The sequence below is a fragment of the Levilactobacillus wangkuiensis genome, assembly GCF_016861605.1.
Lineage (GTDB): Bacteria > Bacillota > Bacilli > Lactobacillales > Lactobacillaceae > Levilactobacillus > Levilactobacillus wangkuiensis.
Genome location: NZ_BOLM01000015.1, coordinates 1 through 57,671, shown reverse-complemented (window position 1 = coordinate 57,671; position 57,671 = coordinate 1). Strand labels below are relative to the sequence as shown.

General features: G+C 51.3%; 48 protein-coding genes and 1 tRNA gene (1 of these 49 running past the window's edge). 24 read left to right on the top strand and 25 right to left on the bottom strand.

The window, feature by feature from the left end:
• From JUF13_RS10530 to JUF13_RS10515, 4 genes are all read right to left on the bottom strand, one after another.
• A protein-coding gene (locus JUF13_RS10530; RefSeq protein WP_203639656.1) for a helix-turn-helix transcriptional regulator crosses the window boundary here: on the bottom strand, window positions 1-351 show its 5' end (the start). The gene continues 618 nt to the left of window position 1, outside the view; the window shows 351 of its 969 coding nt (coding positions 1-351); its start codon is at window positions 349-351; its stop codon lies beyond the left edge, outside the window.
• A gap of 16 nt (window positions 352-367) precedes the next feature.
• Window positions 368-1,579 (bottom strand): hypothetical protein, encoded by a 1,212-nt coding sequence (locus tag JUF13_RS10525; protein WP_203639655.1) that lies wholly within the window; start codon window positions 1,577-1,579, stop codon window positions 368-370.
• A gap of 125 nt (window positions 1,580-1,704) precedes the next feature.
• Window positions 1,705-1,902 carry a hypothetical protein gene (locus JUF13_RS10520; protein WP_203639654.1) on the bottom strand — a complete coding sequence of 66 codons (198 nt, stop codon included), beginning with the start codon at window positions 1,900-1,902 and terminating at the stop codon, window positions 1,705-1,707.
• A gap of 184 nt (window positions 1,903-2,086) precedes the next feature.
• The gene (locus tag JUF13_RS10515; protein WP_203639653.1) at window positions 2,087-3,049 is read right to left on the bottom strand and encodes a 2-hydroxyacid dehydrogenase family protein; all 963 of its coding nucleotides are present in this window, start codon (window positions 3,047-3,049) and stop codon (window positions 2,087-2,089) included.
• A 101-nt stretch (window positions 3,050-3,150) separates the two neighbouring features.
• Between JUF13_RS10515 and JUF13_RS10510 the strand changes: the two genes are divergently transcribed.
• Together JUF13_RS10510 and JUF13_RS10505 are read left to right on the top strand one after the other, a co-directional pair.
• Entirely contained in the window at window positions 3,151-3,552 is a 402-nt protein-coding gene (locus JUF13_RS10510) for a winged helix-turn-helix transcriptional regulator (protein ID WP_203639652.1), read from the top strand.
• 488 nt (window positions 3,553-4,040) lie between these two features.
• Window positions 4,041-5,219 (top strand): GGDEF domain-containing protein, encoded by a 1,179-nt coding sequence (locus JUF13_RS10505; RefSeq protein WP_203639651.1) that lies wholly within the window; start codon window positions 4,041-4,043, stop codon window positions 5,217-5,219.
• Between the two features lie 322 nt (window positions 5,220-5,541).
• Here the strand turns inward: JUF13_RS10505 and JUF13_RS10500 are convergent.
• Both JUF13_RS10500 and JUF13_RS10495 read right to left on the bottom strand, forming a co-directional pair.
• A tRNA-Arg gene (locus tag JUF13_RS10500) sits at window positions 5,542-5,613 on the bottom strand.
• Window positions 5,614-5,660: 47 nt separating this feature from the next.
• Window positions 5,661-5,987, bottom strand: coding sequence for a hypothetical protein (locus JUF13_RS10495; RefSeq protein WP_203639650.1), 327 nt, complete (start codon window positions 5,985-5,987; stop codon window positions 5,661-5,663).
• Between the two features lie 424 nt (window positions 5,988-6,411).
• On the opposite strand from JUF13_RS10495, the gene JUF13_RS10490 reads away from it, so the two are divergent.
• The 5 genes from JUF13_RS10490 to JUF13_RS10470 all read left to right on the top strand — a co-directional run bounded on the left by JUF13_RS10490 (window position 6,412) and on the right by JUF13_RS10470 (window position 10,853).
• Window positions 6,412-6,864: a MarR family winged helix-turn-helix transcriptional regulator gene (locus JUF13_RS10490; protein WP_203639649.1), complete on the top strand. Its 453-nt coding sequence runs from the start codon at window positions 6,412-6,414 to the stop codon at window positions 6,862-6,864.
• Window positions 6,865-6,895: 31 nt separating this feature from the next.
• Window positions 6,896-7,543 carry an NAD(P)H-hydrate epimerase gene (locus JUF13_RS10485; RefSeq protein WP_125765202.1) on the top strand — a complete coding sequence of 216 codons (648 nt, stop codon included), beginning with the start codon at window positions 6,896-6,898 and terminating at the stop codon, window positions 7,541-7,543.
• 595 nt (window positions 7,544-8,138) lie between these two features.
• Entirely contained in the window at window positions 8,139-8,693 is a 555-nt protein-coding gene (locus JUF13_RS10480) for a M15 family metallopeptidase (RefSeq protein ID WP_203639648.1), read from the top strand.
• A gap of 184 nt (window positions 8,694-8,877) precedes the next feature.
• Window positions 8,878-10,185, top strand: a complete 1,308-nt coding sequence (locus tag JUF13_RS10475; RefSeq protein ID WP_203639647.1) for a DUF5776 domain-containing protein — start codon at window positions 8,878-8,880, stop codon at window positions 10,183-10,185.
• A 140-nt stretch (window positions 10,186-10,325) separates the two neighbouring features.
• Window positions 10,326-10,853 carry a hypothetical protein gene (locus tag JUF13_RS10470; protein WP_203639646.1) on the top strand — a complete coding sequence of 176 codons (528 nt, stop codon included), beginning with the start codon at window positions 10,326-10,328 and terminating at the stop codon, window positions 10,851-10,853.
• A 341-nt stretch (window positions 10,854-11,194) separates the two neighbouring features.
• Here the strand turns inward: JUF13_RS10470 and JUF13_RS10465 are convergent, their stop codons facing one another.
• Complete coding sequence (locus JUF13_RS10465; RefSeq protein WP_203639645.1) at window positions 11,195-11,821, bottom strand: LVIS_2131 family protein; 627 nt, start codon at window positions 11,819-11,821, stop codon at window positions 11,195-11,197.
• Window positions 11,822-11,972: 151 nt separating this feature from the next.
• On the opposite strand from JUF13_RS10465, the gene JUF13_RS10460 reads away from it, so the two are divergent.
• Window positions 11,973-12,929, top strand: a complete 957-nt coding sequence (locus tag JUF13_RS10460; RefSeq protein ID WP_203639644.1) for a linear amide C-N hydrolase — start codon at window positions 11,973-11,975, stop codon at window positions 12,927-12,929.
• Between the two features lie 154 nt (window positions 12,930-13,083).
• On the top strand, window positions 13,084-13,566 hold the full coding sequence (locus tag JUF13_RS10455; protein WP_203639643.1) for a C40 family peptidase: 483 nt from the start codon (window positions 13,084-13,086) through the stop codon (window positions 13,564-13,566).
• Window positions 13,567-14,091: 525 nt separating this feature from the next.
• Here JUF13_RS10455 and JUF13_RS10450 read toward each other — a convergent pair.
• From JUF13_RS10450 to JUF13_RS10435, 4 genes are all read right to left on the bottom strand, one after another.
• The gene (locus JUF13_RS10450) at window positions 14,092-15,312 is read right to left on the bottom strand and encodes an RNA-guided endonuclease TnpB family protein (protein ID WP_203639642.1); all 1,221 of its coding nucleotides are present in this window, start codon (window positions 15,310-15,312) and stop codon (window positions 14,092-14,094) included.
• A gap of 300 nt (window positions 15,313-15,612) precedes the next feature.
• Window positions 15,613-15,990 (bottom strand): helix-turn-helix domain-containing protein, encoded by a 378-nt coding sequence (locus JUF13_RS10445; RefSeq protein ID WP_203639641.1) that lies wholly within the window; start codon window positions 15,988-15,990, stop codon window positions 15,613-15,615.
• Between the two features lie 193 nt (window positions 15,991-16,183).
• Complete coding sequence (locus JUF13_RS10440; protein WP_203639640.1) at window positions 16,184-17,794, bottom strand: putative polysaccharide biosynthesis protein; 1,611 nt, start codon at window positions 17,792-17,794, stop codon at window positions 16,184-16,186.
• 761 nt (window positions 17,795-18,555) lie between these two features.
• A complete protein-coding gene (locus JUF13_RS10435) occupies window positions 18,556-20,526 on the bottom strand; it encodes a S9 family peptidase (RefSeq protein WP_203639639.1) in 1,971 nt (656 codons plus the stop codon).
• Window positions 20,527-21,245: 719 nt separating this feature from the next.
• Between JUF13_RS10435 and JUF13_RS10430 the strand changes: the two genes are divergently transcribed.
• Together JUF13_RS10430 and JUF13_RS10425 are read left to right on the top strand one after the other, a co-directional pair.
• A complete protein-coding gene (locus JUF13_RS10430; protein ID WP_203639638.1) occupies window positions 21,246-22,175 on the top strand; it encodes a ketopantoate reductase family protein in 930 nt (309 codons plus the stop codon).
• Window positions 22,176-22,356: 181 nt separating this feature from the next.
• Entirely contained in the window at window positions 22,357-22,641 is a 285-nt protein-coding gene (locus JUF13_RS10425) for an ATP cone domain-containing protein (RefSeq protein WP_203639637.1), read from the top strand.
• Window positions 22,642-22,809: 168 nt separating this feature from the next.
• Here JUF13_RS10425 and spx read toward each other — a convergent pair whose 3' ends face one another.
• Window positions 22,810-23,208, bottom strand: coding sequence for a transcriptional regulator Spx (gene spx, locus JUF13_RS10420; RefSeq protein ID WP_125765213.1), 399 nt, complete (start codon window positions 23,206-23,208; stop codon window positions 22,810-22,812).
• A 538-nt stretch (window positions 23,209-23,746) separates the two neighbouring features.
• On the opposite strand from spx, the gene JUF13_RS10415 reads away from it, so the two are divergent.
• Together JUF13_RS10415 and JUF13_RS10410 are read left to right on the top strand one after the other, a co-directional pair.
• Complete coding sequence (locus tag JUF13_RS10415) at window positions 23,747-25,822, top strand: cation:proton antiporter (protein WP_203639636.1); 2,076 nt, start codon at window positions 23,747-23,749, stop codon at window positions 25,820-25,822.
• Window positions 25,823-27,233: 1,411 nt separating this feature from the next.
• Window positions 27,234-28,811 carry a bifunctional metallophosphatase/5'-nucleotidase gene (locus tag JUF13_RS10410; protein ID WP_203639635.1) on the top strand — a complete coding sequence of 526 codons (1,578 nt, stop codon included), beginning with the start codon at window positions 27,234-27,236 and terminating at the stop codon, window positions 28,809-28,811.
• A gap of 374 nt (window positions 28,812-29,185) precedes the next feature.
• On the opposite strand, the gene rny is transcribed toward JUF13_RS10410, so the two are convergent.
• From rny to JUF13_RS10395, 3 genes are all read right to left on the bottom strand, one after another.
• Window positions 29,186-30,796: a ribonuclease Y gene (gene rny, locus JUF13_RS10405; protein ID WP_203639634.1), complete on the bottom strand. Its 1,611-nt coding sequence runs from the start codon at window positions 30,794-30,796 to the stop codon at window positions 29,186-29,188.
• A gap of 100 nt (window positions 30,797-30,896) precedes the next feature.
• The gene (locus tag JUF13_RS10400; RefSeq protein ID WP_203639633.1) at window positions 30,897-31,589 is read right to left on the bottom strand and encodes a YoaK family protein; all 693 of its coding nucleotides are present in this window, start codon (window positions 31,587-31,589) and stop codon (window positions 30,897-30,899) included.
• Window positions 31,590-32,400: 811 nt separating this feature from the next.
• Window positions 32,401-33,345: an alpha/beta hydrolase gene (locus JUF13_RS10395; protein ID WP_203639632.1), complete on the bottom strand. Its 945-nt coding sequence runs from the start codon at window positions 33,343-33,345 to the stop codon at window positions 32,401-32,403.
• Window positions 33,346-33,551: 206 nt separating this feature from the next.
• On the opposite strand from JUF13_RS10395, the gene JUF13_RS10390 reads away from it, so the two are divergent.
• From JUF13_RS10390 to JUF13_RS10380, 3 genes are all read left to right on the top strand, one after another.
• Window positions 33,552-35,360 (top strand): M3 family oligoendopeptidase, encoded by a 1,809-nt coding sequence (locus tag JUF13_RS10390; RefSeq protein WP_203639631.1) that lies wholly within the window; start codon window positions 33,552-33,554, stop codon window positions 35,358-35,360.
• Between the two features lie 708 nt (window positions 35,361-36,068).
• Window positions 36,069-36,488 (top strand): helix-turn-helix domain-containing protein, encoded by a 420-nt coding sequence (locus tag JUF13_RS10385; protein WP_125765220.1) that lies wholly within the window; start codon window positions 36,069-36,071, stop codon window positions 36,486-36,488.
• A 78-nt stretch (window positions 36,489-36,566) separates the two neighbouring features.
• Complete coding sequence (locus JUF13_RS10380; RefSeq protein ID WP_203639630.1) at window positions 36,567-37,418, top strand: SAM-dependent methyltransferase; 852 nt, start codon at window positions 36,567-36,569, stop codon at window positions 37,416-37,418.
• 630 nt (window positions 37,419-38,048) lie between these two features.
• On the opposite strand, the gene JUF13_RS10375 is transcribed toward JUF13_RS10380, so the two are convergent.
• From JUF13_RS10375 to JUF13_RS10340, 8 genes are all read right to left on the bottom strand, one after another.
• Window positions 38,049-39,119, bottom strand: a complete 1,071-nt coding sequence (locus tag JUF13_RS10375; protein ID WP_203639629.1) for a YdcF family protein — start codon at window positions 39,117-39,119, stop codon at window positions 38,049-38,051.
• A gap of 14 nt (window positions 39,120-39,133) precedes the next feature.
• Window positions 39,134-39,724: a TMEM175 family protein gene (locus JUF13_RS10370; protein WP_203639628.1), complete on the bottom strand. Its 591-nt coding sequence runs from the start codon at window positions 39,722-39,724 to the stop codon at window positions 39,134-39,136.
• A gap of 144 nt (window positions 39,725-39,868) precedes the next feature.
• Window positions 39,869-41,668 (bottom strand): oleate hydratase, encoded by a 1,800-nt coding sequence (locus JUF13_RS10365; protein WP_203639627.1) that lies wholly within the window; start codon window positions 41,666-41,668, stop codon window positions 39,869-39,871.
• 121 nt (window positions 41,669-41,789) lie between these two features.
• Window positions 41,790-42,344, bottom strand: a complete 555-nt coding sequence (locus JUF13_RS10360; protein ID WP_203639626.1) for a TetR-like C-terminal domain-containing protein — start codon at window positions 42,342-42,344, stop codon at window positions 41,790-41,792.
• Window positions 42,345-42,718: 374 nt separating this feature from the next.
• Window positions 42,719-43,363: a hypothetical protein gene (locus JUF13_RS10355; RefSeq protein WP_225893687.1), complete on the bottom strand. Its 645-nt coding sequence runs from the start codon at window positions 43,361-43,363 to the stop codon at window positions 42,719-42,721.
• Window positions 43,364-43,374: 11 nt separating this feature from the next.
• A complete protein-coding gene (locus tag JUF13_RS10350) occupies window positions 43,375-43,797 on the bottom strand; it encodes a hypothetical protein (protein ID WP_203639625.1) in 423 nt (140 codons plus the stop codon).
• 131 nt (window positions 43,798-43,928) lie between these two features.
• Entirely contained in the window at window positions 43,929-44,942 is a 1,014-nt protein-coding gene (gene lplA / locus JUF13_RS10345) for a lipoate--protein ligase (RefSeq protein WP_203639624.1), read from the bottom strand.
• A 675-nt stretch (window positions 44,943-45,617) separates the two neighbouring features.
• Window positions 45,618-46,082 (bottom strand): Rrf2 family transcriptional regulator, encoded by a 465-nt coding sequence (locus JUF13_RS10340; protein WP_125765229.1) that lies wholly within the window; start codon window positions 46,080-46,082, stop codon window positions 45,618-45,620.
• A 441-nt stretch (window positions 46,083-46,523) separates the two neighbouring features.
• Here JUF13_RS10340 and JUF13_RS10335 point away from each other — a divergent pair, with 441 nt between their 5' ends.
• The 5 genes from JUF13_RS10335 to JUF13_RS10315 all read left to right on the top strand — a co-directional run bounded on the left by JUF13_RS10335 (window position 46,524) and on the right by JUF13_RS10315 (window position 52,386).
• On the top strand, window positions 46,524-47,537 hold the full coding sequence (locus JUF13_RS10335) for an ABC transporter ATP-binding protein (RefSeq protein WP_203639623.1): 1,014 nt from the start codon (window positions 46,524-46,526) through the stop codon (window positions 47,535-47,537).
• Window positions 47,534-48,508: an ATP-binding cassette domain-containing protein gene (locus tag JUF13_RS10330; RefSeq protein ID WP_125765230.1), complete on the top strand. Its 975-nt coding sequence runs from the start codon at window positions 47,534-47,536 to the stop codon at window positions 48,506-48,508. The genes JUF13_RS10335 and JUF13_RS10330 overlap by 4 nt, the downstream gene beginning before the upstream one ends.
• Complete coding sequence (locus JUF13_RS10325) at window positions 48,508-49,473, top strand: ABC transporter permease (protein ID WP_125765231.1); 966 nt, start codon at window positions 48,508-48,510, stop codon at window positions 49,471-49,473. The genes JUF13_RS10330 and JUF13_RS10325 overlap by 1 nt, the downstream gene beginning before the upstream one ends.
• 14 nt (window positions 49,474-49,487) lie before the next feature.
• Entirely contained in the window at window positions 49,488-50,438 is a 951-nt protein-coding gene (locus JUF13_RS10320) for an ABC transporter permease (RefSeq protein ID WP_203639622.1), read from the top strand.
• Between the two features lie 139 nt (window positions 50,439-50,577).
• Window positions 50,578-52,386, top strand: coding sequence for an oligopeptide ABC transporter substrate-binding protein (locus tag JUF13_RS10315; RefSeq protein WP_203639621.1), 1,809 nt, complete (start codon window positions 50,578-50,580; stop codon window positions 52,384-52,386).
• 19 nt (window positions 52,387-52,405) lie between these two features.
• Here JUF13_RS10315 and JUF13_RS10310 read toward each other — a convergent pair whose 3' ends face one another.
• Window positions 52,406-53,083, bottom strand: coding sequence for a hypothetical protein (locus JUF13_RS10310; RefSeq protein WP_203639620.1), 678 nt, complete (start codon window positions 53,081-53,083; stop codon window positions 52,406-52,408).
• Between the two features lie 419 nt (window positions 53,084-53,502).
• Between JUF13_RS10310 and JUF13_RS10305 the strand changes: the two genes are divergently transcribed.
• The 3 genes from JUF13_RS10305 to JUF13_RS10295 all read left to right on the top strand — a co-directional run bounded on the left by JUF13_RS10305 (window position 53,503) and on the right by JUF13_RS10295 (window position 56,047).
• Complete coding sequence (locus JUF13_RS10305) at window positions 53,503-54,471, top strand: cation diffusion facilitator family transporter (protein ID WP_203639619.1); 969 nt, start codon at window positions 53,503-53,505, stop codon at window positions 54,469-54,471.
• Between the two features lie 166 nt (window positions 54,472-54,637).
• Window positions 54,638-55,093 carry a universal stress protein gene (locus tag JUF13_RS10300; protein WP_125765236.1) on the top strand — a complete coding sequence of 152 codons (456 nt, stop codon included), beginning with the start codon at window positions 54,638-54,640 and terminating at the stop codon, window positions 55,091-55,093.
• A gap of 63 nt (window positions 55,094-55,156) precedes the next feature.
• Window positions 55,157-56,047 (top strand): RluA family pseudouridine synthase, encoded by an 891-nt coding sequence (locus tag JUF13_RS10295; protein ID WP_203639618.1) that lies wholly within the window; start codon window positions 55,157-55,159, stop codon window positions 56,045-56,047.
• Between the two features lie 494 nt (window positions 56,048-56,541).
• On the opposite strand, the gene JUF13_RS10290 is transcribed toward JUF13_RS10295, so the two are convergent.
• Window positions 56,542-57,282 carry a glucose 1-dehydrogenase gene (locus JUF13_RS10290; protein WP_203639617.1) on the bottom strand — a complete coding sequence of 247 codons (741 nt, stop codon included), beginning with the start codon at window positions 57,280-57,282 and terminating at the stop codon, window positions 56,542-56,544.
• Between the last annotated feature and the right edge of the window lie 389 nt (window positions 57,283-57,671).

Genomic DNA, 57,671 nt, shown 5'->3' with positions numbered 1-57,671 from the left:
CAATTTCTGAATCGACCCCCGTTCGTTATCGGCGACCAGGTCGAGCAAACTGTCCTTGACCCGCAACAGTTCTTCTCGGGTGAGGGACCGGGTCCCAATCACAATTTTTAACAGCGCGAGAATTTCCTCGGCCGACAGCGCCCCGTCCTTTGCTAACCAGTACGTCTTGCCCTTTTGCTGTAGTTGATAGGCTGAGTCGTTGTCCGCCAGTGTTTCCCGAATGAGCTTCGTATCCCGTTCCAGGCTTCGTTCAGAGACCTGATAAGTCTCCTTACCATTGGTATCCGTTGTAATCTTTTCACCCGCCAATAACTTTATCAGCACGTCAACCGCGCGTTCGCGTCCCTTCATAAATGCCGCCTCCTAATTAGTTTGGAAATTTCAAAATCCCTTGCATCTGGCCGACCACCAATAGGGCCGTCACCAGTTCATCAAATTCTAAATCGTACATGATCGGGTCGTCTGCATCCCCGGCGTAAACGTCGTAGACCGTCTCGATTTCACCCCGTTGCTCGTCATTTTCCTTTAACTGCAGCTTGTTGATTATCCCGTCCGTCACAATCAGCGCTTCCACTCTTGCCTGGTGCACTTGCCGTTGCTGGCGCAGAGAAATCTGCATGCCCGCGCTAGACGCCAAGTCGGCCAGCCAAGCGGTCAGATTCTCATCGGCGGTCAAGTCGCGCAGGGGCATGCCGTGATAAATAAATGACGTCATTTGGCCAAAAACAGACGCCGTCATCGGGTCACCCAACTGCTCATGTGGGGTATCAAATTGGTACTGGTACGTCTGATATTGGCGATCATGCAGGATTGGCAACGCCGCAACCGCATCAAAGTCCGCCAACGTCTGAACTTCGAGGGGAACCGAACACTGATTGCGGGTGATCACTAGCTGCGAATCAGCAAACGACTCCGTGGAAACCCGTGGCACCAACAATAAGGACGTCAATGCCCAGGCGGGAATGCCGAGCCGGAGACCTAATAAGACGCTCACCAATTTTTGTAACGGCACGTTGTCAATCACCACGCTGCCGTGTTGATCACGCACGGCGTAGTAGTCGCCCGTGGTGGTCAGCAGGACTTTGGGCAGGTCGCTCGGTCGTAAGAAGTCCGTCTGATCCGACATTTTGGCCAGCCAATCTTCCCCGTTAGCCTCCAGGACTTCGTGCGCCACCCAGCGATCGTTGGTGGATTGCCAGATATGTTGGGTTTCTTGCACGCCCCCGGTGACCACGAACCCCTGCTGGTTCAACTCGTGAATCAGAAAGACCAGGACTCCCAACTCGGCGTCCCACCGTGAGGCCGGTTTGCCCACGCCATTTGCCATGAACTGCGCCAGGGTGCGCTGTAAATCCTGCGACGTGAGGTAGGGGCCCACGTACACCTCACCGTTCTCGTTGTACAGCTGAAACCGATTATGAGCCTGACCGAATCGCCGAATCCCCCGCGTCAGCAGTGTGCCTTCCCCGTCTGCCTCGATTGATTCGCCCCGACTCGTTTGTTGGGTCACGAAGTTCAGATAAAGATCGTGATGCCGGATGAATTTGTTCACATCGCCTTGAATTTTGGGTATTGTCATCGCGCATCCTCCTCAGATTGATTTGTCACTTTTCAGTATACCGACCACCCGCGACACCATATGTCGTCCTGAAAAATTTGTTAAAAATACGGCCGACCCGGTTGCGATAGTCGGGTGAAGCCCCGTCATCGGCGCACCCCCATCGCTGGAAACAAACGGTCGACGGTCGCCATAAACGCTTCCGTGCGTGCCACTCCCAACACTTTGAGGCTGGACTCAAACTCGGCCGACGTGGGTAACGTACCGGACAACCTTTGACTAACGGTTAACAAACCAATCACCATTTTTTCGCGGTCGGTGATTGGGACATACGTGGGTTTCATTTCACAAAACTCCTTTCCATTGCTGGGCTAACTGCATTTGCTGACCTCAGTTTAGCAACCCATTCCGACAGAATTTGTCGAATAGCGGTGGTGGAAGTGAATTAAACTAAAAACCAGTCCACGACAAAAAGGCCCGCCAGCCTTCCGCTAGGAAAGTTGACGGGTCTCATAACTTGTCTAATACTTATTTATTGACGACATACTTCGGATCTTGACCCTTAGCCATCAGGATCACGTTACCGGCCACGATGTCGGCCATGGCATTCCGAGCTTCCACCGTTGCGTTACCAATGTGGGGCGTCAAAATGACGTTCTTTAGCGTGGTGAAGCCGTGGTCGACTTGCGGTTCATTTTCATAAACATCCAGCGCAGCGCCACCAATTTCCTTCGTTTGTAAGGCCTGTAACAGCGCGGCTTCATCCAAGATTGGTCCCCGACCCACATTAATAATAGCAGCCGTTGATTTCATCTGCTTAAATGTTTCGGCATTAAATTGATGCTTCGTTTCTGGTGTGAGCGGTGCGTTGATACTGATGAAATCGCTGCTCTTAACCAGGTCATCAAAAGATTGGTAGGTCACGTTGAGGGCTGCTTCATCCGCACTAGCCAAGCGGTGTGGGGAGAAGTAGCTGACCTTCATCCCCAGGCTGCCGGCCTTGCGCGCCACTTCGCTCCCGATACTGCCTAAGCCAAAGATGCCCAGCGTCTTGCCGGTAATTTCATGACCCAGGAAGTAGAGCGGTGCCCAGCCAGGAAAGCCCACGGTGCGCATCTGCTGGTCACCCTCGACCATCCGGTGACTCAGGGCTAAAATCAGACTAAGCGTCAATTCAGCCACCGAGTTCGTCGAAACCTTGGGTGTGTTCGTCACGAGAATGCCTTTTTCCTTGGCGTAAGCGCTATCAATATTGTTGAAACCAGCGCCAAAGTTTGCAATCAACTTGAGTTTCGGTGCCGCATCGATAATCTCCCGGTCAACGAACGTGGATAACGTGGTGATCAAGAAGTCAGCCGTGGCGGCCTTGGCCAGTAACTCTTCGTGTGAAATCAAGCCATCGCCGGTATAACTCTCAACGTCTAAATGATTGTCACGCAGCTGTTTCAGGGCAACTTCAGGGAATTGGGCAGTTAAATATACTTTTGTCATGATTTTTCCTCCTAAACTTTGATACACTTAGCTTAAGCCCTAATCGGCTGTCCCACAATAACGCACTTTTTAGTTACCGGTCCGTCAAAGGAGGTCTTCACGTGACTGATACAGTTCGTAAACTCGTTCGGCAAAGGCTGAAGAACGGCGATTACACTTGTCGCAAGGAATTCACCCTAGCCATGTTTAGTGGTAAATGGAAGGTGAACATCATCTACCATTTGGGCCACGAAGGGACTTATTATTTTTATCAATTACAAACGCTACTCCCTAACACGTCGCACAAGGAGCTCGCTAAGAAACTCAAGGAGTTGGTCGCAGACGGTTTGATCAGCCGAGAGGAAGAGGACGGTCCCCGCATTAAAATGGCCTATTCCCTGACACCACTGGGTGAGTCGCTCTTGCCAATCATCGACAGCATGTACGACTGGGGTGAGCAGCGGTTGCAGGAGCTGCATATGAACAACGTCCCCTTCAACCTGGGGCCGGTTAAAAATAACTAGCGGTCCTTGGCTTTCGTTCCCGGCGGCGGGCTCAAAGTGGCCTGCTATGGGGAACGGCTCCAGCCTGAGAGGCGGTCTGGGGCCTCGCCTTTGAGCCAAAGGTCGGTCTCAAAGGTCGTCCCGTGCTCTAAACTGAGAAATTCACTCAGTTAAGACCACCGACACAGCTGGCCACTTTGGCCCGCCTCTAGTCACTGACACAAGCGTTCATTTTTAACCTAGGGGGTCCTTTCACTTCGAATCAGATTAACGTTTACAAAAACGTAACCGTTTACATAACGATAGTGTTCTTTTGCGCGCCCGTTTATTTTTCCCAAGCCACTAGTCCTACAGCTAGCGGCTTTTTGGGTTTGCCCGCGCATATTTCCCTCACTCTCTCCAACATGGCCACTATTTTGACGAAATATTTATTAATCAGCGAAACCGTTCTCCCCATTTATGGTATGCTTAAGGCTGTACTTAGAACAGTTCTTTGAGCAGGTGAATTGATGTCAATTCTCGAAAACTTTTTTCAGGATCTATTTAATATAAAATCGGTCATTATGGCCCTGATTACTATCGGGTTGATTGCCCTGATGATGGTCATGACCTACCTGGTTTCCCAGCGTACCATTCGTCGGTCACGGGCTTACACCGTGGGCGTGCATCTGATTGAAGCCGCCATCGTCATCGGCGGGGTCGTCCTGTTGCGCCAAACCTTCTGGGCTCTAAATGGTGGGAGTGTGGCTGACTGGGGCTATGTGATTGCCCAGCTGATTATTCTGTTGTTCAGCCTCTATGCCATGCAAACGCTGGCGGTGACCCTGGTCAATCTACTGATGCCATTAGTCTTTTATGGCCAATCCCTCTACCTCGGTTCCAGTCCGCGGCTATGGTGGCTCTTCGTCTTGATGCTTCTCCTGCTGAGCGGCGTGGTCGGCTACATCAGCCGGCACCAGGCCCTGGCATTGGAATCTGAATGGCGTTATCTCTTATTACAATTTCTATACGGCCTGGCTTGGTGTGTGATCATCTGGTCAGTCCTGCCGTATCACTGGTTTTACGCGAGCAACGTGCTCGTGATTTTCATCCTCTACATGTGGATCATTCGGGTCTTCGTGACCCGGGTCAACCTGATGATTGCCCACTTTGCGCGGCTCAGTCAGGCGGCTAACTACGATGAGCTGACCGGTGTCCGTAACCGGGCCAACTTTGATACGACCACGGTCGGCGTCTTCGGCGTTTACCAGCGGCACCCCGCGAAGCCGATTACCATGGCGATGTTTGACATCGACCATTTTAAAGTCTTCAACGACGAGTACGGTCATCTCACTGGCGATGCCGTCCTTAAGCACGTCGCACAACACTTTAACCAGGCGCTCACCCGGCAAACCGACACGGGCGAGTTGTTCCGGTACGGGGGCGAAGAGTTCGTCATTATCTTCGAGGACGAGTCACCTAGCGCCGCCGAAACCATCGTGACGGCTATCCGCAATACGCTGGAGGAACATCCGGTCCACGTTAACGGGCAAAAGTTAACCGTGACGGTCTCGGTCGGTATTTCTGCGCTTGAACCGGCGGACCTGGACTTTGACAGCTGGTTCAAGCGGGTCGACCACTACCTGTACCTCTCCAAGGAAGGCGGCCGCGACCGGATCACCGTTGAGGGTCAAACACGGAAATTTTAAATTGACTATCTTGATATGAACTAGTAACATTCAGAGTTAAGGAAAGGTCGGTTCGCCCGGTCGCTAGTTCAGGTACTGCCGAAAACTAGTTATTATGAGTCACAAAAGTGGCCAGCTACTTAATTGTAGCTGGCCACTTTTGTGTACTACTCTGGCCCATGTCATGTTATTAGCGTAAGATGCGGGCTTCTCTCTCAATTCAATAAAAAGACAACCAGCCTCAGCCAATATCCCATCCAAAAAAGTCAGTCGCACTTTCCGTTGTTAGAGATATTAGGCAGAGACTCGTTCTCTTAGACGACTAATTAACCTAAATACGCGATGCGCCCCCCGAGAGTCGAACTCGGATCATGAGGACCGAAATCTCATGTGCTATCCATTACACTAAGGGCGCGCTACGTCTTTATTTTAGTCCTAAATTAGTCCAATGACCAAATAATTTTATCGGGCGCCGGAAGCTTTGATGGCTTGTTGTTCTAAATAGTCCTCTGCGGCATCTGAATTTTCGCGGAAATCGGCCACAAACGAGTCGCCCTGGGGCTTAACCACAGCGGTCTGATCACCATTAATGTCGGTAACGGTCAGGGTTTCCCCGGCCCAATCCGCTGTATCGTAGTGCCCGTCTTCAATTTGGTCGAGCACATTTTGAAAAATATCCAGGACGGCCTGCCGGATGATGACGTCTTCACTCACGTCCTCTCCCTGCTGTTTAAGCTGAAGCTGGCGCATCTGCACCTCATCCATATCGGTTGGTACTTGGATAATCATATTTGTTGCCTCCTATAATTAGTTTTATTGCTATTCTAGCACGTTCCGGCAAAGAATAGAGTCAAAGCGTTATCCTTCTCCGCAATCTGGTGTAAACTAAGGGTATATGAACGACTATGTTTTGGTACCGGCAACCGTCTAGATTTAAGTCTCTCATTCAGTTTGGACAGTTGGGCTATGTCAACGTTCGCCGCAGGGCTGGTGAAAATGAGCTCAGCCGTGGGAATTCCCTTAGCGGCAGCGCCGGTTAGGGAATTGCTAGCTTTGTGACTCGCTTCTCAGAGGCACAAAGTAAGTCCGGAGACCGCTCTTTGGCTCCGGACGGGCGCCCACCGCGAACCGGCCTCATTTTCACCAGCCCGGAGGCCCTGTCAACGTGCCGCGTACCGGACATGACTAAGTAAACTAGGAGGTGGGGCGACTCATGGAAGACTCGATATTAGACTTTACCACGAACCTGGCCATCCTCCACCGGCAGTTTCAGCGGGCAATGAACCAGATTCTGGAGGCCGACAAGATGCCGGTCAACATCACCGAATTTTATTTGTTAGTGCTGGTCTCCGAAACCAGCCAGCTCAATCAACGGCGCGCCGCGTGGACGATGGCGGTCGACGAGGGCTTAATGGCCCGCATGGTCCAGCACCTCGTCAGCCTGTCTTTACTACAAAAAGAAACCGACCCCGATGACCGCCGCAACCGGCGTCTCAAACTCACCGCTGACGGCCAGGAGTTGGTGAAGCAAGCCATCGCCGTCCTCCACGATTGGTGGCAGGACGCCACGCCGCCAGACAGCGCCTTTGACTACGCCAACATTACCAATCAGCTCCAACTACTTTCATCACGTGTTCTCCGTGACCAGCAGTCCGAATCCCACTAGCCACGCCTTTCCCTACTAAGGAGGGATTTTTATGAGTAAAGCCATTACCATTGCCGAGGCCCAGCGCTACGACGCCCACACCATCAACGTGATCGGCATCCCCGCGCTAGTCCTGATGGAACGAGCCGCCTTGGCAACTTTCAACAACATTTTAAATGACGACTTCGACCTGAGCCGCGTCGTGGTCGTGGCCGCTACCGGCAACAATGGTGGCGACGGTATCGCGGTCGCCCGCCTACTCAAGATTCGCGGCATTGACGTGGAAATCTACCTGCTGGGCAACCCCGACAAGGCAACACCGCAAACCAGCCAACAATTAAAAATTGCGAACTACTACAGTATTCCCGTGACCAACGACCTGAACCACGTGGTCAACGCCACCGTCATCGTCGACGCCATCTTCGGCGTGGGCCTGTCGCGTGAGGTCACTGGTAAATTTGCGGACGCCATCAATGCGATTAACGCGGCGGACGCCAAGACCGTGGCCATCGACGTGCCTTCGGGCATCAACGCCGACACCGGCGACGTCATGGGCGTTGCGGTCGTGGCCGACAGTACGACCACCATGGCCTACAATAAGATTGGCCTGTTGACCACGATTGGCAAGCAGCACGCCGGCACGATTCACGTGGCCGATATCGGTATCTACGCCCAGGATCATTTGGAACATGCCCGGTGATTGGCTAGTGAGTTAACCAACCGAGAAATATTGCTTAGAAAATATCGTAAAACGCGTAAAATGGGATGTGCGAGAGCTGAGTGACTTTCGTGTTTCCCGACTAACGGTTGACCTCCTTAGGGAGTCGGCCGTTTTTTTTTGCGCGCAATTGACCGGTCCACCTGCGGCAGTCAGGTACTTCCACCCTGTGGGGCACGGCCGGAGCCTGGGAAGCGGTCTCCAACCTCGTCGCCAAGCCTTGCCCAGCCCGCAAGTCTCGCCGACGGCCCGTGCTGTAAGGCCGGGAAAATCACCCGGCCAACACCACCGACACAGAGTTCCGCACCTGACTGCCTCCGGTTCCCCTGGTTGGCGTTAAAGAAAATGGCCGACGCCACTAGTCGCTCAATCGTTCAACTACTATAATTAGTGGCATTTGGTCGATAATCCTCGTTAAAATCCTAACCAGGTTTTCCCAAGCCACTTCACAAGCTTTCCCCTCTGAAACCCGGTATACTGGTCACAACAGCTATGCTGACACTTACTTTGGTTGTGTTCCTTTGACTCATAAAGTGCCAATTACAACCAACAGCATAAATTCACTTGGAGGTGCACCATGACACAACTCGAAACTGGCTTTACCAACGTTCAAGCGCTGGACCCCAGCATTCTGGTCGACCTGCGCTATGCCACCCCTGACAATTTTACCCATCACGTGATTTATGATTTCACGACCGCCATCGCGCGGACCGGCACGGCGAAGAAGCTCGCCAAGGCTAGTGCCCTACTGCGTGAACAGGGCTACCGGTTAAAGGTGTGGGACGCTTACCGTCCTGTCCCTGCGCAAGAAAAATTGTATGACGTTTACCCGGACCCTTCGTTCGTGGCCAAACCCAACCCCAATTTCTCCCATCAAAAGGGCGTGACCTTTGACCTGACACTCCGTGACCTCGACGGCAATGAATTGGAAATGCAGACGCCGTTTGACGACTTCACCGTGGCCGCTCACCGGGACCATCCCCGGACTGCGACTCAGGAAAAGCATTACCAAATTCTAGACCGGGCCATGCAGGAAGCCGGCTTCTTCGGCTACGAGAACGAGTGGTGGGACTACCGTGATACGCAGATGGACGACTACGAGCCGGCTGCGGCTGATCCGAACGACTTTTAACCTCATTCAATAGCTTGCAATCACTAAACATTGACGCTTAATTCTGGCGGGACAATTCCAATCAAATTGTCCCGCTTTTTTTGGTTTTTATTGCAAATTATAAACGATTGACGGCTTATATTGTTATTATTTATTTTACGACTTATACTTTAAATACCAAATAAATACACTAGGGGTATGAATCATGAAAAATAGACTTTGGACCATTCCATTCCTGCTATTTTCAGTTACTTTGATTGCATCGATTAACCAACCAACTACTAATGTGAGTGCCAATTCTCAGGACACGTCTTCTGTTACTGCGAACAACTCTGAAACGACTAGTATATCCAACAGTAAAGATGTGGTTAAATTAGCATCCACATATGGAACATCAGCCGCGTATGGCAATCTTTATACAGGTGGTACCAGTGACGATCGCTACCCGCTTTACTTTGACGATGGTTCCCAGCTCTCATCTGATGCCGATATTTCAACGGGCATAAATAAGATGATAGACAACATTATTATTAATGCAGATACAGGCGTCGTGTATTACGGTATTTACTCCGGTTACCATCTTGATACAGATAACTTTTACATGAAATTTGATTCAGCCAAAATGACTTTTGAATCAAATAAAAAACCAGTAAAAATTACATTGAACTTCTATGACACAACAGATTCAACTAAGACCATTCAAACCAGAACAGTCGATACCGGATTTGACGCTGGCACACCTTTGTTTGATGCCGCAATGAGTGGCCTGAAAGCCTTAAACGTTCAACTTAAAGGATATACGCTTGATTCTAAGACTCCCACAACGAGCACCAGTGATACTGCTGCTCAAACCGCCACAGTCAATTACCACTACACCAAGGACCCAGATACCAGCACACCAAGTGACCACCCCGGTACCAAGACTTCAGGTAACACTGGCAGTACTTCAAACAACGTAAGCACCACCAGCAACACTTCAAGCACCACTCCAGCTACCACAACCAGTAGTAGCGCATCCCTCACGACATCTGGCGCCGCTGACCAAGCCGACACCACCAAAGTTTCTGCCGTCAAGGGCTCAGCTGTTTACGCGACCAAGAAGATTGCGCTCTACAACAAGCCAACCTTCACCAAGGCTACGCGGGCACACTGGTACGCCAAGCAGACTCGGCCAAATCGGCCACAATTTGTCGTCACCGGTTACGCCCGGTCCAATGCTGGACGGCTCCGTTACCGTGTCCGCTCCCTTGATGGTCGCACCGGCTACATCACGGCCAATGCTAACTTTGTCCGTAACACTTACTACCACACCAACCCCAAGACTATCCGCGTCATCGGTAATCACGGTCTCAACGCCTACCATAAGGTAAACTTGAGCGGCAAGGTGCGGCACTACAAGCGTGGCACCACGCTAAAAATCAAGCGGATTGAGAAGCACAACCTGACCACTCGGCTGGTTCTCACCAATGGCACTTACATCACCGGGAACAAGACCTTAGTCATCAAGAAATAAGGTCACCTCGGTGTCACCACACTATTTAAACACCCCTAGTCCGTTGGCTTTGTTGCCGGCGGACTTTTTAGTTCCCTAGTTTCTTCTATCTGCTATGACGCCTATAATATAAGTTGTTAAATCATTTAGGAGGGACACCCATGCTTACGGGTTTACTAACCGTGTTCATCGTCTATGCCGTTTTCGTTGTCATCTTTGTCATCCTGACGCTTTACCTGATTCACGTTTACAACCGTTTACGAACGGGTAAATATGACGTCAGCGTCCAGGACCTCGCCCGTCACACCCTTGCGCAGGACCAATTTTTCCAAGAACATCCGGCAGAGAAGCGCGTGAACGACGCCTACCGACCCCGGATACAAATATCTTCATATATCTTTCTCGCAGCCGTTATTTTGCCAATGTTGTGGATCGTTATGTTCCCTGGGGTGGGCTCACCGACTGCCGTCTTGAGTCTGATTGCGATTTTTGCCATCGCCGTTGGGCTTTCGCAATGGCGAATGTTCTCGACCAAACGCCAACTGCGCCAAATTTACCGGCAAAACAACCTACTAATGGCCACCCACGTTCGGGTCAACCGGCTGGGTACCGTCTTTCAAATTTACATGGTCGTCTTCGCCTACGCAACGCTGCTGGTCGATACCGTTTATACCATTTTCTGGTTCTGATCTACTAAGAGAAATTACCTGCTAATCCTAAAGTTTCATGCTATACTACAGTCAATCAAAAAGAAGCTGGTGGTCGTACACCAGCTTCTCAGATGTTAGCTAGCCGTTAAAAGGGCAATAGCCGATTAGGTTCAACTCATGTTGCGAGTCTTCCCAAACCTGCTAAAGTTTGAGGGAAGGCTTATTTTTTTGGCTTTTGCTGGTCGCGCCAAATCTGGTATAAAAATACTGCCAGAGCCAACACGAAAGACATCCAGTCGTTCACCAAAACCGACTAATCACGTAGAGAAAACAAAATCGCCTATAAATCCCGTTATATCAAGGATTTATAGGCGATATTTTTATTCACTCATCATAAACGAATGATCCGGAATCCGAATCAAGGTGAAGCGGTTGGCGAGTCGACCCGCGTGAAGGCCAATGCCGTTAACGAAGGACTTCTTGTAGGTCGTTTCGATGACGCCGACCCAGGCCTTTTGGTGCCGCTGATCATACTTGGCCACCTGTTTGGTGTTCCACTTGTACGCCGAAGCAGGCAGGTTAATGGCCTTCTTGCCCGCCGAAACGGTCGCATCGGTACTGCTGACCTGGTATTTTTCCCCTTCGGTCAGGTATGTATAGGTCTGTACGGGCTTCTTCCCGGTACTGTTGTTCACGGTCACGTAGTACGCGGACCCGCTGCCACTCCCGGTATTGATGACCAGTGGTTCGTAACGGGTGGTCTGACTGACCCGGTCGCCCAATTGGTTGACGTTTTGGAAGAAAGTCGTGTAACTCATCCCCCCGAAGAACAACAGCCAAACGACCAGCTCAATCGTTGAAATGGTAAAGTTCCGCCACGAAAAACTGTGGTGTTCCTTCACAATGAGGCGAATCCGCCGCACGCGCATGTCGTGGACCATCCAGACCAGCGTTACGAGGACGAGCAGCCAGAGTGCCATCCCCACCAAATTCCATGTCGATTTCATTTTCCCAGTTCCCTTCCAGAGTTAAGCCGCAAAATTCGGGTAAATCTTCTCTCTAATAGCTTACGAGATTCATGCCGGGAATACAAGCCACAGTCCCGGCCAATTTCAATGGTATACTGAAGTCAATTTCTTATATAAGGAGGAATCCCTTGTGTGTACTAGTCTAACCTATACGGCCGCGACAGGCCACCACTTTTTTGGGCGAACCATGGATTTTCCCACGACCACACCCTGGCGGCCGGTTTTCCTGCCCAGGCACTACCGGTGGCAAACGGCCCTGAATACCACGCGTACCACCCGTTACGCCTTACTGGGCGGCGGTCGCATCTCGGCGGACTTTTCCGCGTACCTGATGGCCGACGGCGTAAATGAAAACGGTCTCACATGTGCCGAACTCTACCTGCCCGGTGCCGTCGATTACGCCGACGACCCGATCCCTGGCCACGCAAACCTGACGCCCCAGGATTTCATCAACTGGGTCTTAGGCGAGCATGCCACGCTAGCCGAGGTCGTAGCTGACCTGCCCCACGTGACCCTCGTCGGTCGCAAATGGGGCGCAGACAAGTACGTCTACCCCTTCCACTGGATTCTCAGTGACCGGTCGGGGCAGACGTTGGTCATCGAACCCACTGGCGGCCCCCTGACCGCTAAACCCGATGCGGCTGCGGTTCTGACCAACACCCCGGTCTTAGCTACCCACCTGCAAAATCTCAACGACTTTCTCGGCGTTCCCGGTCCGGACTTCACGCCGGCTACCATCACCGCCGCGAAATCCTACATAGCGAGTGGCGCGCCACTCCCCGCGGGCCCGGTTCCCACTCGGCGCTTCATCCATATGGCCGTTCAACGCTGGGGCACCCCCACGATTGCCACAACCGATGCCACCGTCACCCAACTTTTTGACTGGTTAGCGGCCGTTATTTTGCCGTACGACCCCGCTCGTCGCAATCAAGGTAACCATAATTACACCCATTACCGGGGAATTATCGATTTAACCCGGCTGACATATTTCTTTATGTCACGAACAACCAACCGGCTGCAACAAATCACTTTGACCCCTGAAATGGCGGCCCACCGGCATTTTCCGCACGCTTATCCCGCTGATTAACGACTTATATTGCAAAACTTAATTTTCACTTTAATCCGATTGATACTGCTTTGAGACATTTCTGTAACAACTCCCTGATAGTATTAAGCATGTTGATTCGCAACGAGTAACACTTACTACTAAAAAATAAAACTTAAGGAGTTTGTTTACATTTATGAAGAAGACGTTTACTGATATCGTATTGACTGTTATGGCCACTATCGCATTTGCTATTGCCGGGTTTGCTATTACCCAACCCGCTACCGCCCAAGCTGACAGCACCATCTCTTACGACAAAATCCACAAGGTTGCCAAAGCGCAATTAGGTAAGCCTTACGGTTGGGGCTCAACTGGTCCTTCCCGCTTTGACTGCTCTGGTTTTACCAGCTACGTCTACAAGAAGGGTGCTTCTAAGCAGATTCCACGGACTGCCCAAGCCCAATACAACAAGTACAAGCACGTGAGCTACAAGAACATCAAGAAGGGTGATTTGGTCTTCTTCGGTGGGTCTAAGCGTTCTATCTCCCACGTTGGTTTGTACGTTGGTAACGGTCGGATGATCGATTCCCAAAACCGTGGTGTTGTGACCGAAGCCGTTCACGCCCCATGGTGGCACGCTGTTGGTTACGCCCGCGTTGGTAACGTGGTCGCCGACTAGTCTAAGCTTCACAAACAGTTCCAACCTTCATAAATGAAATAAACTGTTCCCCCGTCGTACGTCGCGACGGGGGATTTTTGGGTTAAGAGTGTGGAACAAGGCGATTAGCTCCCGAGCATTAGTGGCATTAAGGGAATAACCCCGGGCTTGGGTTATTTTCTTAATGGTGCTAAGCGGAAGGAGCTGCCTTGTGGAACACGTTTCAGAGGCCGCCAGGACCGGGATATATTGGCGAGAGAATGTCTAACGAGCCAAATCAATACCGCCACTCCCAAACTACCAGAACTAACTCAATATGTAATAACACCAATCAACAACCGAATCATCACTATCTCAATCGTGACACTCACAATCACTGATACGCAACCGCACCCATCATACTTGTCAATTGCCCCTGAATGAATTCAGAGGCTTGTCGCTCACGTGTCTGGCGACACAGTAGTCCAACATGCCCTGTTAAGGCACTCCTACTCGTAGTGGCAACATCATCGGGTAATTGACGGCTACCCGTTTAACTATCAGGATCTACCCAACAGTCGTTAGTTTCTTAATCTTTGGGTGCTTGATGCCACTCAACCAATCTTGGCCAAGCATTTCTATATTCATTGCACCTAATCGGTCATCGTTACAACGATATTGACATTGGGCACACCAATACTCATGGGTATCGTGATGCCGGTTAATTTTCTCAACTAGTCCGCACTTGGGACATCTCTGCGAGGTAAATGCTGGATTCACTTTCACTACGGTACTTTGAATAGCCTGAGCTTTGTATGTTAAAAAAGACTCTAGCTGGAAAAAAGACCAGGAACGATGGCTGTTACGCAAAGCCTTAGGTAAGTCATCAGTATTGAATGTTACGTTGGTTAAGTCTTCCAGGACAAAAAGTGTATGCGACCCATATAGGGCAACGAGTGTCTTAGCTATACGATGATTTACATCGGTCATCCAGCGGTTCTCTCGTTGCGCTAGTTGTTTTAACTTCTTCTTGGCAGACTTGGTACCTTTACTTTGCAGTTGTCGCCGGATTTCTAGGAACTTTTTCCGCTTGCGTAAAATTTTCTGGCCGTCAAAGAACAATGTCTTGCCCAAGTGATCATAGATTGTTGCCAGGAAGCGTAGACCACGGTCGATACCGACAATCTTCGGACAGCCCTGTTTGTCAAAGTCATCAACTTCTTTGGTGATACCAATGTGGAGGAACCACTTGCCACGACTGTGGACTAATTTAGCGGTACCGAGTTTCCAGCCTCCGTGAAAATAGTCTTCGAAGCCTTTGTTGGTAAAGCACAGTTTCGTCCGCTTCTCCAGAGTGGTGATTGAGATTTGTTTCATATCATCCACAAAGGAATAGTTTTTTTGGCGAACTAAATCTGCCTGTGGCCGCCGAAAATGGATGGGCTTCACCAACCAATTCAAGTCCCTGGGAACTTGAACCCACTTCTTGTTCTCACTCTTGTAACGGTGAGGATGTTGCTTCATCTGTTCTTGAACAGTTTTGTAACGCGCTGCGACTGTCCGAAAAACAGACTGAATCATTTGACTATTCAACTGTGATTCTTGTCTGAGAACTTGGTACAGCTGGTGATTGATTTTTAACCAACTCAACGGAAACTCATGGTCAAAGATCCATTGACTGACAATGTTAGCTAATCGTTGATACTCTCGGCTCATTGCTAAAAAATCCGTCGACTGTCTATTGTCTGGATAGAGTCGTAATTTAATCGTTCGACCTAGTTTAGTCAATATCTACCTCCCCTGAAGATTGGTCTAAGTATACCATGTTTGGTCACTCAATAGGGGAACACACGTTTTAGAAAGTGTTAAGTTCTAGCATTCATCCCGCGATTGAAATCGCAGGTTTCCTGCTTAGTCCTTAATGATCAATATCCATACCTTCACCACCTTCCACCAGTTTATTCACCACACACAAAAATCCCCTTAAAAGTTACCGGATGGCTTAAAATCCTTCGTCCGCAAACCTTTAAGGGGTTTATTCACCTAGATATCTTACTATATTTACACGACTTATACCTGCCAACGCCATCAATGGCCGGTAATTACCCGCAACGCCCAACCAATCGACCCAATCAATGGAAACAGCAACCACCAGTAACCGGCTAGAAATTCCCAGCCATTCATCGGCCGACCGTTCCATCGCCGCAAGTAATCACGCGGCCCCTCATGTTCGACCGTCGTTGTCTGCGCTGCCGGTTGGGGCTGCTCACCACCAATTAATTCATTCAGGTCAACTTGTAACAAATTGGCCAACTTCACTAGCATATCTAAATCCGGCGACGTTTCCCCCTGCTCCCACTTGGAAATTGACTGCCGGGAAACAAATAACTGGCTCGCTAACTGTTCTTGTGACAATTGCCGTTGTCGCCGAAGTTTCCCCAACTGCTGACTAAACCGATTTTCCATATTCTCATCCCCTCTTAGACTATCCTCATCATACCCAAGTTCAGCCGGGCTGCCTAGCAAACAAAAGCGAACAAGCCGCACTTTGCCCGGGCTAGTTGCGCCCGTAATCGTTGCGAAAGTGGTTGCGAATCCTACGTTATCAGCATTCATCACTTGTCGCACGAAAAAAGGCTTGGCCAGTAGCCAAACCTTGTTAACGATGTAATTCTAATTTTATTGGTCGCTTGAAAATCAATTCTGACACGCCTAACCGGTTAGCCAACCACAGATAGAGGCCTAACGTGATCAGTCCCAGGACGCCGACGTAACCCATCGCCAGTAACTTACTGGTGAAGAAGAAATTCCCAATCAACCACTGGCAACCGTCGACCAGAATCGTGGCGACGACCGCAAAGACCAGATTTAACCGCGCAATCGGTCCGATAGCCCGCAGCTTGACCGCGTAGCTCCGGCGAATCAAACGCCAGCTAACGACCGTGATCCAGCCAAAGGCAATCGCCGTGGTCAACAGCGCCCCGTAGCCTTGGAAACAGTAAACCATTGGCAGTTGAAGGACAATTTTAATGCCCAAGCCCGTCAATAGGTAGGTCGTGGCCTTCTTACTCATCCGCAGCGCCTGTAGCACCGTCAGGAGGTCCAACGCCAGCCCTAACACCAGGCTCTGCCAAACGTTGGCGACCAGGTACGTGGCCCCGGCCCCATCGAAGTTAAAGAAGATGCCGTAGGTTGGGTAGGCAAAGACGCTGACCAAAATCACTAGTGGTAACAGCACAAACGTTAACAGCTGGAAATTATTCGTTAACAGCGCCCCAATTTGCGGACGGTTCTCCTTAATGTTCCCGAGTTTACCGGCCAACAACGGTAAGGACGTTTCCGCCACCGCCATCGCCAACGAAACAATTACCGTGGTAATCTTGTTGGGGTTGGCCGAGAAAATCGTGAACACATACTGGGTCATCGCCGCCGACTGATGGAGCAGGCCCTGCATAATTTGCTTAAAGAACAACTGATCCACTAATTGACTGAGGGTAATCCCAGACCCGACAATCACAAAGGGAATCGATTCGTACCCAATCATTTTTAACAGCTGACCAGCGGCATGTTGCTTCCCGGTCTGGCTCTGTGCCGTTAACCGCCGATACGTGCCCCGTTGGCGCCACAGGTGGCCCAGCAGGTACAGGTAACTGGCAATCGCCCCGACAAACGCCGCGGCAACACTGATGAAGACGGCTTGAACGTAGCTTTGGTGCCAGACTTCAATCAACAGGTAGGTGCCACCCAAAATCACGATGATTCGGATGAACTGTTCCCACAACTGTGAAATCCCAAACGGTTTGAGGTCCCCATTTCCCTGGAACCAGCCCCGTAAAATACTCATCGAGGGCAAAATCACGATTGCCGGTACCAGACAGCGAATCGCTATCGTAGCATTGGCCACCGAACTCACGGGACTGTTGGCAGCTAGCACCGGCGCGAGTCCGTACAGCAGGCCCCCACAGATGATCCCGGAAAGCACCATGAAGCCAAATCCAGCAAACGCAATGTGTTTGGAGTTAATGAAGCTATCCTCACCATTGAAAAACGCCACCCGCCGGGCAATCGCCGACGGAAACCCCGCCGTCCCTAACGCAATGAACAACGCATAGGGCGTATAGGCTGTGTTAAACAGCGCCTGAGCCACAGTTTGGTTCGCGGGCGACCCAATCATCGCCAACCAGGGAATCAGGTAAACAACCCCCAGCACCCGTGAAAAAATGCTCCCAAACGAGAGCCAAAATGATCCTGAAATTATTTTTTTATCCATATATAGTGCACTCACCAATTCATTTCTAAGAAAAAAGCATCACCTGCTAGGATACGCCTCTCATCCCCGGCTGTACATAACCAATCCATCGGGTACGAGCCAAACCGGGTTGTCAGTCCTACTGAACTGGTGAAAATGAACCGACATCGTGCGAAATGTCTCGTTCCCGCCGGTGGGTTCAAAGTGCCCTGCTGTGGGACCCGGCTCCAGCCTGAGGAGCGGTCTTCCGCCTCGCCTTGAAGCCTCGCTAAAGTTCGCGAGTCTCCAAGGTCGTTCCACGCTCTAGACTGAGCAGCCCACTCAGTCAAGACCGTCGACACAGCCGGTCACTTTGACCCACCTCTGGTCACTAACTCTTGCGAAAACATTTTCACCAGTCCGGCGGCTGAACACCCGTCTGGCTCGTAACCATAGATTGCCTGCTTAGCTAACTACCACCACAGTGATTCATAGTACATTAAAAGGCACCACCACAGACGAATCCGTGGTGGTGCCTTTATGAATAATTATCTAAATAACAATCAATCTTAACCGGAGGAAACCAAGGTGGAACCAGCTGTGTCGATGGTGTTAACGACTATTCTTTGGTCGTTTACCGCATGGGACGACTTGGGAGACACGCGCTTTTCGTGGCTGCCAAGCGAGGTGGAAGCCCGCCCTTCGGCTGGAACCGACCCCACAGCGGGTGGAACCCTGGAAGCCGCAGGTGACCAATATCACGCTAACATCCTGGTATTCATCCTCTGTCAGTTAGTCTTAAGTTATTTTTGAACAGAGGGATGCGCAGTGAACCATTCGGTCATGTCGTCTAACCGTTGGACCCGTAAGTTTGGCAGGCCGCCACGGGAAATACCGTGGAAGCTTTGTGGGTAGCGAACCATGTCGGCGTCGACCCCGTTGCGTTTGACCGCGGTGAAGAATTCTTCCGACTGGCTGATTGGACACCGCATATCCCACTCGCCGTGGAGTAAGCGAATGGGCGTCGTAACATTTTGCGCGTAGGCCAGCGGTGACTGTTTCCAGTAGGATTCCGCCCCGCCCTCGGCAAAGAGGTCGACGTCCAGTTCTTCTGGATTAAAGTAAAAACCGATATCACTGGTCCCGAATAAACTGATCCAGTTGGTGACGGCCCGTTGCGATACCGCGGCGGCAAAGCGCTTGGTGTGTCCCACAGCCCAGGTCGTCATGAAACCACCGTATGACCCGCCGGCAATGTATTGTCGGTCCGCATCTAATTGTGGGAACTTCTCGAGCGCCACGTCGAGGCCGGTCATCACATCGTTGAAGTCATCCTCGCCGTAGTGCCCGTTCACGTTGCTTTCAAACGCCTGACCATAACTGGTTGACCCCCGGGGATTAAAGAAGACTACCCCGAAGCCACGGCTGGCGTGCACTTGAAATTCATAGAAGAACGTTTCGCCATAGTTGGCGTGCGGCCCCCCGTGAACGTACAACAGGACGGGTTCCTTAGGCGCAGTCGTTTGCGCTGGTAAATACCAGCCTTCTAGCGCTTGACCATCCTCGGATTCGAAGTCAAAGTGCTGTGGATGAGCAAATTCATGTGTATCTTCGTAAGCGGCGTTGGGATCGTAATTGACGGCCTCTTGGCCGGTCGCCACGTTTAACGTCACTAATTCACTCGGCTTGTCTTGGTAGGACACGGCTAACGCAACGGTCTGTTCGTCGACCACGGTGAAGTCCACAATCTGACGCGCGGTGTCATCCACCAATTTCACGCCATTGGCATCCCCCACGTAGAGTTGACTATGGGCGTGGAAACAAGCGGCGAAGACAAATTGGTCGGCACTGAGCCAACGGACCAATTTACCGCCAGCCTGTTGCACGAAGTCGCCGGCAAATTCAGGCGCCAGGTCGGCTTGTAAGTCCGGCGTCACGTCGGTCAGCTCACCCGTTTCGCGGTTGCCCAGGTACAGGGTCGCCACGGTATGCCGGCCGGCCTGACCGTCGTCACCAATCAGGGCCACGTGAACCCCATCGGGCGCGAACGTGGCATCCTCAAAATGCCCATGGGCGAGGCTAGCGGTCAAGTCAACGGTTGCGCCGGTCTGGGTATCCAAACTATAGGCGCCATGCGCAAAATTCCGTTCGTCGGCGGGATCATCATCCTGCAAAACCGTGACGTAGCGGCCATTATCACTGACGGAGGTCAAACTAAAATCGAAGCCTTGTTGGCAAACTTCAGTGACCTCGCCAGTGGCGACTTCGAGTCGACGTAAACGGTAGGTCACATCTAGTGGCAACCAGCCGTAGCCATCGGCCTTGTTGATGAGCTTATCCACGTGCCGCGTTTGCGGGAAGGCTTGGGGACTTGGTAACTTAGGCTGTTCAGCCGTTTCTGTTGTTTTAAAGAAGACACTAGTGCCATCCGCCGAGGCGATAACCGTATTCACGGCCTCGTTCGGCGTGGTCGGCGTGACCAACTTGGCCTCGCCACCCGCTAAAGCCACTTGGAACAGTTGGGCCTTCGCATCGCCAACCGTTGCCGCGTAAAAGAGCTGCGCACCAGCGACTGCCGGCTGTACGTTGAGCTTGCCATTGGCGCCGACCGTCTGAGTATGACCAGCGGCGTCAACACGTTTGAGCTGCGCGCGATAATCATTGGCAGCCTCATCAATCCTATTTTCAACGAAAAAGACTTGGCCGGCAGCGGCTAACGGCTGGGCCACCGATTTTAATTTGAAAAGATCTTGTGCACTGACACCTTTTGGCATACGCATCGCTCCTAATTATAAATTTTCTCATTATTTTCTCATTTAATGATTGGCTTTCATGTTAGCCTAGTGCCCGGCGGATGTCAATTACCAATCTACTCGTTTGCGGGTAAAACTTGTTTGCCTTCGTCTCCGGGATGGTGAAAATGGGCCGTGGCGCTGTGGGTGCGTTCTGTCGTTCCCGACGGCGGATTCAAAGTGCCCTGCTATGGGGTCGGTTCCAGCCTAAGGGCCAGGCTTCCACCTCGACTTTGAGCCTGAGAACCGGTCTCAAAGGTCGTCCCGTGGGCTAGGCTGGCACGAAACGCCAGCCAAGACCACCGACACAGCTGGGCACTTTGATCCGCCTCTGGTCACTCACACTGGCCACGCTGGCCCATTTTCACCATCCCTGCGGCTGACACTGGTTTGACCCGCAACGACAGCTTGAATTGACAGTCATTTTTGAACTCTGCCTTAGTCACTGACACATTGACTTAGATTGGTCTCGCATTCCTTCAACCGCTTAAATTAACATCTCTAAATCTACTCTCTCCAAAGCCGCCAGCTCCCCTCGCTCTGCAGCCTCTTCCTCTATCTAAAGCCGCTCCCACACCACAAACCCTCGGAAAACTGCTAAACTACAGTTATCCACTATATGTTGGTGCCACATTGGTTGGTTAGCTTAACCGCCAGTGGTCCCAACATAAATTTACTAATAACCAAGGAGCGTGTTTTCCATGAAAATTGCGATTGCGGGTGCTGGAGCGATGGGGAGTCGGTTTGGCGTGAAGCTACAGGCCGCCGGTAACCAAGTGACCCTGATTGATAACTGGGCCGACCACGTGGCGGCGATTAACCGCGACGGGCTGATTGTGACCACCGATGACGGAGCTGACCACGTTTATCCCATGACGGCCATGACGCCACAAGATGTGACCGACCATTTTGACCTCGTGATTCTGTTTACTAAGGCCATGCAGATGGACCAGATGCTGCAAGACCTCGGCGACGTCCTCAGCAATCAGCCGGCCGTGTTGACGCTAGCTAATGGGATTGGCAACGTCGAGACCATCGAACGGCACGTACCCAAGGCTCAAATCGTGGTCGGCACGACTGTTTGGTCCTCTGGCATGACGGGGCCCGGCCACATCAAGGTGACGGGAACCGGGAGTATTTCCCTGCAGGCCGTCGTGCCGGACGCCTTTCCGAATCTACCAGCCGTCCTGGACACGCTGAACGGCGCCGGACTGCATGCCAGTGAAGCCGCCAGCGTCATGGCCGCCATCTGGAAAAAGGCCGGTCTGAACAGCGTGCTCAACACCTACTGCACCCTGTTCGACTGCAACATCGGCGAGTTTGGCGCGCTACCAAACTGGCGGACGCTAAACGATGCCGTGCTCAACGAATTCCAAGCCGTGGCCGACGCGGCTAAAATTCAGTTCAGTGCCGCGGACGTGACGGACCTGATTGCCGCCCAATTTTCACCGGAAACCAATGGCGGGCACTACCCGTCCATGCATCAGGACATGGCCAATCGGCGGCCAACCGAAATTGACTTTCTCAACGGCTACGTCGCTAAATTAGGCGCCCAACTCAACGTGCCGGCACCGACGAACGCCATCCTGGCCCAAGCGATTCACGCCCAGGAAACCCTTAAAGGTATCTAACGGAAAAAACGGTCGACCACGCTCTGTGGTTTTACTACCATATGTAGAATTAAGCTAATTTTTACCCCCATATCTAGTTGTTTTTTTGCTGGATTCATCGTAAGATGGGTGTACGGGCATTTTTTAAGTTGGTGATAACCGATGACCTGAAGTGCCAGCAAACCTAGGAGGGCAAGAGACGATGGACGTTATCAGAAGATCACAAACGACGATGGACCCAAGCGGTCTTACCGTGGAAAACCCGGACGGTAAACACGCTCCGTTCAATTCCAAAAAGATCCATACAGCCCTCACTAGCCTGACCAACGACCCAACCGTTGTGCACCGGGTAGAGAGCTTAATCGTCGCCCAATTGGCTGGTTTTGACGTGGTGGCGACTGGAACCATTACCGCTACCATCGTGGAAACCTTGGAACAACTGGGATACGCGCATATGGCCCAAAGCTATTTAAAGGCGAGTCACTAATTTCAAATACCAAAAAAGCTGACCAAGAAATCACTAAGATTTCCGAGTCAGCTTTTCTTTTCGTCCCACATTTTTTCGCCAGCCGTGAAACACGGCCAACGGAACGTGGTCTATAATAATTTCAATAAAAAACCGACCAGCACTCCCCCGAGAACTGATCGATCCATTCTATGAGCTTAATTGTGATTCCAAGTGATGGAGTTCTGCGGTCCGAACATCCCGTGGCAAGAACCGCCGAATCTCTTCTTCGTTGTAACCCACTTCAAGCCGCTTGTCATCAAAGATGATTGGGCGCTTGATCAAGTCAGGGTACTTCACAACGAGATCAACTAATTGGCTAACTGATAAACTATCCAAATCAACGTGCAGTTCCTTAAACACGTTGGATCGCGTGGAGATAATGTCTTCACTTCCGTTTTCAGTTAAACGTAGAATCTGTTTAACTTCGGCAGCATTCAATGGCTTAGACTTGATATTACGTTCACTGAAAGCAATATCGTGTCCCTTCAGCCAAGCGCGTGCTTTCCGACTGGATGCGCTACTTGGTGCAATGTACAAATTAATCATATTCAGCACTTCCTTATCGTTGGATTGAGTAACGATAACAGACAACATAACAAAGTTCACCTAAACAATTTATCGAACTATCTAGTAGAACCAACTTATATGTTACCACAATTGAATGAATAATCAACCTTTTTTGGAAAGTTTCTAAATAAGGGGCGACATTTTTTAGTGGGTTGGTTGGGATTCCCAACCATTTCCGTTCACCCCCGTTACTTTGTGATAAACTGGGCCAATTCCCGAAATATCGGCCTGTAACGGGGGCACAAAGTTTTGCAAGTCAACCAATTATCCACCGATAGGTTACGGACTTTTACGAACATACCTGCCGGGCGTCTCCTTCTGGCCTAGTTGTATTTATATTCATTTTATCAGCATTATTATTCATATTGCACAATTTAATCGCTTTAGAACGCCTAGCCATTCGCTGGAAATTGGTTATACATTAGTTTTTCCAAACTCGCAGACAATTATTCCATTATTTCCGGACCGAGTGGCGTAAAATAAGAACCAACGATTCTATTCATTTGGAGGGATTCACTTGGAAATCTTCTATGCCGTCCTACTTCTAGTCCTTGCGACGATTGTGGCCAATACGATCTACCCTTATTTTCCGGCCATACCGCAGGCGTTCTACCAAATCTTTGTGGGGGGCCTACTCTCGTTAGTGCCCTTGTATCATCATTTTATCCTCGAGCCTGAAGTCTTCATGCTCCTGATTATTGCGCCGTTAATGTTTTACGACGGCCGTAACGCCAACGCCGGTGAACTGCGGAAAAACATGGGCTCGGTGATGTCCATGGCCGTGGTGCTGGCTATCCTGACCGTCGTCCTCTTGGGCTACCTCAGTCATGCTGTCCTCAGTACCCTGCCATTAGCGCTGGCTTTCGCACTGGCTGCTATCGTGACGCCAACGGATGCCGTCGCTGTGGGTTCCATCACCGCCAACATGGCCGTGCCCGAGCGCGTCATGGGCATGTTGGAACGGGAGTCGCTGTTCAACGACGCTTCTGGCTTGGTTGCCTTCAGCCTGGCCCTGACCGCCTTTACCACCGGGAAATTCTCCCTGGGTGGCGGGATCAAACATTTCCTCATCGTCTTCTTCGGCGGACTCCTGATTGGCCTGATTCTCGGGGTCGTCGCCGTCTGGCTGCGGGTCTACCTGGTCCGCGGCGGGATGGACTCCTCAAGTGTCATTGTGCCTTACGATGTTGTCGTACCTTTCATCATCTATTTAGCCGCTGAACACATTGGCCTATCCGGTATCTTGGCGGTCGTCGCTGCCGGCCTGATGTTCAGTATCTCGACCGACCAACTGCGCCTATCCAGTACACAGCTCCAGCTGGTTTCGCGCTCCACATGGCACATTCTCACCAGCATTTTAAACGGCTTCGTCTTTGTCCTACTGGGCGTTTCGTTGCCAACCGTCTGGGTAAATATTCAACGTGACAGTACCAAATCCATTCCCACCTACGTCCTGCTGGCCGTCATCCTCTATGTGGTGATGCTGGCGCTGCGTTACCTGTGGATTCGATTCGACTGGGCCCTGATTCGTTCGGAAAATAAGGACCGCCGGCACAACGCCCTCATCGGCGCCCTCTCCGGTGTGCATGGAACCATTACGCTAGCCATGGCCTTCTCGCTACCCCTAACGCTAAACGGCCACGCCTTCCCGTTCCGAAATTCCATGATTTTCATCGCGGCCGTCGTCATCATTTTAAGTTTACTCGTGCCCACCTTTATCATGCCGATGCTACTACCAAATAAGGAAGTGGCTGTCGATCCCGCCGACGCCCTGCGCGAACGCAAAGCCTTGGTGGCCTACGCGACAGAACGCTTAGTCCAGGAAAATCCGGATGTGCCCAGCGCCACCCAAGCTGTGATTGAAACGTTAAATGGCCAGGCAACCACGGAACGTCCCGACCGGCAGAAGATGAGTGAAATTCTCAATCATGCCACGCAAATTGAAGTTCATACCGTCCAAGGACTCGCCGATAACGGCACCATTTCCCAAGGATTTGCTAACCGTTACGTGCGGATTCTCCTGATGAAATCGCAAATGAGTCACAACAATCCCTTCGTCAATTCCACGCTGTGGATTCGCTTCGTCTGGCACCGTCTGACCCATGTCTTTAGCCGACGGCGGCACCGTGAACAGCGCATCGCGCAACAAGAAAAGTGGTTGAAACAACATCCGCAAACGGCGGAACAAGAACGCTTGCGTGCCGAACGCATCAAGCAAGAACGTCAACCACGACGCTTCCGTCGCCGCCGCGATCCTGCCGCCGATGAACGTCGCCGGGAAAACTACCTCAAGATTGAGCAAGACGTGTACAACGACGTCATCGCCTACCTGACGGACATTTCCAGTGTCGACAACCAAACGGAAGTCAACGCCGTGCGGAATTACTACAATGCTCGACACCGGCGCTTTGCCTCCAAGGAAATCTCCGATCAGCAAAACGAGCTGTTCATCCAGGCCTTCCAGTATGAATACACTTATATTCGGCAACGCCGCAGTGCTAAGGAAGTTTCGCCTGCGCTGGCTGAAGAGATGTACCAGCGGGTGTCGACGGACCAGATGCTCTACATGCAAGAAAGCTCAGCTGCGGACTAAACTCTCTTTCTTCGCCTCCGGGCGGGTGAAAATGGGCCGTGACGCTGTGGCGTGTTCTATCGTTCCCGACGGCGGATTCAAAGTGCCCTGCTATGGGGTCGGTTCCAGCCTGAAAACCGGGCTTCCACCTCAACTTTGAGCCAAAAAACGGTCTCAAAGGTTGTCCCGTGGGCTAGGCTGGCAAAGAACGCCAGCCAAGACCACCGACACAGCTGGGCACTTTGATCCGCCTCTGGTCACTCACACTGGCCGTGCTAGCCCATTTGCACCCGCTCTGCGACTTGGACCGGTTTAGACCGCAGTTTGCCCCATACTGGTCAATTGCCTCTTACCACAACCGCAATTCAAGTTAGCCCCTTCCCCTGCCAATTTACGTAAGAATATTCCTGAATCAGTGATTTAATTTCTAGATACCGTTCAATATGCATTGGTATTGGCGTCGCTTGTGAAATTCAAATGGGAAAGTGGCGGGGTTTGCTTTCGTTTTGCCGCTTCTCAATTTTCACTGGTCTAGCCCGGTATCATAGGCTTTGACGTTTATTTTCACACTGATTTCGGTGGTCCTGACCTCTTTGTAATATTTCCGTCACATTTTCTTCACAAATTGTTGGTATAGTAATTGCATAACTTACGACTAAACAAACGAATAAGTTACCAATTTTACTCCTCCAAGTAAAAAACGGGCGGCACTGCTACTGCAACCAGCCCACTCCAAACGTAAGATACGTTATTCTCAAAGCGACGACGCAGACGATTAAGGTCTGGCCGCCGTTTTTTGTTACTCTGAAAAATGAGTGCCAGCGGCCTTAAACCGCTACAGGCTAATCATAAATGACAATGTGTTGTCTAAGCTCACTCCCCACCCCCACAATCAGAAGAGCACACAAACCAGTGACAGACACCACGAAATGTTTTGCAGGGGGCAGGCTCCAAACCAGTCTCAGCCGCAGGGATGGTAAAAATGGGCCGGTTGTGGGAGTGACCAGAGGCGAGCCAAGGTGCCCGGCTGTGTCGATGGCCTTGGCTGGGGTATTTCCCCAGCCTAGCCCATGGGATAACCTTTGAGACCGACCTTTGGCTCAAAGTTAAGGTGGAAGCCCGCACTTCGGCTGGAACCGGCCCCACAGCAGGGTTCCTTGAGCGCGCCGCCGGGAACGGACGCGACCACGGCCCATTTTCACCATCCCGGAGGCGACTACAAGGAACAATTTCAGCCCCCTGCAAATCGTTTCAGATGGGAAAAATTGGAAAAATTTACGATTTTAGCCAGCTAAAATTTACACGCAACCCAAACTAGCTTATAATTTCTTTAACACGTTAAAGATTTCGGCGTCTTTTCGCGAACGGTCTGCCAGCAACTGGTCTACGTGACCCGTGGCCAGCCAGACTTCCTATTGGAGGGTGACAATTAATGAAGCTGACAATTTTATCGACAAGTGATACCCACGGGTACGTCTTCCCCACGAACTACGTGAAAAAGGGGAGCCACCAGGGGTTTGGCCTGGCCCGCGCGGCCACGGTCATCGCCCGCGAGCAAGCCGCTGCCAAGGAACAGGGACCCGTTGTGACCATTGAAAATGGCGATTTCCTGGAGGGATCCCCGTTGGCCTACTACGTGGCGCGCGTCCAACCCGACCGCGACCCGCAGCCCCTGCTCAACATTTATAACCAGATTGATTATGACTGCGGGATTCTCGGCAATCATGAGTTTAATTATGGCCAGGCTTACTTACAGGCCGCCATTCGAGATGCCAAGCGCACGATTCTCTGCGCCAACATTTTGGATAAAAACGGCGACCCCGAATATGGCCAGCCATACAAGATCATTGAAAAAGACGGCATCAAAATTGGCGTGCTGGGTCTGACCACCCAAGCCGTTTATAAATGGGAAAAGGCCACCAATATTAGTGGCCTCCAGTTTGAATCGGCCTTCATCGCCGCCAAGAAATACGTCCCTATTATCCGGGAACAGGCTGACGTGGTCGTTGTGTGCTACCACGGCGGCTTTGAGCGCGACTTAACCACTGGTCAGCCCAATGACATTCACGTCGGCGAAAACGAAGCCTACCACATCTTAGAGGCCATTCCGGGCATCGATGCTTTGGTCACCGGCCATCAACATCGTCAGCTTGCCACCGACGTCTTTGATATCCCCACGACTCAACCCGGTTTCCGCGGGCAGGCTGTGGGTAAGATCACCCTGGACCTCGACCGCGACGCTGCGGGCAAGGTCACGGTGACCCAGCACCACTCCGAACTGGTCTCCGCTCAGGAAGCACCGCTCGACCAGAAGGTGCTCGCCGCTGCCAATGGCTTAAACGATGCCGTCGGCCACTGGCTGGACCAACCGCTCGGCCACATCAAGGGCGACATGACCTTTGACGACCCATTTGACGCGCGGATTCACGAGACCCCCTACATTGAATTTATTCAAAAGGTCCAAATGGCAACGATGGGCGCGGACATTTCCGCTACCGCCCTGTTTAACAATGAGGCCCGTGGCTTTGAAAACCCCATCACCATGCGCAATATCATGACCAACTATGTGTACCCGAACGGCCTGTCCCTCCTGAAAATTACCGGGGCAGACTTGCGGGCGGCCTTAGAGGTCAGTGCGCGCTACTTTAGCGTGAAGGACGGCCAGATCATTGTGAACCCGGCCTTTATCCACCCGAAACATCGCCAGTACAATTACGATATGTACGAAGGCATCGATTACACGTTGAACGTGGCAAACCCCGTTGGTCAACGCGTGGAACGGCTGACGTACCACGGTCAACCCGTGACACCGGACCAACCCCTGCGGATCGTGCTCAACCAATACCGTGCAGTCGGTGGCGGCCACTATGCCATGTTTGGCGCCGACAAGATCATTGCCGAGAGCCAGGGTGCGATGAGTGAAATCATTGCGGATTATCTGCAGGAACACCCAACTATCGACGCCACGGCCAACGCCAACTTCACTATCATCAACGACCCTCGGGGGTAGCGCTTCAATTTTGCCTTGCCGGGCAGCGCAAATGAGCCGGTCCGCTGTGGGCGAACGCCCGGAGCCAAAGTGCGGTCTCCGTGCTTACTTTGAGCCGCAAGAAACTCGTCTCAAAGCTATCAGTTGTCTAAGCGGTAAACCGCTAAGGCAACTCCCACGGCTGAGCTCATTTGCGCCGCCCTCACGGCTGCCACTGGCTTACCCCGCTGTGCGTTGCTATTGGTGATTGTGTTAGATCTCATTGGTTACGCCAATCAATCTAGCGCTGACTGCTTACTTTGTACAAATAGACATTTCAAAACACGCTACATACAAAAAGGTTATCCGTACGCCACCATCGTGGTTGGCTACGGATAACCCTTTTTCTTTGGCAACTAACTAGCGCTAGCGGCCTTTTTCTTTTTCTTCTTTTTGGCTTTTTTCTTTTCGTCACCGACGTACTCGACCGCCGTGGACTTACGAATCGTGGTGACCTTGATCTTACCTGGGTAAGTCAACGTCGCTTCGATCTGTTTGGCCACTTCTTGGGTCAGATTGGCTGCGGCCGTGTCGTCCAATTCCTTAGGCTTCACGATGATCCGCAACTCACGACCGGCTTGGATGGCGTAACTTTCGGCCACACCCTCTTGGTCGTTGGCAATCTTCTCCAACGCCCGCAGCCGGTTGATGTAGTCTTCAACGGATTCACTCCGGGCACCAGGCCGGGCACCGGAAACCGCATCGGCTGCGGCAACCAGGTCAGACAGTGGCGAGGTCTTCTCGACGTCGCCATGGTGCGCGGCAATCGCGTTGATGACCACGTCTTCTTCGCCATATTTCTGGGCAAATTCCGTCCCGATTTCCACGTGGGTGCCTTCGACTTCGTGGTCGATGGCTTTCCCCAAGTCATGGAGGAGGCCGGCCCGCCGTGCTAAGCGGGTGTTATACCCCAACCGCGCGGCCATGGCGCCGGTCAACTGGGCCACTTCAATCGAGTGCAAGAGCACATTTTGACCGTAACTGGTCCGGTACTTGAGTCGACCGATCAGTTTCATCAAATCGGGATGCATCCAACCCACGTGTAGCAGACTAACGGTCTGTTCCCCGGTCTCCCACAAACTGTGGTTGACGTCACGTTGGGCGTTTTCCACTTGTGTTTCAATCTGGTTGGCGGAAATTCGCCGACTGGCGACCAAATTGGTTAGCGCCACCCGGGCCACTTCCCGACGAATCGGGTCATGCGTGCTGATGAACAACGTGGTGTTGTCATCCGGCACAAAAATCAGGTCCGTCCCGGTCAGCGTTTCCAGCAAGCGGATATGCTGGCCATCGCGGCCGATGATCTTACTACGAATTTCACCGTTGGGCACGGTCACCGTGTGTTCCATGTGTTCCTTCGGCAGGTCTTGTGGCCCACTTTCGGTGGCGGATAACACGACGTCCTTGGCCCACTTCTCGGCGTTGGCCACGGCGTTATCGTTCAACGCCTTGACCTCGACGTCACGGTCGCGGGTCAATTCTTCTTCGGTGTGTTGGATGACGTGGTCTTGGGCGGCCTTCTCGTCCATCCCCGCCCGGTCTGCCAACGTATCGTCACGCTTGGTGCTCAGTTCTGTGGCTTGATCCTTTAATCCATGAATGGCTTGACGCTGGTCACGGTTGGCTTGGCTGCGTTCATCGAGCATCGCGGTTTGATCATCCAACCGCACGGCCATTTGGCCTAACAGTTGTTCACGCTGCTGACGACGCTGTTCTCTAACGGCAATGTCACTTTTTTGTTCGGTTAGTTCATCTTTAACAGACTGCTGATAGGCTAAGGTCTCGCGCCGACTCTTTTCGTGCAGCTTTTGTACGCGCTGCTGGGTCTGGGCGTTGGCCTGAGCAATGATGTCTCGGGCCTGTTCCTGCACCGCCAGAAGTTCCTGACGATGTTTATGCTGGCGCACCAGATAGCCGGCTACCAGCCCAATCAGCAGGAAACCGATAACGAGTCCTGTGATTAACAATTTATTCGTGCTCCTTAGTTTTCAATCCCGACGAGGCGCCGGGTGGGTTGGTCACTTATCTTGTTAATTATACGCTATTTGCGGCCACAACCCAAACCAATCATGCGTCCGGTTTCTCCATCGCGGCGGGAACAAAGAGCCACGCCAATAAAATTAATTTTAAAGCGGAGGCAATCCACAGCACCCCTAGTGGCGTGAGGTTGGCTAAACGCGCGCCCACGGCACAGCCGAGAATAAACGTTAGCAACACTAACGCCAATCTATTCTGCTTGGCACGGGCGGCCTTGTCGCCGTCAAACCAGGCACGGTAGGCGTTGGTGGCTAAATTTTTCGTATTCCCGGTCATGATGCCGTTGTTGATGCCGATGCCGCCGACCTGACGGAAGACGGTCAGCTCATAGCCGGCCATGATGCCCAGTAGAAAAATCAGCCACATCGTTGGTATGACGTGTTGCAGGCTGGCCAATAAACCGTACGCCACGACGTCCAGTAGCATCAGCCACCGCATCTGCTGGCGCTTGTTGGCCTTGCCCAAGTGTTCCGTTAAGCCTTGCGCGCCAAAGCAGCCCAGGAAATAGCCGATCCAAACGGGCACGTTGACCCAGGCGGCGCCCCAGCCATGTTCGACGAGCTTCACGACAAACACGACCAGGTTCCCGGTCTGCGCGCTAACGAAGACGGCGCCATGATTCAGAAAGGTGTCCGCATCGATCATCCCCATGACCAGGGTCGCCCCCAGGGTCAGGATGGTTTCGGTGACGGGCCGATATTGGTGCGAAACTTCCGGCTCCATCCAATCATCTCCTTCCGCTTGCTTGGGTTCGCCTTTTGTCAGCTCTGACACGATAGTGAAAATGAGTCCGGGGATTGTGGTCGGCTGGCCGTTCCCGGCGGCGGGTTCAAAACGCCCTGTTGCGGGGTCGGTTCCAGTCTGTGGAGCGGGCTTCCACCTCGACTTTGAGCCATAGGACGGTCTCAAAGGTCGCCCCATGGACTAGGCTAGAAAAAAAACCTAGCCTAGTCCATCGACATAACCGGGCATTTTGACCTGCCTCTGGTCACTCACCGTGGTGACTGTATTTTCACTATCGCTTAGCGCTGACAGGACGTTTCCCATTAGTAAGCGACTTATTCTTTTCTTTCACTCGTATTAGGGTGAAGTTGTTATTGTTTGAAGAATCCATTTACAACGTCAATTATAACGCCCCGTCCCATCGTCTGGGGATGATTAGACCCATTATTTTTCGTTGCATAAAAAGTGGACCGAGCACCCAACATACGGGTAACCCAGTCCACTCGCAAACTTTTAATTCATAACAAATACATTCAATCCACTTGCCACACACCAACGACAGCCAATCCCATCGGAAAAACACCTTCAATGCTGATTACACTATCGTTAGCCGCAGGGCTGGTGAAAATGGGCTCAGCCGTGGGAGTTGCCTTAGCGGGTCTCCCGCTTAGGCAACTGCTATCTTTGAGACTCAATTCTTGAGGCTCAAAGTAAGTCTGGAGACCGCCCTTCGGCTCCAGACGTGCGCCCACAGCGCCACGGCCCATTTTCACCAGCCCGGAGGCGCGGACAACGACAAGTATAACCAAGCCTAGTGAATGTATTTTGCCAGGTAGGCTTTGACTGTCTTGGTGTAAAGGGCGGGCGCGTGCGACAACGCCGCCGCATGCTTAGCCCCCGGCACCACCAACAACTCCTTCGGCCCGGCGTCGGCGCGGTAAACTTGGTAGACCATCCGTGTTGGCACAAAGGTATCCGCGCCGCCGTGAATGAACAGCATCGGTTTGTGGTTCCGTTTGACCGCAGCCAAGGCGTTGGCGTCCTTGAAATGGAAACCGGCCTTGAGCCGCGCCACGGTGCTGGTCATCGGGACCAACGGCCAGTACGGAATGTTGTACATCTGCTTGGCCTGATACGTGATTTCCGACTGGGCATCCGTGTACCCGCAGTCCTCAATGTAGGCCTTCAGTTGGCTTGGCGTCTTCAAGCCACTGGTCATCATGGTCGTGGCGCCCCCCATGGACACCCCGAACAGGACGACTTGGGACTGTTGGCCTTGCTTGGCGATGACCTGGTTGACCCATTTCAAATAGTCCTTGCTCTCGTAATACCCGTAGCTGATAACCTTCCCCTGGCTTTGACCCTGCCCACGGGTGTCGGGAATCAGCGTGTTATACCCTAATTTATGAAACATGGCAACGTACCCGCCCATGGCTTCCTTGTCGGACCCGAAGCCGTGAACCAGCACGACCGTCTTCTTGGTGGTCTTGGCGGCCGGCACATAGTCCGCCACTAATTTCAAATTGGCGCCAGCGGCCTTTTCGGTCCACCGTTGCTTGGGCACCGTTTGATACCACTTCTTCGCGTCGTACAGTGGATCCCTGCGTTTCAGCTTAGTGCTAGTTGCCACAAACGCCTTCTTGCCGCTGGCCACCGTCATGTTGTAGAAGTACAGGCTGGCACCAACGAGGCCGCCACCCACCAACACTACTAGCACCACGAGGGCAATCAGCCACCCCTTTAGTCGTTTACTCACGTTCATTTCCTCCCAATTTCTCAATTCTCAACGTCCTGCCGGTAAATTCCCCCGCAGTCAACGCCTGCCAATCAGCCACTAATCACTGATGATTCACGACCAACTGCCAGATTTCTCCCTCTGGTAAGTATACGAAGTTCTTTCGGTGAGCGCAATCGTTTTGAAGTTTGCTATAATGGTCACAACTTACATAGGGAGGCCTCGCCATGAAATATGCGTTAAATTGGGATTTAGACTCACTGTTTGCGGGTGGTATCAACTCCACCCAACTGAAAACGAAATTGACCGAAACCCGGACGGCCATTGCGTCGTTGGGCGATCTCTTGGACCGCTGGGACGCCGCGAGCGATGCACCCCAGTACCAACAATTTGTTAAACTCATCACGCAACTGCAAGAAATTGGCGCCGCCATTGGCCAAGCCGGTCTGTTCATCACGGCGGTCGGTTCTGCGGACAGCGCGAACCCCGACGTGGCGCCCATGGAGGCCGAACTCCGCGGCTTAGCCAACCAGGCGGAAAACGTCAGTGGCAAGTTGAAAAAGGTGTTGGTCCAAGTGCCCGACGCCAATTTCACAGCCATGTTGGCCACCCCCGACCTGAAACCCATCGCGTTTAACTTAAAAGAAATGCGCGACGACGGCAAGGAACTGCTCGACGACAAGACCGAGGCCCTGATCAGCCGCTTGAACCTCGACGGCAAGGCCGCTTGGAGCAGTCACTACGACTCCCTGGTCTCGACCGTGAACGTGCCGTTCCACGACGCCGATGGCAACCCAACGACCCTGTCAGCCGGTCAAGCCGACAACAATCTCCTGGGTAACGCCGACCCCGATTACCGCGCGGCCCTTCTCCCAGCTTGGGAACAGGCCTGGACGGACAAGGAACAACTCTTTGCCGACACGCTGAACCATTTGGCCGGCTTCCGGTTGACCGAGTACGCCGCTCATGGCACCACTGATTTTCTCCGCGAACCGTTAAAGGATAATCGGATGAGCGCGGCGACCCTGAACACCATGTGGCAGGTCGTGGACGACAACAAGCAATTTTTACTAGACTACCTCGACCGTAAGGCGGCCCTGTTAGGCAAGAAGCACGCTGGCTGGCAGGACGTGGAAGCCCCACTCAATCTGCCCGGCAGTGCCGAACACCACTTTACCTTTGACGAGGCAGCGGCCTTTATTATCAAGCACTACGGCGAGTTCTCCCCGAAAATGGCGGCGCTGGCCCAACATGCGTTTGAACACAACTGGATCGAAGCCGAAGACCGCGCTGGCAAGGCGCCTGGTGGCTGGATGGAAAGTGCCCCAGAGACCCATGAATCTCGCATCTTCATGACCTTCACCGGCTCACCAAACGACGTGGCCACCCTGGCTCACGAACTCGGCCACGCCTTTCACTCCAGCGTCATCGATGACCTGCCGCAGCTCCGCCAGGATTACGCGATGAACGTCGCGGAAACGGCCTCGACCTTTGGCGAATTAATTGTTGCCGACGCCAACGTCAAGGCAGCCAAGACCGACGCCGAGAAGATTGCCCTGCTGAACGCCAAGATGGATAACCCGGTTGCGATGTTCCTAAACATCCGCGCCCGTTACCTGTTTGAAACGCGCTTCTATCAGTTGCGCCAACAAAAACTGGTCACACCAGCCGAGTTAAACGAACTGATGCTCAACGCTCAAAAGGAAGCCTTCGGTCATGACCTATCGACCTACTCGCCACACCTGTGGGCCAGCAAGCTGCATTTCTACATCGACGAACCGGCCTTCTACAACTTCCCCTACGTCTTCGGCTACCTGTTCAGCCTAGGGATCTACGCCAAGGCCCAACAAGAGGGCAACTTCGAGGACCACTACATCGCATTACTGCGGGACACGGCCAACATGACCAGCGAAGAACTGGCCCAAAAGCACCTGGGCGTCGACCTGACCCAACCAGACTTCTGGCAAGCCGGCGTCAAGCTAATCAAGCGCGACGTCGCAGAGTTCATGCGCTTGACGGACCCGTTGGTGAAGTAGGAGCTGCGTTAAACTAGTTATCGAAAGTAAAAATTAGTCGCTAAGTATCTAGTGACTGAAACCTATCGCCCGCTCGACAAATGATCGTAAAAAACATCCCGGCAGATGACAACGGCGTAACCTGTTAGACGGGGTTACGCCGCTGTCAGCCGCAGGGCTGGGAAAACTGGGCCGGTCGTGACAGTGACCAGAGGCGAGTCAAGGTGACCGGCTGTGTCGATAGTCTTAGTAGAGTGATTTTCTCTACTTAGAGCATGGGACAACCTTTGAGACCGCCCCTCAGGCTCAAAGTTGAGGTGGAAGCCCGCCCTTTGGCTGGAACCGGCCCCACAGCAGGGCACCTTGAGCCCGCTGCCGGGAACGGACACCTTCCCCACCATTCTCACCAAAACCAGCAGAACACCTGTCGGACGGGGTTACGTCGCTGTCAGCCGCAGGGCTGGTGAAAATGGGCTCAGCCGTGGGAGTTGCCTTAGCGGGTTTCCCGCTTAGGCAACTGCTATCTTTGAGACTCGCTTCCCAGAGGCTCAAAGTAAGTCCGAAGACCGCTTCTCAGGCTTCGGACGTGCGCCCACAGCGCCACGGCCCATTTTCACCGGCCCGGAGGCAATGGCAACGACAACCCCGCTCCGGACAAGTTTCCCTTAAAAACCACAGAGAGTGGTATAATAAGAGTTATCATAAACTGGAAAGAAACGGGTGACTGGGATGTTTTCAGAACGACTGCGGGCCTTGCGCAGAGGCCAACACATTACACTAGAACAACTGGCAACGGCGCTCAATGCCCAAGCGGGCGAACCGGAAGAGCATGCCAACACAGCGTCACAAATTGGCAACTGGGAACGGGGCATTCGGACCCCTTCTTTCTTGGAAGTTCGGAAACTTGCGGAATATTTTGACGTGACCATGGACTACTTAACAGGGAAAGCCGAACGAGACGAATACGACCTCGGCCGCCTCTTCCTGTCCGGTAAGCAGTTGAGTTTCAACCGTGAACTGTTAAGTGGCCGTGACCGCTACGAAATCTACCAGTTGATCGACGGTTACCTGCATGGCCGTGAAAACCGCGCCACCACGCCGGAACCGAACCAGCAAGAAGAATTAGATCTTCATTTAGACGACCATTAATTATCGGGTCGGTTGGTCAGCGAACGCTAATCAGCCGGCCTTTTCTATCAGTGTTACGCACCAGAAAGGACCCCACTCGTGAATCCCAAGAAATTGCAAAAACTCAAGAAAAAAGTCCGTCACGCCCCGCTGAGCGAACGGAAAACCAGCTACATTGAACGCATGACGGCCTACTATCATCAATTTAATGATTACCCATCCATTAAGATTTTAATCAGTAACGTGCTCTTAGCAGATAAAATGTTGGCGGCGGGCGACCTGCCCCAACAGATGCCCCTGCTTCAACTGCCCGATGACAGCCAGGATCAGATTTTCCAAAAGCTCAATACCCGTTACCCCGCTGGCGACGAGACCGGCGATAAGATTTGGAACGAGTTATCCGACGCGCTGCCCAAGCTAGACCACGATTTGCGCTCCTTCCGGGATTATTTGGAAACGCACTACGGCATGTGGGCCTACACGCCGGCGCCCTTCGTGAGTGACCTGGCTAAATTTGTCGGCAACCGGGCCGTGCTGGAAGTCATGGCGGGTAACGGCTACATTTCAAAGGGGCTACGTGACGCGCACAAGACCGTGTACGCCACGGATAGTCAGGCGTGGACCGCGGAAAATGAAACCGGCCGGCATCCCCTGACTGCGATTGAGGCCCTGTCCGCCACGGACGCCTGGCAGAAATACCAGGACCAGGTCGGCGTGGTCGTGATGTCCTGGTCGCCGGACGGCTTACCGCTGGATTGGGACCTGTTGCAGGCGATTCGCGCCACGGATAAGGACGTGGACTTCGTCGTTCTGGGCGAACCCCACGGCGCCACTGGTTCCGAAGACTTCTGGAACCATGCCCACTTGTTAGAGAATAAGGAAACCCGTGATCTGAACCGCCACTACACCCAGATTGACCTGGTCCAGGACCACGTTTATTTGGTTAAATAGGTGAATCCAGCACCTTCTCGGGTAGCGACTCAGGCTCCCCCATTCTCACAAAATGTAATATTACATTGCCCCTCAGACTATTTACCCTACCACGAAGTTTTGCTATGATATGACAAGTTAAGTCACACAGAGAGGAACGCTGTCATGGTAGCATTGGGGAACATCTTGTTTTACGGTTTGGGGAGCATCCTGCTGGCCGCACTCGGCTACGCAGCATTTGCCAGTTACCAAGCACATCGCGATGAATAAAAAAATCGACTGGTCCGGTTCGGACTGGTCGATTTTTTTTGGCTAATTTTTGAGAATTTTCTGTTCATCTATTTAAAATAGCGCTGCCCCCACTACGCAGAAATTACCCCCATGCAGATTAGCACCAACGTTAATCCCAGAATTGGTGAAAATGAACCCGCGCGGTCAGTGTCAGTGACCAGAGGCGGATCAAAGTGCCCAGCTGTGTCGGTGGACTTGGTTGGGGTTCTGTCCCAACCTAGACCACGGGACGACCTTTGAGACCGCTCTTTGGCTCAAAGGCGAGGTGCCGGACCGCCTCTCAGGCCGGAACCGTGCCCCACAGCAGGGCACTTTGAATCCGCCGCCGGGAACGACCCCCACCGCAACCTAGTCGCATTTTCACCCGTGGTATTCGGCCCAGGTGAGGACCAGCGTCAACACCAGCATCAGCCCCACTGCCACCAGATGCCAGCGCTTATTCCCCACGAAAATCGCCATGTACTCACGCAAAATAGCATTCGGCAGGAAGAACTTCGCGGTGTGCGCACCAATTCCGTTGGCCTTGAGACCGGCCTTGCGGGCAATCATCCCCGCACGGAACGTATGGTAGCCGTTGGTCACGAAGGTCACCCGTGGCTGAACAGTCCCCCGGTCAGCAATGATTTTCTTGGAAAAAACCATGTTCTCGTAGGTGGTCTTCGACTGATCTTCGGCAATCGCCTGTTCAGGTGGCAAGCCATGGTCAATGGCATATTGACGCATAGCCACACCCTCGGGAACCGTTTCGTCACCACCCTGGCCGCCGGAGAAAATAATCACGGGACCTTGGCCGATCTTACGCAATTGCTTGCGGTAAAATTTCAAAGCGCGATTGATTCGTTGTCCCAACAGTGGGGAGACCTCGTTGCCATTTAACAGGCCCGCTCCCAGCACGATTAAATAATCCTGCTTATACCGGGGATGATTAAATTGATAAATCACCAGCATCGTCAGGTAGTTGTAGAACCAGAATAGGACGTAGAAAATCACCATCGCGGCAAACAGACTGATGCCGGACGCCACTGGTACGGGCAGATAACGCGTCATCAGTGATGTCAGAAATGGCGCCAGTAGAATGGCAATGCCCAGGAACAACGTCAGCATGTTGGCCAACGTGTGGCTCTCCCGTTTCCAAACGATCCAAGCATTCCACAGCAACAGGAATGCTTGGAGGGCAAAGACCACCCCAATCAGTAACAGCAAAATCACGAATAAGGCCAGACTGATGACAATCAGCCATTTGTTATTGGTCCCCAGAATCGTCATCGCGAGTAACGCCAAAAACGAATAGAAAAAGAGCGAAAACCAAATACCATTGCCCAGTCGGCGTTTTTCAATCCGGTAACTAATGGTAAAGACCCCGCCAAAGAACAGCGGAATCAGCCAGCCTAAATAAAAATAGGCCGGAATATTAAAAATTTCATCTTGCATGTCGTTAAACCCCTCTAAAACAATTTGTCGCTGTCATCCGATGTCCGAACCGCCATCAAGATAAGCTCGCCTAAGGTAAAGAGCAGTGAGATTGGCGGCCAAACAAAAATCAAGCCCAGCACGATGACCCAGACCAGCCAAAACCACACGCTGGCGTGAATTCGGTAGGCTGGCATGCACTGAATTTTCCGCGCAATCTCGGGATGCCGTTTCCGATTGACCCGCATCACCGTATAAGATAGCGCGGCATAGGCCAACGCCCAGAACGTGAAAATGATGAAGTAAAACAGTTCTGGCTGCACATCCATGATAAAGCGCCCGGCCCAGGCCGTGGACACCGGCAGCATCGCCATCACCAAAATCCAGAGATTGTTGACCCAGTAAATACTCTTGGTCACCCGCTTGGTCAGCGCAAACATGTAGTGATGATTGTACCAAGCCACGCCAATAAACAAGAAACTAATCAAGTAAGCCACAAAATAGCTCCACTCACTGGCCAACGCCGCAAACGTCGGCTCCTCTGGCGTTTTGAACTCCAACACCATAATCGTTAACACAATGGCCACCACGGCATCCGTGAAAGCCGCCACCCGTCCTTTATCCATTTAGTAAGTCCCCTCAAAATTCAAGATAGTTTTAGGATAGCACAGTTCTGCACTAGCCGGGACTTGAGATTATCGACAAAAAAGCCGCCCACAAGGGACGACTTTCAGGTAGGGCCGTACAGCATCTACAGCGGAGGTGTATGGTTACTTACTGTGCGGGGCCTTGGGATGCAACACTGCAGCCTTTTGAGGGATGGTTTGGTCGCGACCCAGGTACATCTGATAGTACGGTGGGACGGCGTTGACCAGCTTCAACAGCTTGGCCGTCAGTGCTGGTAACTGGGTAGGATCAACCTGTGGCAAATCAGCGGCGGTCACGTCACCGGTGATGCCTTGGAACCGCTTGATCCGTTGCAACAGGTAGCGGACGTCGTAACGTGATGGGTTGACCTCGATTGGCCGTTTGTCAAAGTTAAGCAGCTTGTAAACGGCTTCTAACCCGGTCCGAACGGAGGTTTCAACCGTGAAGACCACGTCATCGTCAATTTCCACGAACTGCCCGAGCAGGCCGAGGTTGGTGCAGCCTGCTGGGACGCCCAGTGGCCGGTCGCCGGCTTGCCGTGGCATGAACTGACTGGTACAGTACGGCATCATGGTCGTTGACATGTAGGTGTGGGCCAGTACCTCGTCCTTGATGTCTAACATGCCCAAGTGGTACAGCAGTTCCGTCAAAATTTCATCACCGGTGCAGTCCCACATGCGTTTCTTAATATAATTCCCTTCATTTTCGCCGTACAGGCCGTAACCCCAACCAACCTCTTCATCGTCGGCTTGGTATGGGAAGAATGGCTTGTGGTGAATTTCAAAGGAAAGATCCCAGTTGGAATCCTTGAACGTCATGAGGCCACCGGTCCCGGCTGGACTGCCAGAGAGTTCCTCGATGCGCTTGAAGAATTCCGGATAGTTCTTGACCGTTGGGAAGAAGGAAATCCACTTGGTCTTGTCGATCTGTCCCAGGAACTTCTCGGGATGACCAAACTTGGCGTCCTTCTTGGCCAAGTTCTGCCAGATGGTAAACGTCCCCATATCCTGCGTATCGCGGTTGGTTTCGGCCACCGTGTGATTGTCGCCAAAGGTACTGTTTTCACTGATGGACCCCGTGGTGACGAAGACTAGGTCCTGGCGTTGCACGTCAACGTTGGCAGCGCTACCATTTTGAGTCGCAATAATTTCATCGACCGTGTTGTTGGCATCGGAGAATCCCAGGTCGGTCACGTTGAAGTTGTTTTCAAAGTGGACCCCCTGGTCAATCAGCCAGCGTTCGATCGGTAAAATAATGGCATCGTATTCGTTATATTTGGTGTGGACGAACCCTTCCAGGTATTCGTGCCGGGAAATGAAGGTGAACCGTTGCCAGTAACGCCGGCATTCAATGGCACTGTGGTAGTGCTTGAAGGCCAATTGGCTGTGGAAGCAGGTCCAGAAATTGGTTTTAAAGAAATCCTTGTCGAAAAATTCATCGATCCGTTTGTTGGCCAATTCTTCTTCCGTGGAATTGATAATCGTTTCCATGGCGGCCGCGTATTCGGGTTTCATTTTATAATCATGGTAATGACTGTCGATCTCACCCTGGTTCACGATGACCCGCGCCTCGCTGTGAATGGGTTCATCGCGGTTGAAGTCGACCACGTCATCTAACACCGTGCGCCCGGGATTCTCGAGTGAGGGAATCTTGCTGCACAGGTACCACAAACATTCCATGTAGGGTTCCAGCTCCCGTTCGGCCCGACACAGATAACCTTGATTGCCCTTGGTGCCGTCCATGGAGCCGCCCATCACTGGCTTCTTTTCATAAATGGTGACGTTGCGGGCAGGCATCTGCGCGTCGTCAATAAGAAAGACCGCGGTGGCTAACCCAGCAATCCCACCACCAACAATGTTGGCCCGCCGGTCGTCGATGCCAGCGGGTTTGAGTGGATGATACATCGTCTGATAGATATTCATGAAGATGACCTTCTTTGTTTGGGATTAGGTGCTTGTCTTTAAGATAAGGCCCGCCCGCCAACAAGACAATTGACAAAAAAAGAGAACCGTCAAAATTTTGACAGCTCCCCGATTTTGTCAATTACTCGGCATAGTTCTGTAACGCCTTCTGAAAATCCCCCTGCACCAACACGCCAGTCTGTTCGACGATGTCGGCTGGGTCCTCCCGCATGCCATCCTTGACCCACTCGAAAATGAGTGCGATAAAGGCCAAGCTATAGAAATGCGCGATGAAATCCTTGTGCTTCTGAGCGACCCGCATCCCCGCCGCCTGGCGCTCGACCACGGCGATGATGTACTGGTACAGCACCGTATATATGTATTTTTCTAAAAGGTCGCGGTAGGCTGACTCGTAGGTGTTCTGCACGAGATATCGGTTCTCTTTAATCGCGGTCATCACGTTACAGAACCCCTGTTGCCAGTTGTCATAGTCCGCCACATTTTGCAGTGACTCGGCGGTCGCCTGCTTAGCGGTCCACTCAACCAACTCGTAAATGTCGCTGAAGTGGTTGTAGAAGGTCTGCCGCGTCAGGTCACAGGCCGTCACGATGGATTTGATGGTAATCTTATCAACCGGCGTTGTCCGGAGCTGCGTCAACAGTGCCGCCGACAATTCTTGTTTGGTATTTTTTGCCATATGTCAGTGCCCCTCACCAATGTGCTGGGCTAAGTATAGCAAGCCCCCCTTAACGAATTCAAGGGGGAAGTCACTAACTGAGCAGAATGGTCTGTAACCCTAAGCTCTGTGCCTCGCAAATTCAGCGCAAAAAAACGCCCAACCAGTACAAGACTGATTGGACGTTTTTCACACAGCGTTCGGTCTCCCGAACGGATCCGTCTCGGAATCCACATTCCCTCAAGATCAGACACGTCACAATACGGTGACATATGTGCCCTGCTGACAAATTCACCTAGCCGCTTGTGCGGACGCTCCTTGCAAGCAAGGGACGCGTGATTTCTCGACTCATCGCATAGAAGCTATATTAGCACACTTAGTCGCAAAAGACAAGGCTACTTCTTTGTCGTCGTCTTCCGGGTCGTTGCCCGTTTCGTCGTAGTCCGCTTGGTTGCGGGCTTCTTGGCAGCGGTCGTGCGCTTCGTGGTTGTCTTGCGTGTCGTCTTCTTAGCAGCTGTTTTTTTAGTCGCCAGTTTCTTAGTTGCCGGTTTAGTGACGTCCGCATTCGGTACGTCGGTAGCGGCTTCGTTGGTCGCCGCTGCCTGGAGCTTTTCAATCTGAAGACCTAACCAGTCGTGGAGGCTTTGGTCAGCGACCTTGGCCTGATCCACGTAAGTCGTCGCAGGTGCCAAAGCGTCGATACGCAACCCAGAAACGTTGATATCTGGTGTTTCGATAACGGCGTACACGTTCAGCTCAGCCTCATCCGTGGTTTCCATAATTTTACCAATCGTTTTGCTATCCTGCATCGGCAGATTGATGACACTCATCTCCAGACGCACAGAAACGTCCGTGTCAGTCACGTTGAGCGTGGCTTGGGCCAGTTGATCCTGACCAATTTGTTCACGGATGAAGGCCGCTAAGGGTGCCATGAGGCCATCCGGATCCTTGAAAAAGTCTTTTTCGGTGGTGTCCGCCGTGAAATGTTGAATTTCATCGGCTGCGACCGCGTCAATAAATGCTTGAATTTCTCGTTTCATGCCTTACACCTCTATTTTTTCGCAGCGAATCGCTTGGCGTCCGCAATTTTTTGTTGCCGGAGCCGTAACCGTAATGCCAGGACCAGCCAGTAGCCGTTGGCGACAATCAATGCCAAGCCAAACGCTGACATCAACATCTTGATCATGATGCTGGCGCTGCTGTCCGTCCACATGTTAATGATCACACTAACCGGTGACAACGTGTACAGCGCGATGACCAACCCCATGAAGTAGAAGGATGGCTTCCAGTTCAAAGCCGCCAACACGATTGGCACAGCGTAAAGTACGAACGCAATCAGCGTTGTGTGCCAAAACTCCGCCATGGTCATCTGTACGTTGGGCGAGTCAACGAAGGGCCGGGACATTAGAAAATTTAAAGCAATAAAGCCGACCATGGAAATAATGGCCCAGGCAATCACGTTACGATCTTTCATTTTAAAATAAACTCCTCAATAAATTCCTAAAATAAAAGACGCAGTCAAACCGACCACGTCTTAGTCAATTCCATTCTATTCTAACTTATTCCCGGCGGAAAATCAGCTAATCGCCGAAAACTAACGGGAATCTAATCAACCAGCAAGTCCAAAACATCTTTGGTATCAATCCCATTGAAGTAGAGTTGCGTGTTAACGCTGTTCAAAACCTGTCCGACGTTTTCACGGTCGTAACGGACGCCGGCTAACTTGTCAGCCAATTCCGTTGCGTCAGAAGGACCGAAGAAGTCACCGTAGAACTTGATGTTCTTGATCTTCCCGTTTTCAACTAACAAGCGAGCATCAATCGTGCCGGCCGTAAAGTGTTGACGCTTCTTAACCGTGAATTCTGGGGAGTTGCCGTAAACCCAATCCCAGTTGCTGTAGTAGTCTTTGTAAATCTTTTCGATGGCAGCCTTTTCGCTGTCTTCGATAACAACTTCTTTGTCTTTAATGGCATCCAGGCTATCCACGTGGAACAGTTCCTTTAATAAGGTATCGCGGAATTCTGGGACCGTTAAGTTTTGATATTCAGGGGCTAAGTAAGGCTTTAAGTTCGTGACCCGTGAACGGACGGACTTGATTCCCTTAGACTTCATCTTGTCAGCTGGGACGTTCAAGGCATGTGCAATCACATCTTGGTCCACGTCCAGCATCAAGGTACCATGGGAGAAGGTCTTGCCGCTGTGCGAGTACATCGCGTTACCGGAGAACTTCTTGCCGTCGACTAAAATGTCATTCCGGCCAGAAACTTCGGTAGTCGTGGCGCCCATTTCATGTAAAGCATCGACGACGGGTTGAACGAAGGACTTGAAGTCCCCGAATTCTTCGCTATCGCTATCAACCACGAAGCTAAAGCAAAGGTTCCCGAGGTCTTGGTAGACAGCACCGCCACCCGATAACCGACGGGTAACCGTGATGTTGTTTTCCTCAACGTACTTTTGGTTGATCTCTTCCAGTGTATTTTGGTTACGACCAACGATGATGCAAGGTCCTTCATAGTAGAACAAAACTAACGGTTCATCGAACTTTTTGTTGTTCATCAAGTATTGTTCCGTTGCTAAATTCTGACGAATATCGTGTGATTTCATGGCATACCAATACATAACCTAAAAACCCCTTTCAAATTAACCAACCCGGACCAGTCCCATACGGTAACTTTTCCGGTTACTTTAAATCATAGCACGAGTTGTAACCGATTACAATTTAGCTTACAAAGTGGAAAGGATTTTTGAAAATTTGTCGTTAGTTGCGGTGATAAATCCTGATTGGCCGGGAATTTCACGAACTTTTTTCGGTGACATTGGGTTGGTGAAAGATGGTTGGTTGAGATTTCTGGCTGTGTTTGGTTGGTTCTCGCCATTCCGTTCCCAAACTGACAGCCTCCGAAACGTGTTCCACCAACCAGGTCCCTGCGCTTAGAAAGGCCCGGAACTCCTGCCCTGCTTGATGGTCATTGACTGCATTTGCTTAGTGCGTTTGACTGGCTCTCGCCTCTATATCCCTAATCTGGCAGCCTTCGAAACGTGTTCCGCAGGGCAGCTGGTTCCGCTTAACACCGTAACGAAAACGACCCAAGTTCGGGGTCATTCCCGTTACGCCGTTAATGCTCGCCAGCTAACCGCCCTGCTCCACACTCTTATACTAAAAAAATCGTCCAGGTTCACCCCGGGCGATTTCCGACGACATTAATGGTGGCCGTGGCCGCCATTCCTTATCTACATCTGTATTATACCTGCTTTGCTTACCAAAAGGCAGCAATCTGCTTGCTAATTAAAGCCCTAGTCGTGGTTAATCAGCTTGCGGAAGAAACCGTGCTGATGAAGGTCTTCCTTCAGGTCGGTCATCGTAAATTGATGATAAAATTTGCGATAATCTTCGTCAGCCAGCGTAAACAAGTCCGTCAAAGTTTGCGAAATGTTCGCAGAGATATCCGTATTGTCACTGGCCTTCGTCCCCTTGGAGTCACCCGTAATAAACCGCGCATAGCTGATAGTCGGCGGAATCGTCAGATCGTACAGCTCACCCACGTTGATTTCGGCAAGATCACGAATCAGTTGATACCCCCCGTTCTTACCAACAGAGCCCTCAATGTAGCCCTGCTTGTGCAAAACGGACAGGATATTTCGAATCATGACCGCATTCAGTTGTAAGGATGTTGCCAACTCCCGGCTCGCAATTTTTCGGGGACGATTTTCGTCCAGGTAAAGCAAGCTGTGGACTGCAACAGAAAAGTCTAATCTCATCGTTCAGCCATCGCTTTCAAAAATTCTGTAGTTATTACTGGTATCATACCACACCTTGTGAAGTGGTTTGAAGGTATAAACCAAATTGCTAAGAACTTTCTCATTCAGAATATACATGCATATTTTTTCAATTGAGTGTATAGGTTAATCCTATTAATTAATGGTTTGGTAGGCAGATTATCCAACTATTTGGTTTTAGGTTAAATTTTTTATCATTTTATAAATAGTCTGCGATGATTGATATAGCAAAGTTTGTGAGGATTCTATGAAGATTTCATGGCCGGATTATTTAAATTTGGGGTTGTAAATGAGAATTTGATTAACTATAATCAAACACAATTATTGTTAAGGACCGAATTGAATACGAAAAGAAGTTTATTCACCGGGCTTTATTCAAAAATGAGAGATATATTAGAATCACTACATTGGGGAGGGATTTCCGTGGAAACCGCATCAAACTTTTTGAACATCAAAGACGTCAGCACGGCTTTCAAGATTAATGGCCAATTCTACGACGCCATCTCCCACATTAACCTCCAAGTCCACCATGACGAGATTCTCGCCATCGTTGGTGAATCAGGTTGTGGCAAAAGTACGTTAGCCACCACGATCATGGGTCTGCATGACCCAGCCGAAACAAAAATTTCCGGCGAAATTGATTTTGAAGGTACCAACCTTCTTAACCTCGATGATGATGGGTACAACGACTTCCGAGGCGCTAAGATTGGGATGATCTTCCAAGACCCATTATCCGCTTTGAATCCACTGAAGCGCATTGAAGATCAAATTAGTGAAGTTATGGATTACCATACTTCCTTATCTAAGGAAGAAAAGCACGAACGCGTTTTACAACTACTCGATGAAGTTGGGATTGTGAACCCCAAGCGGACTGCTCATCAATTTCCTCATGAACTTTCCGGTGGGATGCGGCAACGGGTCATCATCGCGATTGCTATTGCCTGCAAGCCAGACTTAATCATTGCCGACGAACCCACAACTGCCTTAGACGTGACCATTCAAGCACAGATTCTGGATGTTCTCCGCGATATTCAAAAAGAAAACCACGCGGGCATCATCCTCATCACTCATGACTTGGGTGTCGTGGCTGAAACGGCCGACAGAGTCGCTGTGATGTACGCGGGCCAGATCGTTGAAGAAGGCACCGCGGAACAAGTCTTCAACACGCCGGAGCATCCCTACACGCGTTCTCTCTTGCGGTCAATGCCTCAGCGAGACAACGAAAACGATGACCTCTACGTCATCAAAGGTAACGTCCCTTCCCTTCAGAAGATGCCTAGCACCGGCGACCGGTTTGCCCCACGGATTCCTTGGGTGCCAGCCAGTGCCCATGAAGAAAATCCTAGCATGCATGAAGTTGCACCGGGCCACGAAGTTCGTTGCACCTGCTACAAAGAATTTTCATTTCCAGATGAGAAGGGGAGCGTGACCGTATGAGCTTAATTGAAATCAAAGATCTGAAAGTCCACTACCCGATTCGGACTGGCTTCTGGAACCGCATTACCGATTCCGTCCGGGCCGTTGATGGCATCACCTTCAACATTGAAGCCGGGGAAACTTACGGTTTGGTTGGTGAATCTGGTTCCGGCAAATCAACGACTGGTAAATCAGTCGTTGGCCTGGAAAAAGTCACGAGTGGTTCCATTATGTACAAGGGCGTCGACATCACCAAGAAAGCCAATCGCACCAAGTTGGACTACAACCAAGACGTCCAAATGATTTTCCAAGATTCCCTTTCCAGTTTGAATCCCCGGAAACGAATTGAAGATATCATCGCTGAACCGCTCCGTAACTTCGAGCACCTCAGTAAGGATGATGAAAAATTACGCGTTCTTCAACTCCTTGATATTGTTGGACTGGATGCCGATGCGCTGTACAAGTACCCTCACCAATTCTCTGGTGGGCAACGGCAACGGATCGGGGTTGCCCGGGCCGTCGCCACGAACCCGAAGTTAATCATCGCTGACGAACCTGTTTCAGCTTTGGACCTTTCCGTTCAAGCACAGGTTTTAAACTTTATGAAAAAGATTCAACGTGAATTTGGGATTTCCTACCTGTTTATCTCCCATGACTTGGGGGTTGTTCGGCACATGTGTAATAACATTGCCATCATGAACCGCGGTCGCTTAGTTGAAATTGGCACGCGAGAGGATATCTACAACCACCCGTTACATATCTACACGAAACGGCTACTGGCTGCCATCCCCGAAACGAACGTTAACCAACGGGCGGCTCACCGAGCTTCCCGGCTGGCCGTTGAAAAAATCTACCAAGAACAGCAAAGCAAATACTATGACGAAAACGGTGAAGCCTTCCCGTTGATTCAGGTCAGCCCCACCCACGCGGTGGCCTTACCTGAAAACATCGCCAAACAACTTGCCAGCCAGGAAGGGGAGGTGCAGGCCTAATGTGGAAAACAATTCTCCGTCGTTTCTTAATTATGATTCCAGAAGTCATTATCCTAAGTATCCTGGTCTTCCTCCTCGCTAAGGCGATGCCTGGTGACCCATTTACCGGGTCGATCAACCCTAAGGCTGACCCCCAACAGATTCACCATTTGATGAAGATCAATGGGTTGTATGACCCTTGGTACCAACAATATTGGCAATGGGTCGTCCACTTGTTCCACGGTAATTTAGGGAACAGTTATCAATACCAAGAACCCGTAACCCGTTTAATTGCTGGCCGGGCCGGTAACACCTTGTGGTTGGCCCTCTTCACCATGATTTTAACTTACGCATTCGCCTTACCAATGGGTGTCTTCGCCGGTCGGCATGAAGGTAAATTACCTGATACCATCATCCGGGTCTACACCTACGTGACCTACTGCATCCCCTTCTTCGTTATCTTAGTTATTGGGATTTGGATCTTCGGTTACGTCTTTGGTTGGTTCCCAACGACTGGGTCAATCTCGGCCGAAGCAAGTGGGAGTGGCTGGCTACAAACAATTGGTAGTCGGTTCTACCACATTCTCTTGCCAGGTATCTTAGGGGCCTTGTTCGGGACGGTTAACATCGTCCAGTACTTGCGTTCCGAAGTGATTGACGCTAAGGGCTCTGACTACGTGCGGACTGCGCGTTCTAAAGGGGTTCCTAGCAAGGATATCTACCGTCACCACATCTTCAGAAATTCCCTGTTACCTATCGCCGCGTTCGCCGGCTACTCCATCACTGGGTTACTGAACGGTTCCATCTTTACCGAAACCGTCTTCTCTTACCCTGGGATGGGCCTGTTGTTCGTGAACTCGATTAGTTACCGGGACTACACGGTTATCACCGCGTTGGTCCTCATTTACGGGATTTTGAACTTAATTGGGACGTTGTTGTCAGACATTATCTTGAGTATTGTCGATCCACGAATTCGGATTGAATAAGGAGGCTAAACAGAATGGCAGAAAATTTCGAACAACACTCAGACGTTTCCGCAGCTGATTTGGCCCGTTTAACACAGGAAGCGCAGGCTGAAGCCACACCTTTCACGGCTAAAATTATTTGGAGCGAATTCAAGGCCGACAAACCGGCTATGGCTGCACTCTTCATTATTGTTGGTTTTATTCTCTTCGTTATGATTGGGGCCTTATTTATCAACACCCCTAAAATGATGGAGACAAACATCATGGGTTACTTCAACCAGCCGTTTACACCGGAATACTGGTTGGGCGCTGACTCTGGTGGTCGTTCCGTTGCCAAGCAGTTGATTGTGGGCTCCCGTAACTCTATCGGGATTGCCATTGGGTTGACCGTTATCTCCTCCACCTTTGGGATTTGCTGGGGCTTGATTTCCGGTTACTTCAACGGCTACATCGACTGGGGCATGCAACGGGTTTACGACTTCATGATGATGTTACCCATGACCATGATGATCATTGTTCTGGTAACCATCATCCCCCACTACAACTCCGTCACTTTGACACTGATCTTCTCCATCTTCTACTGGGAAGGCACGTCACGGCTGATTCGTTCACGGACCTTAGCCGAATCGGAAAAGGATTACGTCTCTGCTTCCAGAACTTCTGGGACCAATCACTGGAAGATTATCTTCCGCGAAATCATGCCGAACATTTCGTCATTGATTATCGTTGACTGTACGTTATCCTTCGCCGAAAACATCGGGGTTGAAACAGGGCTTTCCTACCTGGGCTTCGGACTGCCAAGTCAGACGCCTTCCCTAGGGACTATGATTGCTAACGCTAACGACCCTAACAACATCACCCAATACTGGTGGACTTGGTTACCCGCTGCGTTAGAAATCATCATTCTTTGTTTATCAATTAGCTACGTCGGTCAAGTTCTTCGTCGTGCTGCGGATGCTTCGCAACGACAAGGAGCCGCCGACTAGATGAAATTTAACCCATTTGAGGAGATGGTGCCACTCAATGTCACACGTTCATCTGTTGCGTTACCGCTTTACCGATTGATTCTGAGGGGAACCAATTGGCGTTAAAATGAGGATTTTAAAAACAAGGGGGAAACATAGCATGGATAAGAAAAAACTCGCATTGTCAGCGATGGCAGTCTTAGCGACTGTTAGCCTCGCTGCATGTTCCAGCAACAAGAGTTCATCCAGCAAGAGCGGGACGACTGCTTCTGTTAAGCTCTCACCAGCTTATAACAACACGAAAGCAACCGACAAGACCGCTACGAAGAACAGTACATTGAAGGTCGCAGAACCAAACGACTCACCATTCCAAGGGATCTCTGATTCCGTTTTAGCTACCAACTCTGAAGATGCAGACGTCTTCGCACCTGGTGGTTCCGACAGCCTTTGGAAAGTTGACAAGAACTACAAGATTGTTGATGGTGGGCTGGCTAACCAAAAGATCAACCGGAAAGCTAAGACTGTCACGATTACGTTACGGAGCGATGCTAAGTGGTCTAACGGTTCCAAGGTTACCGCTAAGGATATTGAGTACGCCTACGAAGTTATCGCTAACCCAAAGACGACTTCTCAACAATACTCTGCTGACTTCAACCACATCAAAGGGATGGCTGCCTACCATACTGGTAAGTCCAAGACCATTTCTGGGATCACCTATCCCGATGGTCAAAAGGGCCGGACTGCTGTCATTCACCTAGACAGCGTGACCCCTGCCATGAAGTACTCTGGGAACTCCTTCATCTGGAGTACCGTTGAACCTTACGAATACATCAAGAACGTCCCAATTGCTAAATTAGCTTCCTCCAGCCAAGTCCGGAAGGCCCCAATCTTCACGGGTGCTTACAAGCTGGATAAGGTCGTTGAAGGTGAATCAACCACTTGGTCACCAAACAAGTACTACTACGGCAAGACGCCACAAATCAAGCACATCAGCATCAACGTGGTTTCTTCTAACAACATCGACAAGGCCATCCAATCTGGCAAGTACGACTTCACCGTTCCTGGTTCCGTTATGCATGGGACCGACTACAAGCAATTGAAGAACACGAAGAACTACAAGTTAGTTGGTCAACCTGCTCTTTCCTACGATTACTTTGGTTTCAACGTTGGTCACTACGACACGAAGTCCCAAAAGAACGTCATGGACAAGAACAGCAAGATGGCTAACAAGAGCTTACGTCAAGCTATGATGTACGCCTTGAACTTGGATGCCGTTACGAAGAAGTTTGGTTACGGGGTTACTTGGCGTGCCAACACCCTGATTCCACCAATCTTCGATAAGTACTACGACGCTAGTGCCAAGGGTTACCCACTGAACATCAAGAAAGCTAACAAGTTACTGACTGACGCTGGTTACAAGAAGCGTAACGGTAGCAAGTGGCGTTCAGATCCTAATGGCAAGAAGTTAACCATCTACTTCGGTGCCATGACTGGGACCTCAGCTCAAGCTGCTGAATACCAAGACTACCTGCAACAATGGCACAAGGTTGGCTTGGATGTACAATTCACTGGTGGTAAGACGATGGAAATGAACAGCTTCTACTCTACGTTACAATCACCAAAGCAAAGCAAGATTGACGTTTACGCCGCTGCTTGGGGCTTATCATCAGAACCTACCCCTACACAACTGTACGGCGAAGACGCAACCTACAACATGGGTCACTTCGTTTCCAAGAAGAACACTGAACTCATGAACAAGATGAACAACAATAAGGCTTGGAACGATGCTTACCGGACCAAGGCCTTCAAGGACTGGCAAGAATACATGAACGACCAAGCCGCCGTTGCTCCTGGTTCCTTCTCTTACAACTGGGGTCCAGTGAACAAGCGGGTTAAGGGCTTTGACATGAGTCCTAAGAACAACGAGTTCTGGAGCAGTTTGAGTTTGACTTCTTCAAGCTTAAAGTAATCTTCTAGAATCAGTTGGGCTATTCGCTCAGATGAACCGTCGAATCTTTCGGGATTCGGCGGTTTTTGTGTGTCACCAGATACAGGTAGACCGCCACTAGGCTACCCGTTCCCGCAATTGTCAGGAACGGCAGCATCACCATAAACTCCATGGCAAAGACGCCCGAATAGCTCCACGGCACTGCCGTCAAGGAGAGAATACCGTGAGTGATTAGCCCCAGAACCGGAACAATACACGGAACAATGCTAGGTAACCGACGAAAATACAGCCCCACAATCAGCTGCAGCGTCCCGACACTCACTAGGAGTAACCAGATAACGCCCAGTCCCTGTAACGCCGTGGCTCCGCCATACGCCAGAGCTGTCATCGTTGCGGTGTCTACCGTCAATGGATTCGTCCAGGGTAATTGCAGCAATAGAAATAACCCACCGCCCAGCAAGACCAAATAGCCAGCACTGATCAGTGCGACCAAGCTTAAGCGTGTCATCGGTAACAACGAGGCTTCCCGGTTACTGAGCGTCGTACTCAAAATCAAGCCAGGCAACATCACTGCCAACGTATCCAAGCCACCCAAGGCCGCCATATGATACTTAAGCTGGAAACCCGCTGCCACTAGCGTCAGTAGTAAAGCCGTCACCAAAACCCATAGTCGTAGATAGTGCTGTCCCGTGTACTGCCATATTTCTCTTCTCAGCATCCCTGCATCCCCTTTTTACTTGCGTCGGTGGCGAAACTGCCAGACCATGCCACTCAGAAAAATCAGCACCAGGCCGACCTTCACAAAGGTCCAAATCGCGTCGGTCCACGCTAATTCTGATCCTCCTGTCATCGGTCATTCCCCCTCAATTTCTTATCTCTTTATAGGTGCGACTATACGTGATTCACTCTCGTTTGCCAAGGGCTGAAAGCTTGTTCTGCCAGCGTTTATAACGATTATTGTACTTAATGAAGACCGCTAACCTTATCTTTAGCTACTTAAAATCAGGTGACTTCACTTGTCCCCATATTTATTTCGTTATCATTGGTTTGACGACTTCCCTAACGACCTGGTTTTACTTGCCTCAACACCTATTTTGGACGATACTAAGCGCCAATTTCAATGAGAAGGTGATTGCCATGAATGCCATTCACTCCCCCGGCTGGGAACAGGTCCAACAAGCAGCCGTCACCAATCTCCGACGGGCCCACCATCACCTCTGGACAAACGTTGCCGCCTACCTGGGACTCTTCTTGGTGGAATATTTTTGCGCCCAGATTGGCCACTCTCAGGTCTTACGAGCCGATGCCTTCAATAACCTGTCTGGAATTTTTTCGACCGGCTTGTTAATGACTGGCCTGTACATTGCGGCCAAAACGGATGACGATGACATGTGGGGCGCCCCTATTTCTCCCGAAGAACAACACGCCATTGGCCCGCGCATTCAGCAGTCGCGCTTTCGTTTCGAAACCATCTATACGCTGATTGCGGGACTCGTGATGGTCGTAATCGCTGCGGGCGTCGTCTACCAGGCCACCATGGTTCTGATTCAACGACCGACCTATCACCTGGAAGCTGGCCTTACCGTTATGGGTGCGGGCATTTCTAGTCTGATTCTGTTTTTTCTCTGGGCGACCAATCACCATTGGGCCCGTGTGCTCAGTAATTCCGCCCTCGCAGCGGCCGCCCGTGATTCCTGGACCGACGCACTGACCAGTCTCGTGACGGTCCTGACGATTCTCGGTATCGCTTGGCTCCATGCCACCTGGATTGACGGCGTTGCCAGTCTAATTTTGGGTCTCTACATCCTGGGGACCGGTGTAAAAATTTTTCGCAACAGTACGCTGAACCTGGTCGATTACTTTGACCCCGCCTTGGAAAAGGCCTACCGCACCCAAATTGCCCAGCTGCCCGACGTCCAGTCCGTTGTCTTCCTCAAGGCCTACTACGATGGCAATTTAATCATGGTCAGCGTCACCATCGCCGTAAATCCTCGAATGACGGCGGCCACCATTTACGACTTGACCCGCAAAATTAACATTTTAATGAAACAGCGGTTTAACGTCGCCGCGACAGCATTGATGGTCATTCCGGCTAATCGACTCTAACGACCGGCTCCGTCAGATTTTTTTACTTTCTGCAAACGCGCCCACCCCACGGCCTTTTCATCACTTTTCAAATACATTTTCAGGAATAAAATGCTTACACTCTCGGCAATAAATGATATAGTTAAGGTAAAGTTTTAACATGACTCGTGAAGGGGTGGCATTCCATATGTTACAACAATACAAGAACATTCTGGTTCCCGTTGACGGTTCCAAGGCAACCCAACCAGTCTTAGAAAAAGCAATCGAAGTCGCTAAGCGCAACAAGACCCACTTAGACATTTTAAACGTGCTCGAAGTGAACCAATTTAGCGATACCTATGGCGGTGCCGTTAGTGGTGACGTCATCTACAAGCTTTCCCAAGACGTTCAGGATCGACTCGACGCCTTGAAGCAACAGGCGATTGATGCCGGTGTTCCCGACGTCAGCATTCACGTGCGGTTTGGGAATCCCAAGCCCGTTATTGCGCGGGAATTCCCTGCTGACCACAAGTCTGAATTGATTGTGATCGGTTCAACTGGTCTGACGGCCGTTGAACGCTTAATGGTCGGTTCCGTGACCAACTACGTCAGCCGTTCCGCAATCTGCGACGTGCTGATCGTCAAGCCTGAAAATATCAAGTAAATTTGACATCAACGTAAGGTCGGGACTGGTTCCCGACCTTATTTTTGTCGAAAGGAGTTTGCCATGCACTGGTCCTACGAAATTAACCTTCCCGCCACGCAACCCGCACAACCGCTACGAAAACTGCTGACGGCCTGGCTCTTGCCTAGTCACCTGGTCCACGACCTACGCATTCACCAACGCGTTTTGGTCAACGGCCTGTACCGCTCGATGAATCAGCTGGTAAGCGGTGGCGAGACCGTCACGCTGACGTTTGTGCCCACGGACTTTAAGGAGCCCTTCCCCGACGTGTGGCCCGACAGCGCCGCGACCGTTAGTGTGCTCTACGAAACGGCCGACCTCCTTGTCGTCAACAAGACTCGTGGCAGTAAGACCCATCCCAATTTACCCTGGGAACGCGGTACGACTCTGAACCACGTCGCCGCCTATTTGGGACCAGACGCACCCGGACCCTACATCCTCAGTCGGTTGGATCAGGAAACCACTGGCGCCCTCCTGATGACGAAGACGCCCGCCGTTGTGCCAATTATGGTGCGCAACATTGCTGAAAAACGGGTTCACCGAACCTACCTGGCCTGGGTACACGGTCAGCTGACTGGCAGCGGCACCTTCACGGCCCCCATTGGTCGCGACCCTGAGGATAAACGCAAACGCCTAGTTAACGGCGTTCATGCTCAGTCCGCGGTCACCCATTATGAAGTCCTCGAACACCGCGGCAACGCCACGCTCGTCAAGCTTTGGCTAGAAACCGGGCGAACCCACCAGCTACGCGTGCACCTCACCGCGGCGGGACATCCGCTGATTGGCGACCCCCTTTATGGCCCACCCAGCAAAGACCGCTTACGGCTTCACTGTTGGCGTTTGGGATTTCCCCAACCATTTACCCTCGATCAGGGGGAAACGACCGTAACGGCCCCCGTACCTGCTGATTTTGACCAATTTCACCAAGATTAGCGTTATCGTCAAAATTTGGACGATTTAGACGATTGTAGCCGTTAACCTTTTTTATTGTTATACTGAGATTAGTTGAGCGGCTTAGGGGGGATTCGATGCGTTGGCTACCACGCGTTTCTCTGATTATTTTATTGCTTCTATTAGCCATCTTATTGATCTGGGGAATTCTTAACCTACTTTAGCATCAAAAAAGTGTTACCGGACTATGCGGAGTCCAGTAACACTTTTAATTTGGGTTAGATTCCTGTACGACAGCGCCTCCAGGCTGGTGGAAATGGACCGGGACGCTGTGGGCGAACGCCCGGAGCCAAAGTACGGTCTCCGCGCTTACTTTGAGCCGCTCAAGCGTCTCAAAGATATCAATTGCCTAAGTGGCAAAGCCCGCCGCTAAGGCAATTCCCACGGCTGAGTCCATTTCCACCAGCCTTGCAGCTAACACTAGTTCTAACCCAACTAAACGCGCGGGTAACAACATGACCCGCCTTACACCAGTTTTATTGTGCTGTATACCCGCCATCGACGACGAATTCGGCTCCCGTTGAGAAGGAAGACTCGTCCGAGGCTAGGTACAGTGCCATATTGGCAATTTCATCGGCTTGGGCTAACCGCTTCATGGGGTGTAGATCTTCCAACGATTTCCGCATTTCTGGGTAGGCGTCGACCATTGGGGTGTGGACGTAGCCAGGGTGAATCGAGTTGACCCGAATAGCGTATCCTTTTTCTGCGCAGTAGAGGGCCGCGGATTTGTTTAACATCCGTACGCCACCCTTCGCTGCGTTGTAGGCAAATAGGTTAGAAATCCCAATCAATCCGGCAATGGATGACAGATTAATAATGGACCCGCCCTGAGCCTTCATGTGGGCAATGCCGTGCTTAACGCCAAACATGACGCCGTCTAAGTCAACCGAGAGAACGCGATGCCAATCAACTTCTTCAATTTCCTCGGCATTGTCAAAGTGTAAAATCCCCGCATTATTCATCAGGATATTGACCGCACCAAATTTTTCTTCCGCAGCGGCGAAAACGGGTTCCCAACCCGCTTCCTTGGCAACGTTCTGTTTCACAAAGATAGCTTGATCCTGACCGATTTCCTTTAAGGCGTCTTCACTGCCTTTATCGTCGATGTCCGTGATGACGACCTTGGCACCTTCACGCGCAAAGGCTTTCGCCGAAGCCAATCCAATTCCCTTGACGCCACCAGTAACAATCGCAACTTTACCTGCTAAACGAGCCATAACATTTCCTCTTCTCTTATATGATAAACTGCTTGAAACAGTCACAGTCTATAGCGAAAAGATTGGGTGTACTAGCGAAAACGCTTTATTCTTGATTGGATAGTGCCGTAAAAGGTGTGATTGTATTGGTAGTTTAATTACTTTCCCGCTTTGACGACTGGAAATTGCGGTTGATGCCAAGTCGTCACCAGTACTTTTGGCGTTTACTGAATTGGACTTTTATCGGTGTGGGCGATTTACTTTTTAGCTGTTTTGACTGGGTTTTTAGTTTTATATTTAGCCGATTAGTGTTCATAAGGTCAAGTCAATTGCCCCTGAATAAATTCAGAGGCTTGTCGCTCACGTGTCTGACGACACAGTAGTCCAACATGCCCATTGGCACTCCTACT

Bases quoted from the DNA above. Each gene is read 5' to 3' on its own strand.
- JUF13_RS10525 (WP_203639655.1), bottom strand. From the start codon at position 1,579: ATGACAATACCCAAAATTCAAGGCGATGTGAACAAATTCATCCGGCAT.
- JUF13_RS10520 (WP_203639654.1), bottom strand. From the start codon at position 1,902: ATGAAACCCACGTATGTCCCAATCACCGACCGCGAAAAAATGGTGATT.
- JUF13_RS10515 (WP_203639653.1), bottom strand. From the start codon at position 3,049: ATGACAAAAGTATATTTAACTGCCCAATTCCCTGAAGTTGCCCTGAAA.
- JUF13_RS10505 (WP_203639651.1), top strand. From the start codon at position 4,041: ATGTCAATTCTCGAAAACTTTTTTCAGGATCTATTTAATATAAAATCG.
- JUF13_RS10495 (WP_203639650.1), bottom strand. From the start codon at position 5,987: ATGATTATCCAAGTACCAACCGATATGGATGAGGTGCAGATGCGCCAG.
- JUF13_RS10490 (WP_203639649.1), top strand. From the start codon at position 6,412: ATGGAAGACTCGATATTAGACTTTACCACGAACCTGGCCATCCTCCAC.
- JUF13_RS10485 (WP_125765202.1), top strand. From the start codon at position 6,896: ATGAGTAAAGCCATTACCATTGCCGAGGCCCAGCGCTACGACGCCCAC.
- JUF13_RS10480 (WP_203639648.1), top strand. From the start codon at position 8,139: ATGACACAACTCGAAACTGGCTTTACCAACGTTCAAGCGCTGGACCCC.
- JUF13_RS10475 (WP_203639647.1), top strand. From the start codon at position 8,878: ATGAAAAATAGACTTTGGACCATTCCATTCCTGCTATTTTCAGTTACT.
- JUF13_RS10470 (WP_203639646.1), top strand. From the start codon at position 10,326: ATGCTTACGGGTTTACTAACCGTGTTCATCGTCTATGCCGTTTTCGTT.
- JUF13_RS10465 (WP_203639645.1), bottom strand. From the start codon at position 11,821: ATGAAATCGACATGGAATTTGGTGGGGATGGCACTCTGGCTGCTCGTC.
- JUF13_RS10455 (WP_203639643.1), top strand. From the start codon at position 13,084: ATGAAGAAGACGTTTACTGATATCGTATTGACTGTTATGGCCACTATC.
- JUF13_RS10445 (WP_203639641.1), bottom strand. From the start codon at position 15,990: ATGGAAAATCGGTTTAGTCAGCAGTTGGGGAAACTTCGGCGACAACGG.
- JUF13_RS10440 (WP_203639640.1), bottom strand. From the start codon at position 17,794: ATGGATAAAAAAATAATTTCAGGATCATTTTGGCTCTCGTTTGGGAGC.
- JUF13_RS10435 (WP_203639639.1), bottom strand. From the start codon at position 20,526: ATGCCAAAAGGTGTCAGTGCACAAGATCTTTTCAAATTAAAATCGGTG.
- JUF13_RS10430 (WP_203639638.1), top strand. From the start codon at position 21,246: ATGAAAATTGCGATTGCGGGTGCTGGAGCGATGGGGAGTCGGTTTGGC.
- JUF13_RS10425 (WP_203639637.1), top strand. From the start codon at position 22,357: ATGGACGTTATCAGAAGATCACAAACGACGATGGACCCAAGCGGTCTT.
- spx (WP_125765213.1), bottom strand. From the start codon at position 23,208: ATGATTAATTTGTACATTGCACCAAGTAGCGCATCCAGTCGGAAAGCA.
- JUF13_RS10410 (WP_203639635.1), top strand. From the start codon at position 27,234: ATGAAGCTGACAATTTTATCGACAAGTGATACCCACGGGTACGTCTTC.
- JUF13_RS10400 (WP_203639633.1), bottom strand. From the start codon at position 31,589: ATGGAGCCGGAAGTTTCGCACCAATATCGGCCCGTCACCGAAACCATC.
- JUF13_RS10390 (WP_203639631.1), top strand. From the start codon at position 33,552: ATGAAATATGCGTTAAATTGGGATTTAGACTCACTGTTTGCGGGTGGT.
- JUF13_RS10385 (WP_125765220.1), top strand. From the start codon at position 36,069: ATGTTTTCAGAACGACTGCGGGCCTTGCGCAGAGGCCAACACATTACA.
- JUF13_RS10375 (WP_203639629.1), bottom strand. From the start codon at position 39,119: ATGCAAGATGAAATTTTTAATATTCCGGCCTATTTTTATTTAGGCTGG.
- JUF13_RS10370 (WP_203639628.1), bottom strand. From the start codon at position 39,724: ATGGATAAAGGACGGGTGGCGGCTTTCACGGATGCCGTGGTGGCCATT.
- JUF13_RS10365 (WP_203639627.1), bottom strand. From the start codon at position 41,668: ATGAATATCTATCAGACGATGTATCATCCACTCAAACCCGCTGGCATC.
- JUF13_RS10360 (WP_203639626.1), bottom strand. From the start codon at position 42,344: ATGGCAAAAAATACCAAACAAGAATTGTCGGCGGCACTGTTGACGCAG.
- JUF13_RS10355 (WP_225893687.1), bottom strand. From the start codon at position 43,363: ATGAAACGAGAAATTCAAGCATTTATTGACGCGGTCGCAGCCGATGAA.
- JUF13_RS10350 (WP_203639625.1), bottom strand. From the start codon at position 43,797: ATGAAAGATCGTAACGTGATTGCCTGGGCCATTATTTCCATGGTCGGC.
- lplA (WP_203639624.1), bottom strand. From the start codon at position 44,942: ATGTATTGGTATGCCATGAAATCACACGATATTCGTCAGAATTTAGCA.
- JUF13_RS10340 (WP_125765229.1), bottom strand. From the start codon at position 46,082: ATGAGATTAGACTTTTCTGTTGCAGTCCACAGCTTGCTTTACCTGGAC.
- JUF13_RS10330 (WP_125765230.1), top strand. From the start codon at position 47,534: ATGAGCTTAATTGAAATCAAAGATCTGAAAGTCCACTACCCGATTCGG.
- JUF13_RS10325 (WP_125765231.1), top strand. From the start codon at position 48,508: ATGTGGAAAACAATTCTCCGTCGTTTCTTAATTATGATTCCAGAAGTC.
- JUF13_RS10320 (WP_203639622.1), top strand. From the start codon at position 49,488: ATGGCAGAAAATTTCGAACAACACTCAGACGTTTCCGCAGCTGATTTG.
- JUF13_RS10315 (WP_203639621.1), top strand. From the start codon at position 50,578: ATGGATAAGAAAAAACTCGCATTGTCAGCGATGGCAGTCTTAGCGACT.
- JUF13_RS10310 (WP_203639620.1), bottom strand. From the start codon at position 53,083: ATGCTGAGAAGAGAAATATGGCAGTACACGGGACAGCACTATCTACGA.
- JUF13_RS10305 (WP_203639619.1), top strand. From the start codon at position 53,503: ATGAATGCCATTCACTCCCCCGGCTGGGAACAGGTCCAACAAGCAGCC.
- JUF13_RS10300 (WP_125765236.1), top strand. From the start codon at position 54,638: ATGTTACAACAATACAAGAACATTCTGGTTCCCGTTGACGGTTCCAAG.
- JUF13_RS10295 (WP_203639618.1), top strand. From the start codon at position 55,157: ATGCACTGGTCCTACGAAATTAACCTTCCCGCCACGCAACCCGCACAA.
- JUF13_RS10290 (WP_203639617.1), bottom strand. From the start codon at position 57,282: ATGGCTCGTTTAGCAGGTAAAGTTGCGATTGTTACTGGTGGCGTCAAG.